The organism is Tepidiphilus baoligensis, from assembly GCF_012911495.1.
GTDB lineage: Bacteria > Pseudomonadota > Gammaproteobacteria > Burkholderiales > Rhodocyclaceae > Tepidiphilus > Tepidiphilus olei.
Window position 1 is genome coordinate 114,588 of record NZ_JAAAUB010000004.1, and the last position, 56,307, is coordinate 170,894.

Genomic DNA, 56,307 nt, shown 5'->3' on the forward strand with positions numbered 1-56,307 from the left:
GCGCTTGTATTCCTGCTTCGGATTCTTCTGCGCGTACCCCCGCAGATGGATGCCCTGGCGCAGGTGATCGAGCGCCGAGAGGTGTTCGCGCCAGTGCGTATCGATGCTCTGCAGCAGGATGCTGCGCTCGAACTGCTTCCAGGCTTGCGGATCGACGAGGCTCACCTTGGTCCGGTAAGACTCCTCGGCCTCGGCGAGGAGACGATCGAGTAGTTGCTCGTCGCTGAGCTCCGGTTCGGCCTCGAGCCACTGGCGCAGCGGCAACTGCAGGTTGAATTCGCCGGCGAGCGTCTGCTCCAACCCGGCGAGATCCCACTGCTCTTCGACGCTGTCGGCCGGCACGTAGGTGCGGAAGACATCGACGAGCACGCCGGCGCGCATGTCGGCGACGAGTTCGCTCACGTCCTCGGCGTCGACCACTTCGTTCCTCTGGGCGTAGATGACCTTGCGCTGCTCGTTGGCGACGTCGTCGTACTCGAGCAGCTGCTTGCGGATGTCGAAGTTGTGCTGCTCGACGCGCCGCTGGGCCGATTCGAGCGAGCGCGTCACCATGGGATGCTCGATCGCTTCGCCCTCGGGCATCTTCAGGCGCACCATGATGGCGTTGAGCCGATCGCCGGCGAAGATACGCAGCAGCGGATCTTCCAGTGAAAGATAGAAGCGCGAAGAACCGGGGTCGCCCTGGCGGCCGGCACGGCCACGCAGCTGATTGTCGATGCGGCGCGATTCGTGCCGTTCGGTGCCGATGATGCGCAAGCCTCCGGCGGCGATCACCGCGTCGTGCGCTTTCTGCCATTCGGCACGCAGCGCCTCGATGCGCTTTTCCTTTTCCTCGTCGGAGAGCGAGGGATCGTTTTCGATCGCCTCGATCTGCGGCGCGATGTTGCCGCCGAGCACGATGTCGGTGCCGCGACCGGCCATGTTGGTGGCGATCGTCACCATGCCGGGGCGTCCCGCCTGGGCGATGATGTGCGCCTCGCGCTCGTGTTGCTTGGCGTTCAGGATCTGGTGCGGGATCTTCTCTTTGGTGAGAAGCTTGGAGAGGAACTCGTTGACCTCGATGGAAGTGGTACCGACCAGCACGGGCTGACCGCGCTCACGGCACTCCTTGATGTCCTCGATCACCGCCTGCCACTTCTCCTTGGCGGTACGATAGACACGGTCGTTCTCGTCACGGCGCACGAGCGGCCGGTTGGTGGGAATGATGACGGTCTCGAGGCCATAGATCTGCTGAAATTCGTACGCCTCCGTGTCGGCCGTCCCGGTCATTCCGGCCAGCTTCTCGTACATGCGGAAGTAGTTCTGGAAGGTGATCGAGGCGAGTGTCTGGTTCTCGGCCTGGATGCGCACGCCTTCCTTGGCTTCGATCGCCTGGTGCAGCCCCTCCGACCAGCGCCGACCGGGCATGAGCCGGCCGGTGAATTCGTCGACGATGATGATTTCGTCGTCCTGAACCACGTAGTGCTGGTCGCGATGGAAGAGCGCGTGCGCCCGTAGCGCCGCATAGAGATGGTGCAACAGGGTGATGTGACGCGGATCGTAGAGGTTGCCGCCCTCGGGCAGTAACCCCATACGCATGAGGATACCCTCGACCTTTTCGTGCCCCTGCTCGGTGAGCAGCACCTGGCGCGCCTTGAGGTCGATGGTGTAATCCCCGGGTTCGAGCACTTCCTCGCCCTGCATCTTCTGCTCGGTGAGCAGCGGCACCACCTCGTTCATCTTGAGGTAGAGCTCGGTGTTGTCCTCGGCCTGCCCCGAGATGATGAGCGGGGTGCGCGCCTCGTCGATGAGGATGGAGTCGACCTCGTCGACGATGGCGTAATGTAGCCCCCGCTGAACGCGATCGACCGGGGCGTAGACCATGTTGTCGCGCAGGTAGTCGAAGCCGAATTCGTTGTTCGTGCCGTAGGTGATGTCGGCCGCGTAAGCCTCGTGTTTTTCTCCATGCGACAGGCCGGGAACGTTGCAGCCCACCGTCAGCCCCAGGAATCGGTAGATGCGCCCCATCCAGTCGGAGTCGCGCCGCGCGAGGTAGTCGTTGACCGTGATGACGTGCACGCCTTTGCCCGTGAGCGCATTGAGGTAGGCCGGCAGTGTCGCCACCAGGGTCTTGCCCTCGCCGGTGCGCATTTCGGCAATCTTGCCTTCGTGCAGCACGATGCCGCCGATGAGCTGGACGTCGAAGTGGCGCATGCCATGCACACGCTTGCCCGCCTCGCGCACCACGGCGTAGGCCTCGGGCAGCAGGGCATCGAGCGATTCGCCGTTGGCGTGGCGCTGTCTGAATTCCGCCGTCTTCGCGCGCAGAGCCTCGTCCGAGAGCGCGGCCATGCTCGGCTCGAGTTCGTTGATGCGGGCGACGATGGCGCGATAGCGCCGCAGCAGGCGGTCGTTTCGGCTGCCGAAGAGTTTTTTGAGGACGCGGGTGATCATTACGGACGGTCGACTTGTCGAATGCGAATGGTGAAGTTTATCATGCCCCGTCGGACGAGGCACGAGAAAGGACATGACACGAAAACTGGACGAACTCTTTCATCTCAGCAAGGAGCTAGATCCGCTGCGTCAGCAGGTCATGATGTTGAGAACGCTCCAAAAACAGATCGACCAGTTGTTGGATGAGGAGTTCCGTGAGAGCGTATTCGTCGCCAATCTGCGCGAGGGCACGCTTTATTTGCACACGGCCTCGGCGCTCGCGGCAGCGAAACTGCGGCATCGCCTGCCGAGCCTCTTGGCGGAGCTCCGCACCGGGGTCTGCATCTCGGAGATCAAACTGAAGGTCCGCCCCACCATCGTACCGACATCGGGTTTGGCGGCGCCGCGCCCTCCACGGGTACGCACCCTCGGGCCTCGGGCGCGTTCGGCCATCACCGAGCTATGCGCTCGTCTGCCCGCGGATGCCCCCTTGCGCATGGCCTTGACCCGACTCCTTGCCCGGGCGCCGACGGATTCAAGGCAAGGGCAGAAGAACGATGCGCTCGAATGCGAAGAGGCCCAGATAGATCAGGGCAACGCCCAGCGCCAGCCTTAGAATGCGCTTCGCGTAAGCGAGCCATCGACGATCGCCGCTCCACAACCATGCAGCGATGCAGACCCCAGCAGCCAGAAGCACGAAAACGAGGAGCAGGCGAAATCCCAGCACGATCGTGCGCTTACGTCGTCACGGAACCGAGGGAGAGCGCGGACATCGAAGTGACCGCCTCGTCGCGTTCGCACACGGTGAGCTCCCAGGCGCTGCGATCAGCCATCAGGGCGCGCAAGAGCCGATTGTTGAGCGCATGACCCGATTTGTGGGCCACGTAGCGGGCGAGCAAGGGGCGCCCCGCGAGATAGAGATCGCCAATGGCGTCCAGAATCTTGTGCCGCACGAATTCGTCGGGAAAACGCAGTCCCTCGGGATTGAGGATGCGGTATTCGTCGAGCACGATGGCGTTGTCGAGGCTTCCGCCTTGCGCCAGACCCATTCCTCGTAACAGCTCGACTTCATGCACGAAACCGAAGGTACGTGCCCGAGCCACGAAGCGCGGATAAGCGTGCTCGGAAAAATCGACCACGGCACGGGTTTGCGAAGCGCTGATCGCCGGATGGGCGAAAGCGATGGAGAATTCGAGACGGAATCCGGCATAAGGTTCGAGCCGGACCCATTTGTCGTCCTCGCGCACTTCGACGGGACGCAGCACGCGCAGAAAACGCCGCGGCGCCGCTTGGGCTTCGATCCCTGCTTCGCGGATCATCATCACGAAAGGCGCGGCGCTGCCGTCCATGATGGGAATCTCGGGCCCGTCGACGTCGATGTGGACGTTGTCGATCCCCAGACCCGCGAGCGCCGACATGAGGTGCTCGACGGTGGCGATCTTCACGCCGTCGCGCTCGAGCCCCGTGCACAGACGCGTCTCGCGGACTGCTTCGGGCGAAGCGGGGATGGTGACGGGTGGATCGAGATCGACCCGATGAAAAACGATGCCGGTATCGGGAGCGGCCGGACGAAGCCACAACTGCACTTTCTCACCGGAGTGCAACCCGACTCCGGTGACGTACGCGATGGACTTGAGTGTGTGCTGCGGAATCATCAGCCGTTCCTCGAGCGGTCAGTCGTTTTGTTTGCGCAGAAATGCCGGGATGTCGAGCCGATCGAGCCCAGGCATGCGCTCGGCGAGCGTGTTGCGCCGGCCGCGTACGGAACGCTCGACCTGGGGCATGCCGCGCTGCGGGACCTCGGTGCGCCCTGGCGTGGTTCCCATGGCGGCGGCACCGCCGTAGGTCCCCGTACCGCGGATCACTTCCATCTGGGGCTGGGCACGGCTGCTGCGGGCCGCGCCGAGACCCGTGGCGACGACCGTGATGCGGATGCGATCTTCCATCGTGTCGTCGAAGACGGCACCATATTTGACGAACGCCTCGGGTGCGGCGAAAGCCTGCACGGTGCGCACGGCGTCGCGCACTTCCGAGAGCTTGAGCGAACGGCTCGCCGTAATATTAATGAGGACGCAGCGGGCACCGGAGAGTTCCGTTCCCTCGAGGAGCGGGCTCACCGCGGCCTGCTCGGCAGCGATGCGGGCACGGTCGATGCCGGAAGCTTCGGCCGACCCCATCATGGCACGGCCCATCTCACCCATGGCGGTACGCACGTCCTGGAAGTCGACGTTGACCAGACCGGGCACGTTGATGATCTCGGCGATGCCGGCCACGGCGTTTTTGAGCACGTTGTCGGCCGCCTTGAAGCAGTCTTCGAAGCCGGCGTCGTCGCCGAAGACTTCGAGCAGGCGGTCGTTGAGCACGACGATGAGCGAATCGACGTGGCGCGTGAGCTCTTCGATGCCGCTCTCGGCCACGCGGTCGCGGTTTTCGAAATCGAACGGCTTGGTGACCACCGCCACGGTGAGGATGCCCATCTCCTTGGCGATTTCGGCGATGACCGGCGCGGCGCCGGTGCCCGTGCCGCCGCCCATGCCAGCGGTGAGGAAGGCCATGTGGGCCCCGTCGAGCGCGGCGACGATGCGCTCGCGCGACTCCATCGCTGCTTCACGCCCGGCTTCCGGCTTGGAACCGGCCCCCAGACCGGAAGAGCCGATCTGCACCTTGGTCGGAGCGAGACAGCGCGCGAGCGCCTGGGCATCGGTATTGACGGCGACGAACTCGACGCCGCCGATGCTCTCGCGAATCATGTGGTCGACGGCGTTGCCGCCCGCGCCCCCGATGCCGAGCACTTTGATGACCGTGCCCTTGTGGGTGGTATCGACCAGTTCTTCAATCCCTTTGACCGCCATGACGTTCTCCCGCTTTTTCCGTGAATTCTAACCTAAAGGAATGAGTTGTTCAGAAATTTTCCCGGATCCATTGCCACGTGCGTCGCCACCATTGCCCGCCGGCGGCACGCCCTCCCCTGCCCGGGAGCCTGCGCTGGGAATTGGCCGCCTCGAGTACGAGACCGACGGCGGCGGCGTATTCGGGGTCGGCGAGCCGTTCGCGCAAACGGCCACCGACGAGAGGCGCGCCGAGCCGAGCCGGCATGCCCAAGACTTCCTCGGCCAGCTCCACCATGCCGCCGAGCTTGGCCGACCCGCCCGTGAGCACGACACCGGAGGAGAGCATCTCCTCATAACCGCTACGGCGTAGCTCTTGCTGCACCAGCTCGAAAAGCTCCTCGGCCCGAGGGTGGATCACGTCGGCGAGTCGCTGACGCGACAGACGCCGCGGAGGACGATCGCCTACCGGCGCGACTTCGATCATCTCCTCGGGATCGACCCAGTCGTGTCGCGCCGCCCCATGTTCGAGTTTGATCGATTCGGCCTCGGCCGTGGGCGTGCGCAGCGCCATGGCGATGTCGTTGGTGATCATGTCGCCGGCCGCCGGCAGCACGGCCGTGTAGCGAATCGCGCCCTGCGTATAGACGGCCAGATCCGTGGTACCCGCGCCAATGTCGATGACGCACACACCCAGGGCCTTTTCGTCCTCGGTGAGCACGGCGTGCGCCGCGGCGAGCGGCTGCAGCACGAGCCCATCGATTTCCAGCCCCGCCCTTCGCACGCATTTGATGATGTTCTGGGCGGAGGCCGCCGCCCCCGTGATGATGTGCACCTTGGCCATGAGCTTTACCCCACTCATGCCGACGGGGTCTTTGATGCCGCCCTGGCCGTCGATGATGAATTCCTGGGTGAGCAGGTGCAGCACCTGCTGCTCGGAGGGAATGGGCATGGCACGGGCGACCTCGATCACCTTGGCGACGTCCTCGCGCGTGATCTCGCTGCCCTTGACGGCGATCATTCCCTCAGCGTTGGTGCATTGGATGTGCGCCCCGGAGATGCTGGCGTGTACCCGAGGGATGTCGCAGGCGGCCATGCGCTTTGCCTCCTCGACGGCCCGATCGATCGACGCCACGCTGGCTTCGATATTGACCACGACGCCGCGTTTCATGCCGGTCATCGGTGATACGCCCAAACCCAAGGGTTCCACACCGCCGTCCTCGCGCAAACGAGCGACCAGGCACGTCACCTTGGACGTCCCGATGTCGAGCCCGACGAGCAGATCTCGATCTTCCCTCATGGTTTTTTCTTCCCTGTGGATACCGGCGGAGCAGACGCCGCCACGCCGTCCGGGGCGATGGCGAGTGCCAACGCACCGTGATGGCGAAAATCGACCCGCACCGGCTCATGACCGAGCCGCTCGCGAATCGCCGACCAATGCTGCACGAGCCAGGACACTTTCTGCCGTGCCTGCTGTACCGTTTCGAAACGGCCCAAGATGATCTCGGTTCCTCCGCTCAAGCGGACGACATGAGACAGGCTGGGGCTCATCACCAGGACTTCGACGCCCCCAAGAGGGTCTAGCAAGCGGCTCAAGGATTGATGGGTCTCGAAAAGTCGCTCCTCCAGCCCCGAGGGGCCGACGAGACGCGGCAGATCGACACTGGGGGGCTCGGCATCGAATCTGTGGCCGTCCGTATCGAGCAGCGCGATACGCCCGTCGGCGACATCGATCCAAATCGCTGCCGCTCGGTGTTCGACCACGGTGACGACGAGCGCATCGGGCCAGACGCGATGCACTCGTGCGTGCCGTACCCACGGCAATTCCTCCAAAGCCCGGCGCAAAGCTTGCAGATCGACGTCGAAAAAATTTTTTCCCTCCACCACCCGAAGCGCTGCGTAGCGCAAGCGGTCGGTGTCGCTGTGTTCGAGCCCGCCTTCGATGACGACGGTACGAATCGGCGGCACCCATCGCTTCCCCCAGTAAGACCAAGCCGCTGCGACGAAGAGCAACATCGCGAACAGGGTGATGCGCCGCGTCCAGCGAGCGATCACCCAAGCATCACGCCACCAGCGTGCCCCTGGGGGCACGGGCGTCGATACCTGGCGCGAGAATCGCTCAAGCCGGGCCATCGCAGCGCGCCTCCTCCAAAATGCGCAAGCATAGCGCGTCGAATTCGATACCGGATGCGCGCGCAGCCAGCGGCACGAGTGAATGCGCAGTCATGCCGGGCGCAGTGTTCATCTCCAGCAGATAAGGCGCGTCATCCTCGAGCAGTAGATCGATCCGCCCCCAGCCACGACAACCCAGCGCGCGCGCCGCCCGCATCGTAAGTTCGGCCAACCGAGAGGCGAGCGGCTCCGGCAAAGGAGCCGGGCACAGATAACGCGTCTCGTCGCTGAAGTACTTGTTGTGATAGTCGTAGCGCCCTTGGGGTGCGACGATCTCGATGGCCGGCAAGGTCTGCTCGCCCAGAAATCCGATCGTGATCTCGCGCCCGGCGACGAAACGCTCCACGAGCACTTCCCCATCGAAACGCCGCGCCGCCTCCAGCGCCGACGTCAATTCCTCTTCGCGCTCGACGCGCGTCGCCCCCATGCTGGAGCCCTCGTGCACCGGCTTGACGAACACGGGCAACGTGAGCGCCTCGAGCACGCGCCGTGCCGCCTCCTCGGAGCCGGCAGCAAACTCCTCCTCGGTGAGCCGCAGCGCCACAGGCGTGGGCAAACCCAACTGCTGCCACAGCAACTTGGTGCGCCATTTGTCCATGGCCAGGGCGGAAGCGAGCACGCCGCTGCCGGTATAAGGAATGCGCAGCCATTCGAGCACCCCCTGGAGGGTGCCGTCCTCACCGCCACGGCCGTGGAGCGCGATGAAGGCACGATCGAAGCCCTCGCGCTTCAACTCGAAGAGATCCCGCTCTGCCGGGTCGAACGGGTGCGCATCCACCCCGGCGCGACGCAGCGCCTCGAGGACGGCCGAACCCGACATGAGCGACACCTCGCGCTCGGCCGAGCACCCGCCCAAAAGCACCGCCACTTTGCCCAGGTCGCTGCTCACGCCGCCCGCTCCTCGTTCGCCGGCTCCAGCCGGGTACGTTCCTGGACTTCTTGCACCAAACGCACCGGCAAGCGCCCGATCGAACCTGCCCCCATGGTAACGACCACGTCACCATCGCGCACCACCCGGGGCAGCACCGCCGGGACATCATCGAGCCCATCGACGAAAACCGGTTCGACCCGACCACGCAAGCGCAAAGCCCGTGCGAGGCTGCGTCCGTCGGCCGCCGGAATCGGCTCCTCGCCGGCCGGATAGACCTCGAGCAGCACCAGGGAATCGACCTCGGAGAGCACCCGAACGAAATCCTCGAAGCAGTCGCGCGTGCGGCTATAACGGTGCGGCTGAAAGACGACCACCACGCGCCGCCCGGGAAAAGCAAGGCGTACCGCATCCAGCGTGGCCTGCATCTCCACCGGATGGTGCCCGTAGTCGTCGATCAAGGTGTAAGTGCCGTGCACGGTGCCATCCTCGTCGATGAGGGGCAAATCTCCATGGCGCTGGAAACGCCGGCCTACCCCCTGGAATCGTGCCAGCGCGTGCACGATCGCCTCATCGGGCACCTGCAATTCGCTCGCCACGGTGATCGCCGCCAGGGCGTTGCGCACATTGTGCAATCCAGGCAGATTCAATTCGATCGGCAAACGGGTCTCTCGCCCGTTGCGCCGTACGGCGGTAAAGAGCATGCGCCCACCCTCGGCGCGCACGTGCTCGGCGCGAACCAAGGCGGATTCGGCCGTCAATCCGTATCCGACGACGGGGCGCTCGACGTGGGGCACGATCGACGCCACCTGAGGATCGTCCAGACACAGCACCGCCACTCCCCAGAAGGGCAAGCGATGCAGAAAATCGACGAAGGAAGTTTTCAGCCGCTCGAAGTCATGCCCATAGGTGGCCATGTGGTCGGCATCGATATTGGTGACCACCGCCATCACGGGAGAAAGATGCAAAAAGGAGGCGTCCGACTCGTCGGCCTCGGCCACTAGGTATTCTCCCTGGCCCAGACGGGCGTTGCTACCGGCGGCGATCAAGCGCCCGCCGATGACGAAAGTCGGATCGAGTCCCCCTTCGGCGAGAATGCTCGCCACCAGCGAAGTCGTCGTCGTTTTGCCGTGGGTGCCGGCGATGGCGATGCCCTGCTTGAAGCGCATCAGCTCGGCGAGCATCTGGGCGCGCGGAACCACGGGAATGCCGGCCGCGCGGGCGGCGAGCACCTCGGGATTGTCCGGCGCTACTGCCGAAGAGACCACCACGGCATCGACCCCGACGACATGCTCGGGCGCATGCCCCACCATTACCCGCACGCCCAACGCACGCAAGCGCGCGAGCGTGGCGCTCTCGGCCAAGTCCGAGCCGCTCACTTCGAACCCCAGGTGGCAGAGCACTTCGGCGATGCCGCTCATTCCCACTCCGCCGATACCCACGAAGTGCACGCGTTTGACGCGGTGTTTCATTTCGTTTCCTTTGCCAATCGTTCGAGTTCTTCGGCGAGCGTCTCGGCAGCCTCGGGCCGGGCAAGGGCACGGGCGGCGAGCGCCATCTTGCGGCAACGCGCACGATCGAACCGCCGCAGCAGATCCGCTAGATGCTGGGGCGAGAGCTCAGACTGAGGCAGGATCTGCGCCGCGCCGCCCTCGACGAGAAAACGCGCATTCGCCGTTTGATGATCGTCGACCGCATGAGGAAAGGGCACCAGCACCGCCCCCACACCGACGGCGGCGAGCTCCGCCACCGTCATCGCCCCGGCGCGCGACACGACCAGATCGGCCTGCCCGAGCGCAGCGCCCATGTCCTCGATGAAGGGAAGCAACCGAGCCTCCAGGCCATGCCGGGCATACGCCTCTTGCAAAGCCGGGAAGTGTACCCTGCCCGACTGGTGTGTCACCAGGGGGCGCTCGATCGGATCGAGGCACGCGAGCGCCGCCGGCACCGTCTCGTTGAGCGCCCTGGCGCCGAGACTCCCACCCACCACCAGCACGCGCAGGGGTCCTTGCCGCCCGGCAAAACGCACCTCGGGTGGTGGTAGCGTGGTGAGCTCCCGGCGCACCGGATTGCCCACCCAGCGCCCCCCCGGCAACACACCGGGGAACCCCGTGAGCACGGTGTCAGCCACGCGCGCCAACACCCGATTCGCCAAGCCCGCCACGGCGTTTTGCTCGTGCACCACGAGCGGGATGCCACGCAGGCGCGCCGCCGCCGCTCCAGGAAAACTCACGTACCCCCCCATGCCGAGCACCACGCTCGGGCGCACTTCTCCCAGCAGACGCAGAGCGCGCGCTATCGCCACCGTCAAGGAAAACGGCAGCTTCAGTTTGCGCCCCATCCCCTTGCCGCGCAAGGCGCCGAAACCGAGAGAAACGAATTCGAATCCGCGAGGCGGCACGAGCTGGGATTCCATCGCCCCTTCGTTCCCGAGCCAAACCACACGCCAGGCACGTTCGCGCAGACATTCGGCCACGGCCAACGCCGGGAAGATGTGCCCGCCGGTCCCTCCGGCCATCACGAGTACGGTGTGCCCGCTCATACTTGTATGCCGCGCCGCAAACAGCGCAGCTCCCAGTCGGCCCGCAGCACCACGGCCATTGCCGCGAGGTTGGCGATGATGCTCGACCCTCCGTAGCTCATGAAAGGCAGCGTCAGCCCCTTGGTCGGCAACAGCCCGACATTCACCCCCATGTTGATGAACGTCTGCACGCCGATCCACAGGCCAATGCCGAACACCGCCAGCCCCGAGAAGTACTGCTCGACGCATACCAGCCCTCGGCCGATGGTGAACGTGCGCCAGATGACCACCGCAAAGAGCGCCACCACCGCACAAACCCCCACCCAGCCCAGTTCCTCGCCAACCACAGCGAACAGGAAATCGGTATGCGCCTCGGGTAGGTAGAGGAGTTTTTCCACGCTGCCACCCAACCCGACACCGAACCACTCGCCACGACCGAAGGCGATGAGGGCATGTGTGAGTTGATAGCCCTTGCCCAAAGGATCGGCCCACGGATCGAGGAAGGCGAAGAGGCGCTGACTCCGATATTCGGAACTCAGGATCAAAACCGCGAAAGCCGCTCCTGCCAGCAGGATCAAAGCAAAAAAGATACGCAGCTTCAAACCGCCCAGGAAGAGCACGCCGAAAGCGATGGCGCTGATCACGGCAAACGCCCCGAAATCGGGTTGCAGCAGCAACAGTACCCCCACGAGCACCACGACGAAGGCGAGCGGCAAGAAACCACGCCAGAAACTGGCCATGAACCGCAACTTGCGCACCGTGTAGTCCGCGGCGTAGAACGACACGAAGAGTTTCATGAATTCGGACGGTTGAAAGTTGATCGGCCCCAGCGGGATCCAGCGGCGCGAGCCATTGACCACTTTGCCGATCCCTGGTAGCAACACCAAGATCAGCAGCACCACGCCCAGCAAGAAGAGCCAAGGCGTCAGCGACTGCCACACCCGCATCGGCACCTGAAAGGCCATCCAGGCCACGCCCGCGCCCAGCAGCACGAACACCGCCTGGCGTATGAGGAAATAGTTCGCTCTGCCCCCCGTGGCAGGAGACTCCTCGGCGAGCGCGATGCTCGCCGAGTAGACCATCACCAGTCCCATGAGGGTGAGCGCCGTCACTGCCCAAAAGAGCGACAGATCGAATTCGCCGAATCGGGCCACCGGTCCCCGTTCTACATGATGGGGTGCCGAGGGGGTGAGCCGATCGCCTCGCCGTCCGAACCAGCGGCGCATCAACGTTTCGGCCATCGCCCCCCCTCATCCGGCAACGATCGGATCGCCGCCAGAAAGACTTGGGCACGATGCGCGTAGTCGCGAAACATGTCGAGGCTCGCGCACGCCGGCGACAGCAGCACCGCCTCCCCCGGTTGGGCCGCCGCATCGGCCGCCTCGACGGCCTCGGGCAGCGAAGTACAGCGCCGGGTCGGCACGCCCACTTGGATGAAGGCTGCCTCCAGCGCCGGGGCATCGCGCCCGATCAGGAGCGCCAGACGCACCCGGCCGCGCGCCGCCTGCGCGAGCGGTGCGAACGACTGCCCTTTGCCATCGCCTCCGGCGATCAGGATCACGGGCTCATCGAACCCGGCGAGCGCCGCGATCGTCGCTCCCACGTTCGTGCCTTTCGAATCGTCGATGAAGCGCGCCCCGTCGGCGCGCACCGCCACCGTCTCGACCCGGTGGGGCAATCCCTGGAAAGTTACCAATCCCTCGATCGCCACCTCGGGCGCCACGCCCATCGCCTCGGCGAGCGCAAGCGCCGCGAGTGCGTCGATCTCGTTGTGCCGCCCGGGCAAGGGCAAGGCCGAGCGGGGCGCGAGCCGCTGGCGGCCGTGCACGAACCAGCCCGATTCCACACCGAAATCGGCCTCCGAGGGGGGAGCATCGCTGCCCACCGTCACGCGCCGCGGCGCGCTGCAGGCCATCTCGCGCACCAGCGCATCGTCGCGCACCACCACCGCCGTCTCCACGCCCTGGTAGACGCGCGCCTTGAGCGCGGCGTAGGTCTCGAGCGAGCCATGCCGATCGAGGTGATCCTCGGTGACGTTCAACACCACCGCCGCGTGCGCCACGAACGACCCGGCCGTCTCCAGCTGGAAGCTCGATACTTCCAGCACCCATACCTCAGGCCAGGGCAACCCTGCCTCCTCGCGCTCGCGCGCGGCGGTGAGGATGGCCGGGGCGATATTGCCGGCAGCGAGCGCATCGAGCCCGGCGTGCCGCAACAGGTGCGCCGTGAGCGCCGTGGTCGTGGTCTTGCCGTTGGTCCCGGTCACCGCCACCAGCCGCCCCGGTCGGCCACGCGCCTGCCAAGCTTCGTGAAAGAGCGCCAGTTCTCCCTGCACGGGAATCCCTCGCGCCCGCGCCTCCCTGCACAGCGGCAATTCGGGCGACAACCCCGGCGAGAGCCACACCCGCTCTACGCCCTCGAGCAGCGCTTCCTCGAAGGGCCGACCCAGCACCATGGAGTCGGACGGCAGCAGGGGGCGCAAGCCGGCGGCGGCCGGCGGCTGCCCCCGCGTATCGGCCGCGCGCACGGCGACGCCGCGATGCGCAAGCCAGCGCACCATCGCCTCACCGCTCGAACCGAGTCCCAGTACCAGATCCATCGCCACTCACCGCAGTTTCAGGGTGGAAAGCCCAAAGAGCACCAACATCAAGGTGACGATCCAGAAGCGGATCACCACCTGGGTCTCTTTCCAGCCCCCCAGTTCGAAATGATGGTGCAGCGGCGCCATGCGCAGGATGCGCTTGCCGCCGGACCACTTGAAGTAGCCCACCTGCAGCATCACCGACAGCGCCTCGGCCACGAACAAGCCGCCCATGATGAAGAGCACCAGTTCCTGGCGCACGATCACCGCGATGGTGCCCATGGCCGCGCCCAGCGCGAGCGCTCCCACGTCGCCCATGAACACCTGCGCCGGATGCGCGTTGAACCACAAGAAACCCAGCCCCGCGCCGCACAGCGCCCCGCAGAAGACGGCGAGCTCCCCCGCTCCAGGAATGTAGGGCACCCCCAGGTAGCGGGCGAACACGGCATGCCCCGCCACGTAGGAAAAAATCGCCAGCGCCCCGGTCACCATCACCGCCGGCGTCACCGCCAGACCGTCGAGCCCGTCGGTGAGATTGACCGCATGACCGGTGCCGTTAATGACGAAGTAGGACAACAGCACGAAACCGCCCAGACCCAGCGGGATCGCCACTTCCTTGAAGAACGGCACGATGAGCTGGGTTTGCACCGGCTCGGTGGCGGTGAGCCCCAGATAGAGGCTTGCCGCGAGCGCGATCGCCGAGGTCCACAGATACTTCCAGCGGCTGGGCAAACCTTTCGGGTCGCGCCGCACCACCTTGCGCCAGTCGTCGACCCAGCCCACGATGCCGAAGCCGAGGGTGACGAGCCAGACGGTCCACACGTAGCGGTTGGTCAGGTCCCCCCACAGCAGCACCGTCACCGAGACGGCGAGCAGGATCAGCGCTCCGCCCATGGTCGGCGTGCCGGATTTCACCAGATGCGTCTGCGGCCCGTCGCTGCGCACCGCCTGCCCGATCTTTTTCGCCGCAAGCCAGCGGATCAGGCGCGGCCCCAACGCAAAGGAGACGAAGAGCGCCGTCATCGCCGCCAGTACCGTGCGCAGCGTGATGTAACCGAAGACGTTGAACGCCCGGATATCCTGCCCCAGCCAAAGCGCCAATTCCAAAAGCATCGAATCACCCTTGAAGCGCCGCGGACCGAGCCGCGAGCGCGAAAACCACCCGTTCCATGCGCATGAAACGGGACCCTTTGACCAACACCGCCGTCTGTGGCGAGAGCTCCGCGCGCAGCCGCTGTACGAGAGGCTCCAGCTCGGCGAAAGATTCCGCCGCCCGACCAAACGCCGCGGCAGCCTCGCGCGCGAGCTCGCCCAAGGTAAACAGCCGCTCGATACCCGCCGCGCGCGCCTGGACACCCAACTGGGCATGCAGCCGCGGCGCCTCGGAGCCCACCTCGCCCATGTCGCCCAGCACGAGCAGCTTGCGCGCATGCGGCAGCGCCGCGAGCACTTCGATCGCCGCGCGCATGGAGTCCGGATTGGCGTTGTAGGTGTCGTCGATGAGCAAGGCCCCCTGCTCGCCCGGGACCGGCTGCAGCCGTCCGGGCACGGGGACGAAGGCGGCAAGCGCACCGGCCGCCGTCTTGAGCGGCACTTCCAGCGCCACGGCGCAGGCGATCGCCGCGAGCGCGTTGTGCACGTTGTGCCGCCCAGGCAGCGGCAGCGTGAATTCCCCCTCATCGCCCAGCGCACGTACCTGCACGCGCCAGCCCCAGGACAAGGGCTCGGCCGTGCCGCAAACCTCGCCGCCACGGCCGAAAGTAAGCACGCGGCGCCCCGCCGCCATCTCCCGCCACAGGGACGCATGAGGGTCGTCGGCAGGAATGACCGCCGTCCCGTCGGACGCGAGGAAACGGTAGATCTGCCCTTTCTCGCGCGCCACGGTGTCGAGCGTGCCAAACCCCTCGAGGTGGGCGCGCTGCGCCGTGGTCACCAGCGCGATGTCAGGGCGAGCGATGGCGGCGAGCATCGCCATCTCGCCGGGCCGGTTGATGCCCAGCTCGCACACCGCCGCGCGGTGGCCCGCTTCGAGCTCCAGCAAGGTGAGCGGCAGGCCGATGTCGTTGTTGCGGTTGCCGCGCGTGGCGAGCACCGACTCCGCCCCGAAGTGCGCGCGCAGGATCGCCGCCGTCATCTCCTTGACGGTGGTCTTGCCGTTGCTGCCGGTGATGCCGACCACCGGCCCTGGGAAACGCGCCCGCCAAGCGGCGGCGAGCCGGGCGAGCGCGTGGCGGGTATCCTCGAGCACGAGGAAAACCCCGGCCGGCTGCCGTGACGCCCACCAGCGCCGTTCGACCAGGGCGGCGGCCGCCCCGGCCGCGAGCGCAGCGGCGACGAAATCGTGCCCGTCGAAGCGCGCCCCGCGCAGGGCCACGAAGAGCTTGCCCACGAGCGGGGCGCGCGAGTCGATCTCCACGCCGGCGATTTCGCACTCGCCGCTGCCGACGCGTTCGACCTCCTCACCCTGACCGGCGAGCAGGATGGCGAGCTCGGCCAACGTCACGTTCACGACAACTCCGCGAAGAGATTGCGCTCGCGCCAGCGCGCCAGCGCCGCCTCGGCTTCGGCCTGATCACTGAAGGGGTGACGCACGCCGGCGATCTCTTGATAAGGCTCGTGCCCTTTTCCGGCCAGGAGAATCACGTCGTCGGCGTCGGCCGCTTCGATCGCCTGCGCAATGGCCTTGGCCCGGTCGGGCTCGACAAGGATGTCGGTACGTCCGATGCCGGCGAGGATGTCGGCGATGATCGCCTCGGGCGGTTCGGAGCGGGGGTTGTCGGAAGTGACGATCAAGGCATCGGCGCGCGCCGCCACCGTGCCCATGAGCGGACGCTTGCCCCGGTCCCGATCCCCGCCGCACCCGAAGACGACCACGAGCCGCCCGCCGCGGGTCCGGGCCGTGGGCACGAGCGCCGAGATCACCTGCTCGAGCGCATCCGGCGTATGGGCATAGTCGATCACCACCAAGGGTTCCGCCACCCCGCCGAGCCACTGCATCCGCCCCGGCGGCGGCACCACCCGCCCCAGCGCCGCCGCCGCCCGCTCGAGCGCCACGCCGCGCGCAAGGGCGCCCCCAGCACCAAGAGCGCATTGCCGGCATTGAAGGTACCGAAGGCCGGCAGGTGCATGGGCAGCGTGCGATCCTCGAGGGCGAGCATCAGGCGCTGGCCGCTCGTGCCTTCGCGCGGCGGCTCCGCGAGCCACAGGGGCCGCACGCCCGGCAACGCCGGACGTGCCCTCAGACTCACCGCCCAAGTCTCCAGCCCGCGGGCAGCGCACTCGCGCGCGATGGCCTCGCCCACGGCGTCATCCACGTCGATCACCGCCGCACGCAGCTCCGGCCGCTCGAAGAGCCGCCGCTTGGCCGCCGCATAGGCTTCCATGCTTCCGTGATAATCGAGATGGTCGCGCGTCAGGTTGGTGAAGATCGCCACGTCGAAACACACCCCCGCGACCCGATCCTGCACCAAGCCGATGGACGAGACCTCCATCACCGCGGCCACGCAACCGGCATCGACGAAGCCTCGCAACCAGGCATGGATCTGGGGCGCCTCGGGTGTGGTGAATCCCTGGTCCTCCAGGCGACCGATGCGCCCGCAGCCGAGCGTACCGATCACGCCGCAGGGAATGCCGAGCGCATCCAAGGCTTGCGCGAGCCACTGGCTGGTGGTCGTCTTGCCATTGGTACCGGTGACACCGGCCACCCACAAGGATTGCGATGGCGACCCATAGACGCGGTCGGCGAGGGACCCGGCGAGCGAACGCAGCCCCTCGACGGCGATCAGAGGCCGCGCCAGGGTCAAATCGGCCGGAGGAACCCAGCCATCACCCGCCTCGTAGAGCACCGCCTCGGCGCCGGCGGCAAGCGCCTCGGACAGATAATTTCTGCCATCGGTTTTCCCTCCCGGCCAGGCGAGGAACAGCGTACCCGGCTGCACTTGCCGGGAGTCGTGCGTCACCGCCCGTGGAAAAACGCCGCGTCGGTGCAATTCCCACCATAGATCGTCGATGTTGCGCATCACCTTCTTCAACCTCTCGGCCGCTGCGCAGCCGCCACCGTCGGACCCGGCATGTCCGGTGCCACACCGAGGCTGGGCAATACCTGCCCGACGATCTCGGCAAACACCGGCGCCGCCACGGCGCCACCATAATAGGATTTCGCTTTCGGCTCGTCGATCATCACCGCCACCACCAGCCTCGGCTGGGAAGCCGGGGCATAGCCAACGAAGGAAGCCAGGTATTTTTCCACATAACGGCCATTTTCCAACTTATGGGCCGTGCCGGTCTTGCCTGCGGTCCGATAACCGTTCACCGCCGCTCGCGTCGCCGTTCCCCCGGGCTGAGTGACGAGCTCCATCATCGCCTTCACCTGCCGTGCCGTCTGGGGCGAGAGGATCCGACGCATCTCGTCGATCGGCGGCGGAGCATCGCGTCGCATCAGCGTCAGGGGCAACATCACCCCATCATTGGCGATCGCCTGGTAGGCGTGGGCCAGCTGCAGAAGTGACGTAGAGATCCCATGCCCATAGGCCATGGTCGCCACCTCGATGGGCTTGAGCGAATCGGGCGGAAGCATTCGACCCGCAGCCACACCGGGTAGTGGCAGATCGGGACGGGTACCAAAGCCGAAAGCACGGTAATGACGCCAGAGATCTTTCGGATCGAGTCCGAGCGCGATCTTGGCCACCCCGACGTTGGACGACTTCTGGATCACCTGGGATACGGTCAGGGCGCGCTCCGTCGCATGCACGTCCCGGATACTGTGACTGCCTACGCGAAGGATACCACCCTGGATATCGATCGGTGTCTCGGGCTTTACGACGCCCCGCTCGAGCGCCAAAGCCACCAGGAGGGGTTTCATCACCGACCCCGGCTCATAGAGATCGGTCACGACGCGATTACGCACCTCGCTCAGATCGAGCCCCGTGCGACGATTAGGATTGTAACTGGGCCAGTTGGCAAGGGCCAGGATCTCGCCGGTGCGCACGTCGATCACCACGGCCCCACCGGCGCGTGCCTGATGCCGGGCCACGGCCTGCTCGAGGGCACGGAAAGCGATGTGCTGGATGCGCGCATCGAGTGAAAGCACCACGTCGCGTCCATCGCGCGGCCTCTCCACCCAGACCGAGTCCTGTACCACTCGGCCGCGCCGATCCTGGACGACGAGGCGTTTGCCCGACTCACCGGCCAGCGAGGAGTTCAGACTCGCCTCCAGTCCCTCGATCCCCTGGCCGTCGACGTCGACGAGCCCGACCAGTTGGGCGAACGCCTCACCCTGAGGATAAAATCGCAGGTATTCTTCGACGACGCCCACACCCTCCTGCGGCCAACCCATGATGGGCCTTGCCTCGTCAGGCGGCAAGTGACGCCGCAGATAGGTGAATCGTCGTCCGCCCTTCTCTAGCCGACGCCCCAATTCGTCGGTGCTCATGCCGAGCATTCGAGCCAAACGAGACAAATCCTCATGCGACCACTGCCGCACCTTGGCCGGGTCGGCCCAGATGCTCGCCACGGGTGAAGAATCCGCGAGGATATGGCCGTTGCGATCGAGCACGCGCCCACGCATCGCCGGCACCTCGATCTGGCGCTCATAGCGTGCCTCACCCTGCTGTTGTAGGAATTCGTCCTGTATTCCTTGCAGATAGGCTGCCCGCAGCACCAAGATCGCGAACAAACAGAGGAGGGAGAACACGACCATGCGCTGGCGCCAAACCGGTATCGCCAGGACCAACAGGGGATTGATCGATCTTTGCTCCATGTTCATCGCTCCCACGGTATGATCTGCTCCGGTCGTGGCGGCGCCAGACCCAATTTTTCCTGCGCCAGGCGCTGCACTCGATCCTGAGTCACCAAAGTGGCACGCTCGATCTGTAGTTGTCGCCACTCCACGTCCAAGCGCATGCTCCTTCGGTTTTGGTTTTCCTGCGCCAGGTAGAGCAGCCGCGCTTCGTGTTTGGTCTGCACCAGCATCACGCTGCTCGCTACCACCAACCCGAGGAGCACCGCATCGAAGCGCGTCATGAGCGCCGCTCCACCACCCGCATCACGGCGCTGCGGGCACGCCGGTTACGGGCACATTCCGCTTCCGATGGGCGCAGTTTGCGCACCACCCACCGCAGTGGCGGCACCGGGCGCTCGGCCTCGCGCACCGCCAGCCCAGGCGGCAGTGGCGGCGGGGAAGAATGCTCGCGCATGAAATGCTTCACGATCCGGTCTTCGAGCGAATGGAAACTGATCACCACCAAGCGCCCCCCCGGACTCAAGCGTTCGATCGCCTGCGGCAGGGTCAGCGAGATTTCTTCGAGCTCGCGATTGACGAAAATCCGAAGAGCCTGGAAGGTGCGTGTCGCGGGGTGCTGCCCCGGCTCGCGCGTGCGCACCGCCTGCGCCACGAGTTCGGCAAGTCGTCCCGTGCGCTCGATAGGCGCCCTTGCGCGCGCAGCAACAATCGTCTTTGCAACCGCATCAGCAAACCGTTCTTCTCCATAATCGCGTATCACCTCCCTTATCTCTTCACGACTCGCTCGCGCGAGCCAACTCGATACCGGCTCTCCACTCGTCGGATCCATGCGCATGTCGAGCGGCGCATCGAAGCGGAAACTCATGCCGCGCTCGGGCGCGTCGAGCTGAGGCGACGAAACCCCCAGATCGAGCAAGATCCCGTCGACCCGGGACACTTGCAAAGCATCGAGCTCCTCCCCCAGGCGGGAAAACGGCGCGTGCACCAGAGTGAGCCGCGGCTCGTTCCAACTGCGCCCGAAGGCGATCGCTTCGGGGTCGCGATCGAAGGCAATCAACCGCCCTCGAGGGCCCAAACGCTGCAAAATTGCCCGTGCGTGCCCCCCTCGCCCGAAAGTGCCGTCTACATAGATGCCGTTGGGGCGCGGTGCGAGTGCTTCGAGCGCTTCTTCGAGCAGCACGGGAACGTGTGTCTCGCTCACAGAACCAACCCCTCGAAGGTTCCGGCCAAGTCCTCGGCCGACAGCGCCTGCATCGCTTCCTGCTGCGCCTGCCACCCTGCCTCGGACCACAGTTCGAAATGCGTCCCCTGACCGACGAGCCAGGCGTTTTTTTCCAAACCAGCCCATTGACGCAGCGAAGCGGCCACGGACACACGCCCAGAAGCATCGAGCGCCTCTTCCTGGGCGAAACCCACGAGGAGACGCTTCAGAGCAGCAGTGCGCGGATCGAGCCCCGGCAGAGCCACGATGCGTTCGCGGATGGGCGTCCACACGGGCTCGGGGTAGACCAGTAAGCATTTATGCGGGTGCGCCGTCAGCACCAAAGGACGACCTTCGGGCGCCAAAGCCTCGCGAAAGCGCGTCGGAATGACGATGCGCCCTTTTGCATCGAGACTGAGCGTGACTGCCCCCTGGAACATCGCCGCTGCCTCTGATCATCACACCCACATTTTGCCACTTTTTCCCACAAAATCCCACGCCAGCGAAAAAACACCCCTTCGCGCATCGGTCGAGCCTGCTCGCCGCCTGCACAGGGAGTAAAACGAAAGCGAGAGAAAACCCAGACGGATAAAGGAGAAACCCCGGACGACGCGAAGACGGACGCTCGAAAGCCGCCCCAGCTTTAGGCAGGCAACTGCACACGAAAGGATGAGTCGCAGAACGCGGCAAACGGCCGAGCGACGAGGAAAATCAAGAAAAAACTCGACCAATCAATAAGTTGTATGTAAATTCGGACATGGATGCGGGCCACGGAAGAGCCGCGTGTGCGTCAACGGGAGGGAAAAGGTAAGAAAATGTAAAAAAGGGAAGTCCGCCGCTTAAGCCGGGTTCTGTCGCGCATCGTGTGATGCGGGGCAGTCATTCCTCTAGGCCCGCCGTTGCCGACGGGCTCGAGCAGCCAACCCGGGAGCGGCGCGAGCCACGCCATCGCTCCCCTATTCGGCCTTGCTCCGGATGGGGTTTACCGTGCCGCCTCCGTTACCGGAGACGCGGTGGGCTCTTACCCGCGAGGCCGAGGCCCCGCGCCGGGTCTCCCCCGGCCACCGTTTCACCCTTGCCTGATCCCTTGCGGGCCATCGGCGGTCTGTTCTCTGTGGCACTTTCCGTCGCCTCACGGCGCCCGGCCGTTAGCCGGCATCCTGCTCTGTGGAGCCCGGACTTTCCTCTCCGCGCCCGAAGGCGCGCAGCGACTGCCGGGCAGACTTCCCAATGTATGGTACCGCAAGGCGCGGCCGAAGTTCCCTATGGAGACGCTGAATAATTGGCTGTGCGGGCGAATCGCTGCGTTGCGCGGTGCTCGCTCCCTCGCCTATCCACTCGATATGTCTCGGTCGCTGCGCTCCGTGCGCCTTGCGCTTCATCCCGCTCGCTCATTTCTTCAGCGTCTCCCTACGAGGCAGGGTTGAGCGCCGATTCGAAGACGAGAACGCCGTCGCGGTGACGAAACGTCCCGACCAGAGTCCCCAGCGCTTGCGGATCGGGTTTGTCCCACGGTTGCAGGCGACAATCTTCGGTCGACGCGAGGTACCAGTGGTCCCCTTGTTCGAGCGCCCACAGCAGGTCTCCCGCCTCATAGACCTTCATCGGCGTCATCTCGGCGCGATCGGGCGCGATCGGATACTTTCGCTGACATTTCGGCAGACGCGAGACGACCACCGCCTGTTTCACCTCGCTCCAGGGGAAGGGCTGCTGGCGCTCGAGCACCAGAGCGTGATTCACCCCCGCGATGCGGTAGCCGATCGCCGCATCCTCGCAAGCGGCCAAGCCCAAGGCGCATAGCGCCACGATCGTCCCTCTCCTCCAGCGCATCACCCTCTCCTCATTCCACCATCCAGCCCATCGTCTCACCGGCGCGCAGGGGCACCACTTCCTCCCCCTCGCCCAAGGGCACGGCTGCCGGCACCGCCCACGGCCGGCGCACCAAGGCGATGCGCTCGGTAGGCTCCGGCACGCCGTAGAACCGCGCACCGAAGCGCGAGGCGAATCCCTCGAGTCGATCCAGAGCACCGGTCGCCTCGAACACCTCGGCGTAGAGCGGCAGCGCGAGCGGCGCGGTGTAGCAGCCGGCGCAGCCGCAGGCCGATTCCTTCGCTCCACGCGGGTGCGGCGCCGAGTCGGTGCCGAGGAAAAATTTCGGCGAACCGCTCGTGGCCGCGTCCACCAGGGCCCGGCGGTGGCGCTCGCGCTTGAGGATCGGCAGGCAGTAGAAATGCGGCCGGATGCCGCCGGCGAGCAGGGCATTGCGCTCGTAGCGCAGATGATGCGCGGTGAGGGTGGCGGCCACCGTGTCCGGCGCCTCGCGCACGAAGGCCACCCCTTCGGCGGTCGTCACGTGCTCGAGCACGATCTTCAAGCCGGGGAAACGCGCCACCAGCGGCGCGAGCACCCGCTCGACGAACACCGCCTCGCGATCGAAGATGTCCACCTCGGGATCGACCACTTCACCGTGCACGCACAGCACCAGGCCGCGTTCCTGCATCCGCTCGAGCACGGGATAGATCCGCTCGATGCAGCGCACGCCGGCATCGGAGTTCGTGGTCGCCCCGGCCGGATAGAGCTTGGCCGCGAGCACGACGCCGCTCGCCGCGGCACGATCGATTTCCTGCGGCGGCATCGCCTCAGTGAGATAGAGCGTCATCCACGGCACGAAGTCGGCCGCCCTTCCCCCGGCCGCGCGCGCCGCCGCCAGGATATCCTCGCGATAGGCGAGCGCCGCCGCGGTCGTCGTCACCGGCGGCTTGAGGTTGGGCATGATGAGCGCCTGGGCGAAGACTGCCGCGCTCGCCGGCACCACCGCGCGCATCGCCGCGCCCTGCCTCACGTGCAGATGCCAATCGGCGGGGCGCAATAATTCGATCCGATCCATTCCTTCTCCTTCACAGACCCTCATTCGTCTTTTTCCCGCCCTGCGGCGAGCCCCTGGGCGTAGAGCCGGTTCTTGGAGGCGCCGGTCAATTCCGCCGCCAGTCGCACCGCCTCACCGAACGGCACTCCGACCCCGGTCAGGCGCGCGAGCACCCGCCGCCCCTCTTCCTCACGCACGGCCTGCGCGTCGCCCGGCCCCAGGATGAGGACGAACTCGCCGCGCATGCGCTCGGCGCGCTCCTCGAGCCAAGCGAGCATCTGCGCGAGCGGCAGGCGCACCGTCTCCTCGAAGCGCTTGGTGAGCTCGCGCGCGAGGAAGAGCTCACGCCCCCCGCCCAGCACCTCCAACATGTCGGCCACGCTCTCGCGCACCCGGTGCGGCGCCTCGTAACACGCCACCGGCACTTCCTCGGCCGCGAGCGAAGCCAGGAGTTTACGCCGCGCCGCCTGCTTCGGCGGCAAAAATCCGAGGAAGCGAAACCCCGGTTCGACGAATCCCGCCACCGACAGCGCCGCGGTCACGGCGCTGGGCCCCGGCACCGGCACCACCGGGAATCCGGCTGCACGCACGGCGGCGACGATGCGCGCGCCCGGATCGCAGATGCCGGGCGTGCCCGCATCGGAAATCAGCGCCACGTGTTCGCCGCGCGCCAGTCGCGCCACGATCGCCTGCGCGGCGGCCTGCTCGTTGTGCTCATGCGCTGGCATCATCGGCGTACGGATGCCCCAGGCATCGAGCAATCTCTGGCTGTGGCGCGTGTCCTCGGCCGCGATACAATCGACCCCGGCGAGCACCGCGCGGGCGCGCGGGCTCAGGTCGGCCAGATTCCCCAAGGGGGTGGCCACCACATAGAGGGCCGGTTCGGCCCGGCGCCATACGCCTTCCGCCATTCCTTCCGGATCCATCGCCTCCGCCCATGACGCAAAAACCCGATTCTGCGCCAAACTCCCTCGCCGCCACAAGCGCCCGCACCGTCGGCACCGAGTACGAGGCGCTCGCCGCCGCCTGGCTCGAACGCCAGGGCGTGCGTCTGCTCGCACGCAACGCCGCCAGCCGCCGCGGCGAGATCGACCTCATCGGGCTACACGAAGGCACGCTCGTCTTCTTCGAAGTCCGCCACCGCCGACGCAATCACTTCGGCAGCGCCGCCGAGAGCGTCACCCCCGCCAAGCAGCGCCGCATCCTCGCTGCCGCCCGGTACTGGCTCAACGGTCCCGTGGGGCGGCGCCATGCAGCCCGCCCCTGCCGCTTCGACGTGCTCGCCTTCGATGGCGATGCCCAGGTTCCCCAATGGATCCAAGGGGCGTTCGATCTCGGCGCAACCTGGTGAGCGATGCCTCATGTTAGACTAAATCGATGGATCTCATCGAACACCTCACCGAGCCTTTCCTCTTCCAGTCCGCCCTCTTGCAGGAGACGGCCCCGGCGCTCGCCGCCCCCTGCGCAGCGGCCGCCGAGATCTTGGCCCAAAGCCTGCTGCAGAGCGGTCGCATCCTCGTCTGGGCGGGTGGTCCGGAACGTGCGCTCGCCGAGCTGTTTCTCCATCGCCTGTGGCATGGGCTCGATCGCGAGCGCCCGCCGGTGGCGGCGCTGCGCATCGAAGGTGAAGGAGAAGCGGCGCTGCGTCCGTTCACGGCGCTGGCACAGCCTGGCGATGCCCTCGTGCTGCTCTTCGCCCGCCCGAATCCGACCGCCACGGCGCTACGCACGGCCGCCCACGAAAATGGAATCGCGCTGGTCGCGCTCGGCACCGACGTCGACGGTACATGGTTCGACGGGCTCGCCGGCGGCGACGTCCCCGTGGAACTGCCCGAACTTCCGCCGTCGCGCCACGGGGAACTCATGCTCTTCACCCTCGATCTCCTCGTCGAAGCCCTCGACGCCGTCCTTCTCGGAGACTTCGCATGACCCGCACGTCCCTACGACGCTCCACCCTTTCCTTGCTCGTGCTCGCCGCCGCGTCGATCCTGCCGCTTTCCGGCTGTTTTCCCCTCATGGCGGGCGGCGCCGCCGTCACCGCGTCGGTGGCCTCCGACCGCCGCACCACCGGCGCGATCGTCGACGACGAAGGAATCGAATGGAAGGTCAGCGACAAAATCGCCCGGCAGCTGGGTGATCGCGTCCACATCAGCGTGACGTCCTATAACCGCATCGTGCTGCTCACGGGCGAAGCCCCGCGCGAGGAAAACCGGGCACTGGCCGAACGGCTCGCGCGTGAAACGGAGAACGTGCGCGACGTGGTCAACGAAATCCAGATTGCCAGCCCCAGCTCGCTCGGCTCACGCATGAACGACGCCAACATCACGGCGCAGGTCAAGGCCCGCTTCGTAAACCAGAGCCAAGGCGCCTTTGCCCCCAATCACGTCAAAGTGGTCACCGAGAACGGCGTCGTCTATCTCATGGGGTTGGTGACGCGGCGCGAAGCCGACGCCGCCACCCAGATCGCCCGTACCACCAGCGGCGTGCGTAAGGTCGTGCGCGTCTTCGAGTACATTCCCGAGGAAGAAGCCCGCCGGCTCGATCGGCAAGGCGCCGAGCCCAAGGCGCCACCCAAGAACGGCCCCTGATTCAGGCTTTCACGTCGAGGTGCGAGATGGTGCCGACGCTGCCCGACTCGCGCAGATAGATTCCCGTGCTGCGCAGCGCTCCCAGGGCCTGCCCGCCCTCGTCGGTCACCGTCAGGGGCGTTGCCGCCCGCGCCAAGCCGATCGCCCCGACGTCGGCCTCCGGCAGCGCGATCAAGACGTCGCGGCGATACGGATGCCACACGTAGAGCTGCGACCACGCCGGGTCGTTCTCGTCGATCCAGCCGTTACCGTCGGCATCGAGCGCCGCGAGTTCGCCGAAGCCGTCGCCGGTGCTCGGACCGAAGAGTTCCCGCCCGTCATCGACGCAGCCGTTGCCGTTGCGGTCGAACACGAGGAATCCCTTGCCAACCGTCGGTAGCGGCAGATTCACCTCTGAACCGTCACCGCGCAGGTCGAAACGAAAACCGAGGTCGCGCAACTCCGCCCACGTGCCGGCGAAATCGAGCACCAGCGGATCCTGCACTGCCGCACCGAACACCGCCTGCACTTCGGAGGCGGTGGCGCGCGTGAGTGCCAAACCCAGCGAAAACTCGATGCTGCGCCCGTCGGCCGTCTGCACGCGACCGCTCGCCGAAAAGGAGAGCTGCTCCACCGTCAGGGTGTGCACCGTCAGCGTCCCGCCCAAACCGCCGGCCGCCGCAGTCGCGCTCGATTTCCCCGGCAACGGCGCAGGTGCCTGCGTCGGCACCGCCGTCGCCTCCGGCGTCTCGATTTGACGAAGATCGACTAGATCGATCGACCGCCCCAAGACCCGCTCGAGCAGGCGTTTCAACAGCTGCAAACCCGGGGTGAGCGTGCGTGCCTCTTCGTCCGTCGGTGTAAGCTGAGTCGACTGTGCCGTTGCCGAGGGCGACGCGGGCGCGGGCGACGCCGTTCTCGTCCCCCCTTCTTGCGGCCCAGGACGGTCGCGCCACGACAAACGCACTGCCACTTCCTGACGCTGCAAGGATGAGGACTGCGCCTGCAGCGTCAGCTGAGAGGACGAGATTTTCATGGATTCCCTACCGTCGATCTGGACCGGAGTGTTTACGGCGGCAGGAGAAAAAACTTGAGAAAATAAAGTGTTAAGAATTGCTGTCGAACAGCTGATCAAGGTTCAATAGATCACCGGCGACGCCTCCAGGCTGCGCCAGAGGATCCACGTCGCCGCCGTTCGCCATGGGCGCCAGCGCTCGCCGGCTTCGAGCCACACCCGCCGCGGAGATTTCTCCGGCAGACCCGCATGGCGCACGAGCGCCCGGCGCAGCCCCAGGTCATCGATGGGCCACACGTCCGGCCGCCACAAGTGGAAAATGAGGAACATCTCCGCCGTCCACCGCCCTATCCCGCGCACGGCGATCAGCGTGCGCACGATCGCCTCGTCGTCCATCTCCTGCCAGCACCGGGGATCGAGCCGCCCGACGGCAAAATGCTCCGCCAGGTCGACGAGCCAGGACGCCTTGGCGCCGGACAGGCCCGCTTCACGCAGGCGCGCCGCCCCCGCCTGGAGCACGGTCTGCGGCGAGACCGATCCCAAACCCTCCTCCAATCGTTCCCATACCCGACGCGCTGCTTTCACCGACAGCTGCTGCCCGACGATCGCCCGGGCGAGCGTGGCGAACGCGTCGCCCGAGGGCGTCACGGCCGGCGGCCTCGCCTGCAGGATCAAAGGCTCGAGCCGATCATCAAGGGTCACGAGCGCCGCGCAGGATTCTTCCCACCATGCAGGGACCATCGCCTCTTCGCTCATGATGCTCCCTCGCGCGCGGCGAGCGCCGTGAGCAGCCGCTCGTGGATGCCCTCGAATCCACCGTTGCTCATCACGAGGATGGCATCGCCCGGGCGCGCCTGCGCCACGATCCCGGCCACGAACGCCTCGATCTCCTCACCCACCGTCACCCGTTCGCCGAGTGGCGCCAGGGCCTCACGGGCATCCCAGCTCAACCCTTTGGCGTAGCAGTGCACGAGATCCGCGCCGGCGAGCGCCTCGGGCAAAGCCGCGCGCATCACACCCAGTTTCATCGTGTTCGAGCGCGGCTCGAACACAGCGAGCAAACGTCCCGACACGCGCGGACGCAGCGCGGCGATCGTCTCGCGGATCGCCGTGGGATGATGGGCGAAATCGTCATAGACCGCCACGCCCGCCACGACCCCGCGCCGCTCCAGCCGCCGACGCACGCCGCGGAATTCGGCCAGTGCCTCGAGCCCATCCTGCGGGCGCACCCCGACGTGGCGCGCCGCGGCGAGCGCCGCGAGCGCATCGAGCGCGTTGTGCCGCCCCGGCACCGGCAGCGTGATTCCGCCCAGCGGGCGCCCCTCGAGAAAGAACTCGGCCGCAGCGCCGTCTTCCGCGACCGCCACCGTCCATTCCGCCTCCGGGCCCGGCGTCGGGCCGAAGCGCTCCACCTGCGACCAGCAGCCGCGGGCGAGTACCCGTTCGAGCGCCGGTTCGCCGGCGAGCGCCACGATGCGCCCCGAGCGCGGCATCGTGCGCACCAGATGATGGAACTGCGTCTCGATCGCCGCCAGATCGGGGTAGATGTCCGCGTGATCGAACTCCAGGTTGTTGAGAATCGCCGTCCGCGGCCGATAATGCACGAACTTCGCCCGCTTGTCGCAGAAGGCCGTGTCGTACTCGTCGGCCTCAATCACGAAAAACGGCCCCGCCCCCAGCCGAGACGAACGCGCGAAATTTCCCGGCACTCCCCCGATGAGAAAACCCGGCGCGAGCCCGTTCGCCTCGAGGATCCAAGCGAGCATCGAACTCGTGGTCGTCTTGCCGTGCGTTCCTGCCACCGCCAGCGTCCAGCGTCCAGGCAGGATCTGCTCGGCCAGCCACTGCGGCCCGGAGACGTAGGGCAGACCCCGGTCGAGGATCTCCTCGAGCAGAGGATTGCCGCGCGAGATGGCGTTGCCCACCACGAACACATCCGCAGGCAGATTCGCCTGCCCCGCCTCGTATCCCTCGATCCAATCGATCCCCTCGGCCTCGAGCAGCTCGGACATGGGTGGATACACGTTCGCATCACAGCCGCTGACCTCGTGCCCGGCCTGCCGCGCCAAAAGCGCGAGGCTGCCCATGAAGGTGCCTCCGATCCCCAACACATGGATACGCATCGCTCGTTTCATCCTGCTCGGAAAAACGTCGATGGTAAAATGCCCCACGATCCCGCACAACCCGTGGAACACCCGATGCCCACCAATCGTACTTTCGAATCGCTCGACGCCCGCGAAGAGATCGCCGAGCTCGCCGCGCGGCTCATCTACGACGAAGGCATACGCGACTATGCGCTCGCCAAGCGCAAGGCCGTCAAGCAGCTCGGGTTGTCGCCGCGCACCATGCTGCCGACCAACGAAGCGATCGAAGCCGCGCTCGCGCGCCGCGCCGCCGAATACCAGGACGAGGACGACGCCGAGCGGCTCGAGCGCATGCGCCAGACCGCCGTGGAGGTGATGCGCTGGCTCGAGCCCTGGAGCACTTACCTCGTGGGCCACGTCCTCGAGGGCACCGCCGGGCCGCTGTCGGTCGTCGACATCGACCTCTACGCCGAGAGCGCCAAGGAGGTCGAGATCTTCCTGCTCAACCACCCCTGGCTGCGTTTCGACGTCCACACCCCGCGCGCCGGTGGCGCCAAAGAACCCGAGACGATCTTCGAGTTCGACTGGCACGATGTACCGGTGAGCCTACGCGTCTGGCCTCTTGCGAGCGAGCGCAACCTCAAGCGCAGCGAACACCGGGCGAGGCTACCCGCCGTGCTCGCCCTGCTCGAACCTCCTGGCTCGCTCACCCCTGCCGCTTCATGACCATGCCCTGTTCCAGGGACGACGAACCCTCTCCCTCCCGCTGGCGCCGAGGCATGCTCGCCGTGGTGGCGGCGCTGGGTCTGGGCGGAACGCTCTGGTGGCTCACCCGACCCCGGAGCAACCCGGCGGCAGACGCCGCGCTCACGCGCCTGCTTCAGGCCGAATTGCGAGACCCCGAAGGGCCGCCCCGACGTATCGCCGAACACTGGCCAGAAGGCGTGCGCGTGATCAATTTCTGGGCCACCTGGTGTCCCCCCTGCCGTACCGAGCTGCCGCTGCTCGCCGCTGCCAGCCGCACCTGGCCTGAAATCCAGTTCCTTGGCATCGCCCTCGACGAAGAAACCGCCCTCCGACGTTTTCTCGCCCACACCCCGCTGCCCTACCCCATACTGCTCGCCCCACCGACGCTCCTCGATCTCACTGCGGAACTCGGCAACCCCCACCGCGCCCTGCCTTTCACCCTCGTGATCGGCCCCCGGAACGAAAGAATCGCCTCCCATGTCGGCCCCGTGACCCACGCCACGCTCGAGCGCTGGAGCCGCACCGCGCAGTAGGCCACGAGTCGCCTCCTGCCAACGCATTCGCCCGCGATCGGTGCTAAGATGAAAATCGATCTTTCCCTGATCGGAGCAAAATCATGAAAATCTTGCGCACCCTGCTCACCACACTGGTCCTGCTCATGCTCACCCCTTGGGTGCATGCCCAGCCCGTCTGCTCCGAGTGCGGCGTGGTCGACTCCATCCACATCATCAAACGGGACTCCCCCGGAGTGCTCGGCGCAATCGGTGGCGGAGTGGCTGGCGGCCTACTCGGCAGCCAAATCGGCTCCGGTTCCGGCAAGACCGCCGCCACCGTCGTCGGCGTGGTCGGTGGAGCCCTCGCGGGTCGCGAGATCGAACGCCGTCTCCGTGCCGATGAAGAATACGAAGTCGTCGTGCGCATGGACGACGGGACATATCGCTCGGTGCGCACCGAGACGCCGCCCAGCGTGAGCAAAGGTCAGCGGGTACGCATCATCAACGGCGCACTCGTCCCCGATTGATCTTCCCATTCGTGCCTACTGGTAGATTTTGCCGTCGATTTGCGGCAAACTTCGGGTTTCGACCACGAAAACCAGGACAGGCACGATGGACGACGCCGCTCACACCGCCAACGCCGGTGAACCCGCTGCTTTGCGCATCCTGGTGCTTCACGGCCCCAATCTCAACCTGCTCGGCGTGCGCGAGCCCGAAATCTATGGGCGCACCACGCTCTCCGACATCCACGCTCGGCTCGAAGCGCGGGCGCAAGCCGCCGGCGTCCGTCTCGAATCCTTCCAGAGCAACCACGAAGGCGAGCTCGTCGATCGCATCCAGGCGGCCATGGAAGAAGGCGTAGACTTCATCCTCATCAATCCCGGCGCCTACACCCACACCAGCGTGGCGCTACGCGATGCACTCGCCGCCGTGAGCATTCCCTTCATCGAAGTGCACCTCTCCAACATCCACGCACGGGAATCCTTCAGACACCACTCCTACCTTTCCGATCGGGCCGTTGGCGTCATCTGCGGCCTGGGCGCGTACGGTTACGAAGCGGCGCTCGAATACGCCCTGCGTGCCTTGATCCCCTCCAATTGATCCCTCAACCTCTTCGACGCGGAAACTCCATGGACCTGCGCAAAATCAAGAAACTCATCGACCTCGTACAAGAATCGGGCATTGCCGAACTCGAAATCACCGAAGGCGAAGAAAAGGTACGCATCGCCAAGCATCCGCCCACCAATTTCACCATGCCCGCGCCTGCCGGCCCTACGGTCGTCGCCTCCCCTGTGCCAGTGGCCCCGCAGGCCGTCGCCGCCCCCACCGAGCCGGCCCCTTCTGCCGAATCGACACTCCCCGCGGGGCACATCGTCAAATCCCCCATGGTCGGAACTTTCTACCGCGCCCCCTCTCCTACCGCGGCACCCTTCGTCGAGGTGGGCAGCAAGGTCAAGCCGGGCGACCGGCTGTGCATCATCGAAGCGATGAAACTCATGAACGAGATCGAATCCGACGTAGCCGGGACCGTCACCGCCATCCTGGTGGAAAACGGTGAGCCCGTCGAATATGGTCAGCCGCTCTTCGTGATCTCCTGAAGGAGCTCGCCCCGATGCAAGCCCCCCCTTTCAAGAAAGTGCTGATCGCCAACCGTGGCGAGATCGCGCTGCGCATCCTGCGCGCCTGCCGCGAGCTAGGGATCCGCACCGTGGCCGTGCACTCCGAGGCCGACCGCGAAGCCAAGAACGTGCTGCTCGCCGACGAATCCGTCTGCATCGGCCCGGCCTCCTCGAGCCAAAGCTATCTCAACATTCCGGCCATCATCGCCGCGGCCGAAGTCACCGACGCCGAAGCGATCCACCCTGGCTACGGTTTTCTCTCGGAGAACGCCGACTTCGCCCAACGGGTCGAAGCCTCCGGATTCGTCTTCATCGGCCCCCGGCCCGAGACCATCCGCCTCATGGGCGACAAGGTGAGCGCCAAGGCGGCGATGAAAGAAGCCGGCGTGCCCTGTGTGCCCGGCTCCGACGGGGCGCTCCCGGAAGACCCCGATACCATCCTTGCGCTCGCACGGCGCGTCGGTTACCCCGTCATCATCAAAGCGGCCGGCGGCGGCGGCGGACGCGGCATGCGCGTGGTACACACCGAAGCGGCGCTCCTCAACGCCGTGGCCATGACACGCACCGAGGCGCAGGCGGCCTTCGGCAATCCCACCGTCTATCTCGAGAAATACCTCGAACGCCCGCGCCACATCGAAATCCAGGTACTCGCCGACGAATACGGTCACGCCGTTTGGCTGGGCGAGCGCGACTGCTCCATGCAGCGCCGCCACCAGAAGATCCTCGAAGAAGCGCCCGCGCCCGGGATCGAGCGCAAGAAGATCGCCACCCTCGGCGAGCGCTGCGTCGAAGCCTGTCGACGCATCGGTTACCGCGGAGCCGGCACCTTCGAATTCCTTTACGAGAACGGCGAGTTCTACTTCATCGAGATGAACACCCGCATCCAGGTCGAGCACCCCGTCACCGAGATGATCACCGGCATCGACCTGGTGCAGGCGCAGATCCGGGTGGCCGCCGGCGAAAAACTCTGGTTCCGCCAGAAAGACATCACCCTGCACGGCCACGCCATCGAATGCCGCATCAACGCCGAAGACCCCTACAGATTCACCCCCAGCCCCGGGCTCATCACCCACTGGCATCCACCGGGCGGCCCGGGCGTGCGGGTCGATTCGCACGTCTATACCGGCTATCGCGTCCCGTCGCACTACGACTCCCTCATCGGCAAGCTGATTGCGCACGCCGACACCCGTGAAGCGGCCATCGCCAAGATGCGCGGCGCCCTGCAGGAGCTGGTCATCGACGGCATCCACACCAACGCCGCGCTGCACTTCGAACTGATGAACGATGGCCCCTTCCACGAAGGCGGCCTCTCCATCCACTACCTCGAGCAATGGCTCGAAGCGCGGCGTACGGCACTGGAGCGCAGCCGATGACCCCTCAGGAGCGGCCACGCTGGTGTAACCTCCGGCTCGTCGCCCCCGCCGAGCTCGCCGAGCGGCTCTCGGAAGCCTTGCTCACCCATGGAGCGATCTCGGTCGGGATCGAAGACGCGGACGCCGGCACGCCAGAGGAACGCCCGCAGTTCGGCGAACCGGGGCTCCACCCCGAACGGCTGTGGGATCGCTCGGTGATACTCGCGCTCTTCGAGATCGACACCGACTGGCGCGCCGGCCTCGCCGCCGCCGCACGCAGCATCGGCATCGGGCTCTCCGAGCTACCCGACCCCCAGGTGGAATTGCTCGCCGACGCCGACTGGGTACGGCTCACCCAGAGCCAATTCGATCCCATCTCCATCGACGGGCGGCTGTGGATCGTTCCCTCTTGGCACGAACCGCCCGATCCCTCGGCCATCACCCTCACCCTCGACCCCGGGCTCGCTTTCGGCACCGGCTCCCACCCGACCACCCGCCTGTGCCTGCGCTGGCTGCTCGACCACGTGCGCCCGGGCGACACGGTGCTCGACTATGGCTGCGGCTCCGGCATCCTCGCCATCGCCGCGGCCAAACTGGGCGCGGCGCGGGTGGTCGGCGTCGACATCGACGACAAGGCGCTCGAGGCCGCCCGCTACAATGCCGAACGCAACGGCGTTGCGCTGGAGTTGTACCACGCGCGTGATCTGCCGCCCGGCCCCTTCGACCGGGTCGTGGCCAACATCCTCACCAAACCGCTGTGTGTCCTTGCGCCGATCATCGCCCGGGCCGTCCGCCCCGGCGGGGAACTCGCCCTGTCTGGCATCCTCCTGGAACAGGCCCGGGAAGTCGTGTCCGCCTACGCTCCCTGGATCGCCCTCAGTCTGGGCGACGAAGACGAAGGCTGGATCCGTCTCGAAGGCATCCGTCCCGTATGACGTCCCTCCTCCGTGTCCGCTGCCCCCACTGCCGAACGGTCTTCCGGATCGATCCGGCCAAGCTCGAACGAGCCCAAGGCTGGGCGCGCTGCGGTCACTGTTTCGAACCCTTCGACACCAAGAAGCACGCGCTCGACGTGCCCGATGCGGCCTCTGCTGCGGAAGGATCCTCTCAGCGGCTCGATTTCGATCGCTTGCTACATACCCCGGCGCCCCCCACACCCGACCTCTCTCTGCCCGAACTCGATCGGCCGACCGTGTTCAGCCCCACGAGGGCGGAGCCGGCGCTCGGGCAGCCTTCGGCGCCCCAACAGTCGCGTGACGAAATCACCCCCAAGGCCAACGATGCCGCAAGGGCAACGCGGGAAGATCACACGTTTTCGGACGAGCCCCTCCTGCGCGAACCGCCACTCGTGCCCACCACCTTCCCCTTCGAACGAGAATCACGGCACGTCTCCCCCCTTGCCGTGTTCGCCGCGCTCCTGCTCCTGCTCTTGGCACTAGGGCAGGTTGCCTACCTCTGGCGCCAAGAATGGATCCAACGCTTTCCCCTGACCTTCGCCTACTGGGAGCGCATCTGCCAAGAACTGGGGTGCACCGTCACCCCCCCTCTCGACACTCGAACACTCGTCATCGAACACTCGGAACTGATCCGCGAATCAGCCCCGGGCCGTTGGACCCTCGGCTTCACGCTGCGAAACCGGGCGTCCCATCCCACGCCCTGGCCCACCCTGGAACTCACCCTGAAAGACGCGACCGGCCGAGTACTCGTGCGTCGACACATCCTCCCCTCGGAATGGGGAGCCGAAAAACCCTACTTCCCCCCGAACGAACGGATCGAGCGCACCCTCGCGCTGGAGACCTTCGAAGCCGGCATCGTCGGCTACGAACTCAAACTGATCCAAGGTTGAAAGCCGCCGCGAATCAGTTCTGCCACGGGACTGCATCGCGGCGCGCTTCACGGCGCGGATGCCCGCCGGCTGCGTGCGTGATCTCGCACCCAGCGCTGCGAACACCCCGCCTCCGCACGCGCGCACATCAGGGCCATTCGCAGCCCCATGCATTTCTCAGCGTGCCACCCGCATCGTTCCTCCATCGCTGAGCACGCGCACGCGCTCACCCAGGCGGAACCCTTCACCCTCGTCTTCCTGAACCACCGCAATCACGCGGCCGTTATCCAGCCGGACCGTCACCTCCACGCCCGGCCTGCGCGTCGCCACCTCTTCCAGCGCCGCACCCGCGAGGCCCCCGGCCACGGCACCCACGGTCGCCCCGACGATCTGACCACGGCCGCCGCCGACGCCACTTCCGGCCACCCCGCCGACCACCGCCCCGGCCCCTGCGCCCAGCGGCGACTTCGTGCCTTCGAGCTGCACCGGCCGCACCGATTCGACCACCCCGTACTGTACGCTCATCGCCCGGCGCGCCTCGGTCCGACCATAAGTGCCGCCCCCAAGCCCCGAGGCACATCCCGCCACGCCCAGAGCCGCCACCACCATCAATACCATCCCTTTCTTCACGACCATGGCCAATTCTCCTGGTAGGTTTCTTCATAGCGCCGCACCAACTCCTCACGGCGCAAGGTGTAATTCTGCGCCCCGCGTGAGGCGACCTTGATCGCCCCGAGCACGGCGCCCAGGCGCACCGCCCGGATCCAATCACTACCCGAAGCGATCGCATGGAGCAGTCCCGCGCGGAAGGCGTCGCCGCAGCCGGTGGGATCCACCACCGCCTCGGGGCGAACCGGCGGTACCTCGAAACGCTCCCCCTCGACGAAGACCCAGGCGCCCTGCGCCCCCCGCGTCACGACGAACGCCTCGACCCGCGAAGCCAGTGCCACCAGCGACAATCCCGTACGCTCTTCCAGCAACTGCGCCTCGTAATCATTGACGGCACAAACCCGCGCTGGTTCCAGGCACTGCAACAACTGTTTGCCCGAGAAGAGGGGCAAGGCCTGCCCAGGATCGAAGACGAAAGGAATCCCGGCCTCGGCGAGCGCCGCACAATGCGCGAGCATCCCCTCCAGGCCATCGGGCGCAACGATGGCCCACTGCCCGGCCAAACGCCCCGCCACCGGATTGCGATGCGATAAAGCCATCGCGCCCGGGTGAAAAGCGGTGATCTGGTTGTCGTCGAGGTCGGTGGTGATGAACGCCTGGGCAGTAAATTCCCCGGGCAGCACGGCGATCCCTTCGCGCGAGATACCGAGCGATTCCAGCCGTGCGAAATACGGCTGCACATCCTCGCCCACCGTGGCAACGATCACCGGCTCGGAACCCAACTGTTTCAGACCATAGGCGATATTGCCGGCACAGCCCCCGAATTCGCGCCGCAACCGTGGCACGGTAAAAGCCACATTGATCATATGGATTTTATCGGGCAGGATGTGCTCGCGAAATCGATCCTCAAAAACCATGATCGTGTCGTAAGCCATCGATCCGCACACCACGATACGCGTCATCGCCGATTCCTTCATCGCCTTGCAGAGCAGATGGCGATTATACGGGAGCGACATGGATGCAGGCGGTAACTCCCCTCAGAGCACCGTGAAAAGCCGTCGTGCGCGCTCACTGGGTGAGGTCGGCGCAAACCTTGCACGATGACGCCATACAGCCGCGCCACGGCCCGTTCGCCATGCCCGTTTTCCGCTACCATGCGCCGATCACCCCCATGAACCGACGACCACCATGCTCCGCTCCGTTCCCCGACCGATCCGCGCGCTGCGGCTCGCCCGCCTCGCCCTTCATCTCGCCATTGGGCTAGCCACCATCGTCCTGTGCTTTCCCTTCGCCGATGCCCCCACCCGCGCCCGTCTGCGGCAGCGTTGGTCGCGGCGCCTCGTCGCCCTGTGCGGCATCGAGGTGGAGCGGCATGGCGAGTTCGCCAGCGGCGCCTTGCTCGCCCTCAACCACGTCTCCTGGATCGACGTCTTCGTCGTCCTCTCGCAGACCGACGCCGCCTTCATCGCCAAGGCCGAAGTCCGCCGCTGGCCCATCATCGGTTGGCTCGCGGCGCGCAACGAAACCATTTTCCTGCGGCGCGGCAGCCGGGGACACGCCGCGGTGCTCGCCCGTGAGCTCGTATCGCATCTGCGGCAAGGGCAGAGCGTCGCGCTCTTTCCCGAAGGCACCACCACCGACGGCCTGTCGCTACACCCCTTCCACGCGGCGCTGCTGCAACCGGCGATCGACGCCGGCGCCCCGGTCCAAGCCGTAGCGATTCGCTACTACGATGCCGACGGCCAGCGCACCCGCGCCGCGGCCTTCTACGGCCAGATGACGCTCATGCAATCACTGGTCCGTATCGTGCGAGAGCCTCGGCTGCGCGCCCGGCTCGATGTCTCCGAGCCCCTACCCACCCAGGGAGCCGACCGCAAAGCGCTCACCCGAGCCCTCGAAGCCTGGGTACGCGAGCGTATCGAGGAAGACCTGCCTTCGCCATAAAACCGTCACACAGCCGCTCTAGACTCTGCACCATCGAACCGCCCCCCGACAGATCCCATGAAAGCGATGAAAGACAATCCCGTAACCCGAGAAGCCGAAAACCACACCTTTACCGAGATCGTCGATCAGGTCCGCCGCCGCCTGCTCCAAGGCGCGGGCGGCGCAACCCTCCTGAGCTTTTTCGCCTCGCCGGCCGCGGCACTCGCCCGCTCGCTCGACGATCCGGGTACCACGGTCTCGTCGTTACTGGCTGCTTTCCCCCGCTCGATTCCCACCCACAGCCACGACTACGTCACCGTGATGGACGGCTACGTGGTGCGCGCCATCCTGCCCTGGGGCGACCCCCTACTCGACTTTTCCGCCTCCTGGCGACCCGATGCCTCGGCCTCGGCCGAAGAGCAGGCCCGGCAGATCGGGGACAACCACGACGGCATGCACTTCTTCCCCTTTGGTCCCAATGTCTACGACCAAGGTCTTCTTGCACTCAACCACGAATACACCAACTACGAATACCTCTTCGGCAAGGAATACACCGAGCCTTGGACGCGCGAAAAGGCGATGAAAGCAATCAACGCGCACGGCGTATCCATCGTTCATCTGCAACGCGACGGTCAAAGCGGTTGGCGCCCTGTCATTCCCTCGAGATACAACCGCCGTATCACTGGGGATACGCCCATGGTGCTCACCGGTCCGGCCGCGGGTCATCCGCTCCTGCGCACCTCGGCCGACCCCACGGGAACCCAAGTACGCGGCACGCTCAACAACTGCGCCAATGGCTTCACCCCTTGGGGCACCTACCTCACGTGCGAAGAAAACTTCAACGGCTATTTCGGTGGCGGCAGCACCGACCCGCTGCACCAACGCTACGGCATCGGCAAGGACAACGGTTATCGCTGGTACGAAGTGATCGAGCGCTTCGACCTGCGGCGCGAACCCAACGAACCCAACCGCTTCGGTTGGGTGGTCGAGATCGATCCCTTCGACCCCCAAAGTACGCCGAAGAAACGCACCGCGCTCGGCCGATTCAAGCACGAAAATGCCGCCGTCACGATCGCCCCCGACGGGCGGGTCGTCGTCTACATGGGCGACGACGAACGCTACGAATACCTCTACCGCTTCGTGAGCCACGGCCGCTACGACCCCGGCAACCCTGCCGCCAACCGCGACCTGCTCGATTCGGGCGATCTCTACGTCGCCCGATTCACTGCCGACCCCACGCCCGACGGCCAACGTTTCCGTGGCCAATGGATTCTGCTCGACAAGGAACGCAATCCGCTGCTCGCCGCCGAGGCGCGCTTGCCCACGCAAGCCGACGTCCTCATCCATGCGCGACTGGCCGGGGATGTCGTCGGCGCGACCAAAATGGATCGTCCCGAATGGGTTGCCATCCATCCTCATCGCCGGGAAGTCTATGTCACGCTCACCAACAACAACCGGCGCAAGGCGAGCGAAGTCGACGCCGCCAACCCCCGGGCCGAGAACCTCTGGGGTCAAATCCTGCGCTGGCAAGAAAACGGCGGCGATCCGAGGGTGGACGAATTCTCCTGGGATCTCTTCGTGCTCGCCGGCAACCCCCTCGTTTATCCTCGAGGCGATGCGCGCGCCGGCTCGGCGGCGATCACCAAAGACAACCTCTTCAACTCCCCCGACGGCCTGGGGTTCGACGCCGCCGGCCGCCTGTGGATCCTCACCGACGGCAGCTACAGCAACGCCGGCCCCTACCAAGGCATGGGCAACAACCAGATGCTGGTCGCCGACCCCGACGCCGGGCTCATTCGCCGCTTCCTCGTCGGCCCCTCGGGCTGTGAGATCACCGGGCTCACCTGGAGCAACGACGGGCGCACGATGTTCGTCAATGTCCAGCATCCCGGCGAAGCCGAAGGCCATCCACGCGCCCCCGCCCTCCCTGCGGGCCAAGATCTCGCAACCTACCTCGCAGCGCATCCCACCGCCTTCTCCGAATGGCCACATTCGCAGTTCCGCGAACTGGGCGGTGGCCGGCCGCGCTCGGCCACGCTGGTGATCGAACGGGCCGACGGCGCGCCGGTATTTGCCGCGCGCTGAGGAACCCTCGAGGATGGCGCGTCGTTCCCGTTCGCTCACTCTTTCGCTGCAGGCACGCTACTGGATCATGGTCGCGATCGCGATCGGACTCTTTTCGATCGTGATCGCGCTCGCCTACCAGACCATCGACACCCAGACCGGCACGATGCGCAGCGCCTACAGCGGCCAAGTCGCCCCCCTCGTCGACCTCGCCCAGCTCAAACACCTGGCCGAGCGGCAAGCGAGTTTCCTCTACCGCGTCTTTGCCGACGCGAGCCAGAAAATCTCCTCCTTCGATCCACAGGAGCTCGAGCGCGCCTCGGATCAAGCCCAAGCCATCCTCGCAGCGTTCGGGCAACGGCCGATGCGCGAAGACGAACGCACCGCGTTCGCTCGCCTCGAAGAAGCCGCCCAGCGCTTTCATCAGGCCGTAGACACGGCGCGTCAGACCATCGAACTCTATGGCGACGACCTCGCTGGTCTAGGTCGATCCCAGCGCGGACTCATCGGGCAGATCGAGACGCAACTGCACGACGTCCACGCCGCCCTCGACGACTTGATCCATCTCGAACGCGACGCCACCCGCGACGACTTCGACCACAGCGCCCAAGCCTCCGATCAAAGCCGCCTCGTCATCGCGCTGCTGTTCGGCGCCGTGACGCTGCTGCTCCTCATCCTCGCCTACTTCTCCACCCATCGCCTACGCCACGGCATGCGCACTGCGCTCGACTTCGCACGCGCCGTCGCCGCCCTCGACCTGCGCCAGGATCTCGATGACGAGGGGCGCGACGAGATCGGCACCCTGATCGCGACCCTGCAGGACATGCGCAGCCAACTACGGGACTTCGTCCACACCCTCACCCAGGCGAGCGGGCAGTTGACCGACTCGGTCGCCGCCGAACGTGAGCGCGCCCGACGGATTGCCGCCGCCGCAGAACAACAAGCGCAATCGGCGCAAGAAATGGCCGCCGGCATCGAAGAACTCTCCACCGCCATGGACCAATCCGCCTCCGATGCCCAGCACGCAGCCGAGGCAGTGGCCGATGGCGTCGCCCGCAGCCGTGAGGCCGCCCATCGGGTGCGCTCCCACACCCAGGATACCCAAACGCTCGCGCAACGGCTCGAAGCGCTCGCCGAAGACGCCGACACCATCGACGGTGAAATGGAATCGGTAGGGCGCATCGTCGAGGTCATCCGCGACATCGCCGAACAGACCAACCTGCTCGCCCTCAACGCCGCGATCGAAGCGGCTCGTGCCGGCGCCTACGGCCGAGGCTTTGCCGTGGTCGCCGACGAAGTACGAAAACTCTCCGAGCGCACGGCACAGGCCACGGGCGAGATCGGAGCCACGATCCAACGCGTCGAATCCCACGTCACCAGGATGGTCGCCGACATGGCCCAAGGACGGGAATCGATCCAAACGGCTCTCGCCTCTTCTCGCCAAGCCCTGGCCGCGATCGATGCGATCGAGCACACGATGGACGAAATCGGCGCGCAAGCCCAAGCGATCCGTGAAGGCACGAGTGAGCAGGCAAGCGTCAATCGTCAGATCGCCCAAGAAGTCGCCCATGTCGCCGGCGCCTCCGAGACCCTCGCCGACCTCGCACGTCAAGGCAGCGAAGCCGCCGAGCGGCTCGATCGGCTCACACAGACCCTGGGTGCGCTCCTGCAGCGTTTTCGCGCCTGAGGCTCACTTCCCCGAGACGGTGAAAACCGCCCCATCCTCCAGCCGCACCGCCGTGAGCAACCCTCCATAGACGCAACCCGTATCGATGCAGAGCACGCCATCGCCGGCGTAAAACCCCAGTGCCGACCAATGGCCGAACACCACCTGCACCCCCAGCGGCACCCGCTGCGGCCAACGGAACCACGGTACCGTGCCTTGGGGCGCCCGCTCCGGCGGCCCTTTCGCCTCCAGCTCCAGGGCCCCGTGGCGCAGCGACACGAAGCGCATCCGCGTGAAGGCGTTGACGATGTAGCGCAGTCGATCGAGGCCGGCCAAATCGTCGCGCCAGCGCGTGGGCCGATCGCCCTTTAGCCGCAACAACCACGCCGAATCGCCGCGCAAAGCCTTCTCCACCTCGCGCGCACACGCCGCCGCCTGCGCCAGCGACCAGACCGGACTCACGCCGGCGTGCGCCATCGCATAGCCAATATCCTCGTCTACCACCAGCAAGGGCCGCGTCCGCAACCATTCGAGCAATTCGTCGCGATCCGGCGCCGCGAGCACCGCATCCAGGGTGTCGTCTCGCGCGCGCTTGAGATAACCCGCCGCCCGCATCAAGAGATACAGATCGTGGTTACCCAGCACCACCTCGACCGAATCCGGCGACAGCGTACGCACGAAGCGCAGCACTTCCAGCGACTGCGGTCCGCGATTGACCAGATCGCCCACCAGCCACAACCGGTCGTGCGGTGGAGCAAAGCCAATCCCCTCGAGCAGACGCTGCAGTGCTGCGTAACACCCCTGCACGTCCCCGATCGCATAAGTCGCCATCCTGCGCCATTCCCCCCTTTCTTTTCCACGACTTGGGCGCATCGCCGCCGGACTTGCTAAACTAGCATCGTTGCCCACTTTTTTGCGACGTCGCCCGTGTCCCTACGTTATCACATCTACGATGCCCTCTGGCGGCTCGCCTGGCCGTGGCTGCGGCTGCGGCATTGGCTGCGGCATCGCGACCGACCAGACGTGTCGCGCCGCTGGCGCGAACGCCTGGGGCACGTCGCCTTACCCGACGACGGCCGCGACACCCTCTGGATCCACGCCGTCTCGGTGGGCGAAACGCGCGCGGCTCATCCCCTGGTGCGGGCGCTGCGCCGCCGCTACCCTCGGCTGCGCTTGCTCGTCACGCACATGACCCCCACCGGCCTGGAGACCGGCCACCGGCTCTGGGCCCACGATCCCGCCATCGTGCAAGCCTATGCCCCTTATGATCACAGCCGTTGGGTACGCCGTTTCCTCGAAGGCGCGCGCCCGCGGCTGGGGATCGTGATGGAGACCGAGATCTGGCCGAATTGGCTGCGGCAGGCCAAGCGACAGGGCGTGCCGCTCGTGCTCGCCAACGCCCGGCTGTCGGAGCGTTCCTTTCGCCGCTATCGCCGTTTCCGCTGGCTACTACCGCTCGAGTGGGACGCCTTCGTGCAGGTCGGGGCGCAGAGTGCGGCCGATGCGCAGCGTTTGCGCGCGCTCGGCCTCTCCCGCATCGCCGTCACGGGCAACCTCAAATTCGATTGGAGCCCCGAACCGGCGGCGATCGCGCTGGCGCAGACGTGGCGCGAGGCCATCGGCCCCCGCCCCGTCGTCGTGCTCGCCAGTAGCCGCGAAGGCGAGGAAGCCCGTTTCCTGCGCGCCTGGGAAGGGTTACGGCAGGAATGGGCCGAACGGGAAGATTTCCTTTTCCACGAGCCACCGCTCCTGGTGATCGTGCCACGGCACCCCGAGCGGTTCGACGAAGTCGCCCGTCTCGTCGAACGCCATGGTTTGCGCCATCGCCGCCGCAGCGTCTCCTTGCCCCATCCCGAAGACGACGTCTGGCTCGGCGACAGCATGGGCGAACTCTACGCCTATTACGCGCTTGCCGACGTGGCCATCATCGGCGGCAGCTGGGAGCGCTACGGCGGGCAGAATCCCCTGGAGGCGCTCGCCGCCGGCACGCCGCCCATCGTCGGCCCCCACACGGAGAATTTTGCCGACGTGGTCGCCCAGGGCGTGGCGGCTCAGGCCATCGCCCAGGTACGCAACCCCCAGGAAGCGATCGAACTCGCGCAGCGATGGATCGAACAGCCCGACGAGCGCGCCGCGGTGATCGCCAACGGTGCCATTTTCCTTGCCGCGCATCGCGGCGCCACCGAACGCACGCTCGAGCTGCTCACCCCCTGGCTCGAGCGCGAACGGAATCGCACGCGACGAGATGCCGGAGGGCCCGTCACTCCTCGACCAGAAGCGCATTGACCGCGGCCAGATCCTCCTCCGAGAGCCTGCCTACCGCCGCCTTCAGTCGAAGCTGCCACAACAGCGTATCGTAGCGCGCACGCGACAACTGCGTCCGGGCATCGGCCACTTGCGCCATGGCATTCAACACATCGACGTTGATCCGCACCCCCACCTCGTAGCCCAAGCGCGTGGACGCGAGGTTCGACAAAGACGATTGCAGCGCAGCTTCCAGTGCCCGCACCCGCGCCAAACCGCTCGTCAGGCCGAGAAAAGCTTCCCGGGCACTCAACACCGCCTGCCGCCTGGCATACTCCTCCTCCCGATCGGCCCTGGTGAGCAACGCAGCCCCTTCGCGCACCTGCGATTGGGTGGCGCCGCCGGCATAGAGCGGCACCGTAACCTGTACCCCGATCTGAGACGACTCCGCCGTCTCGGTGTGCAACGGCGGGAAACGGGAGAGATCACGCGACTTGCCGTGCTGCGCCACCAGATCCACACTGGGAAGGTGTCCGGCACGGCGCCGCTGGACCTCGCGCTGGGCGATCTCGCGGCTCACCATCGCCTGCTGTACCAGAAAATTGTCCTGCTGCGCCGCCTCCACCCACGGTTCCATCCGCGCCGGCTCGGGGCCGGACAATGTGGCATCCGGGCTCAGCCGGGCATACCGTTGCGGTAGATCCACCACGATGGCCGCCAAGGCCTGTTGCGCCACATCGAACTGGTTCTGTGCCGCGATCAGCTGCGCGTCGGCCAGATCGAAGCGCGACTGGGCCTCGTGTACATCCACGATGGTGACGGTACCCACCTCGAAGCTCTTCTTGGCATATGCCAGTTGCTCGCTGGAGGCACGATGCAGCTCGGCTGCCGCATCCACCGCCTCCTGGGCCGCAACCACGTCGAAATAGGCTCGAGCCAAGCGCAACGCCACCTCCTGCTGTGCCTCGGCCCATTGCAGATCGCTCAAGCTGGTGCGCAACTCCCCTTGCTTGGCTGCCGCCCAGTTCTGCAGACGAAAAAGCGGCTGAGTGAGCCGCACCGTCCATTGGCGCGAGCCATAGTTCTTGTCGATCTCACCGACGTCCAGGCGATTGTGCAAAGCGTTGGCATCGAGCGCCACGTTCGGCAAAAGCAGCGCCCGACCCTGAACCGTCTGCTCCTGACCGGCCATCATCGACGCCCGCGCGGCCGCGTAGCTGGGATCCTGCAGCAACGCCTGCCGATAGAGCGTGAGCAGATCGGCCGCACGCGCCCCCCCGGCACCGACGCTCAGTCCCACCGCCAAACCGAGGGCCAAGGCCACACGCCACGGAGTGAGGCAGCCGCAGCCGCGCGTTCGTTCCCGTCCGTTCATCCGACTCATACCAATAGGGCGGCAGGAGCCTCCGGCTGCGGCACGCGCAGCCGGGGTACCACCGTCTCGAACAAATCCTCGTGGCGCACCTTGCCCGGCTCGGAACAGGTATAGAGCCGGCCGTGCATGAGATGCTCGTCACCGACGAAGGCGAAGAGCCGTCCGCCGGCCTTGAGGGCATCGAGCAGGAAACGCGGCACCTCCGCCACTCCGCCCGAGAGCACGATCACGTCGAAGGGGCCCGGCGCCGCCAGCGCCTCGAGGCCGTCACCGGTGATTACTTCGACGTTGTCGAAGCCCTCGGCCTCGAGGTTCGCCTGGGCGCGCGTGGCGAGTTCCGGCACGATCTCGACGCTGTGCACCCATTGCCCCAGATGGGCGAGGCAGGCGGCGAAATAGCCCGAACCCGCACCGATCTCGAGCGCGACCTCGCTTTTCTGCAGCTGCACCGCCTGCAGCACCTTGCCTTCGATCACCGGCCGCAGCATGCGCTCGCCGAATCCCAGCGGGATCTCCACCTCGGCAAACGCCAACGTCCGGTAGGGTTCCGGCACGAACTGCTCGCGCCGCACCGTCATCAGCGCATCCAGCACCCGCTGATCGAACACCTCCCAGGTGCGTACCTGCTGCTCCACCATGTTGAATCGTGCCTGCTCGAAATCCATACTCATGCCCCCTACGACCGGAAAATGGAACGATTTTTTGATTCTAGCCCATTTTGCGCTGCGGCAGACGGTACCATAGCGCATAGAGCGCCGGCACGAAACACAAGGTGATGAGCGTCCCCCCCATCACGCCGCCGATCAGCACGTAGGCGAGCGGCCCCCAGAAGGTGTCGGTCGCCAGCGGCACGAAGGCGAGCACCGCTGCAAGGGCCGTGAGCAGCACCGGCCGGGTGCGCCGCACCGCCGCCTCCACCACCGCCTCGAGCGCCGTCATTCCGGCCTCGAGATTGTCGCGCACCTGCTGGGTGAGGATGAGCGTGTTGCGCATCAGGATCCCCGCCAGGCCGATGAGACCGAGCAGGGCGACGAAACCGAAGGGCTGGTCGAAGACGAGCAGCGCCACGGCTGCCCCGATCACCCCCAGGGGCGCCGTGGCCACGGTCATGAAGGTGCCGGCGAATTCACGCATCTGCAGCATGATGAGGATCAGCATCACTGCCACCATCACCGGCTGCAATTTCTGGATCGAGGCGTCGGCCTTGCGCGACTGCTCCACCGTGCCGCCGATCTCGATGCGGTAGCCCGGCGGCAAGCTCGCCCGCAAGGGAGCGAGCGCGCTCCACAGCGCCTCGGTCACGTCCACCGCCTGCGCGCCCTCGATCTCGCCCTGCACCGCAACGAATCGCTCCCGATCGAGGCGCTTGTAGCGCACCTCCTCGTGCCGTATCACGAGGCGACCCACCTGCCCCAGCGGTACCCGAGCCCCATCGAGGGTGCGCAACTCGAGGCTCTCGAGCCGCGCCAGGTCGCGCACCGCCGCCTCGCCGCGCGCGAGCAAGGTCACGGTACGGATGTCGCGCCGCACTTCGGTCACGGGAATGCCGTCGAGTGCGAACTGCAACTGCCGCGCCACCTCCCGCGGCGTCAGCCCCATGGCCCGCAGGCGCTCGGCCGGGGCCTCCAGCATCAGCACGGGCGCGCGTTCGTTCCATTCGAGGTGTGCGTCGCGCACGTGCGGATGGGATGCCATCACCGCGCGCACTTCCTCACCCAGACGGCGCAACTCCTCGAGATCCGGCCCCACCACGCGAAAAGCCACCGGCCAGGGCACCGGCGGCCCATAGAGCAGACGATGGACCCGGATGCGCGCCTCGGCGAATTCCCCTGCCTGCCGGTGCGCCTCGAGCAGCGCGATCACTTTCTCGCGCGCCTCCACCCCCTGCGTCACGGCCACGATCTTGGCAAAAGCCGGATCGGGCTCCTCGGGGTTGGCCGAGATGAAGAAGCGCGGCGCCCCGCGCCCGACGTAGGTCGACAACGAACGCACCTCCGGCAAGCGCGCGAGGATCGCCTCGATGCGCCGCGCCACCTCGTCGGTGCGCCCGATGGCCGAGCCTGCCGGCAGCCAGATCGAAACCAGTACCTCCGAACGGTCGGAGCTGGGAAAGAACTGTTTCTGCACCGGCCCCACCATGGCCGCCACCCCCAGCGCGAGCGCCGCGAGGGTCGCGCCCACCACGGTCTTGCGCCGCGCCACGCACCAGACGATCACCGCGCGCCAGCGCTGGTAGGCCGGGGAATCGTACACCCCGTGCCCGGCCTCGCGCTTGGGGTAGGACGGCAGCAGTTTCACGCCCAGATAAGGCGTGAAGATCACCGCCACGACCCAGGAAATCACCAGGGCGTAGCCGAGCACCCAGAAGATGTTGCCGGCGTATTCCCCCACGCCGGAGCGGGCAAAGCCGATCGGCAGGAATCCGGCCACCGTCACCAGAGTGCCGAAGAGCATGGGTCTGGCCGTCACGTTCCAGGCGTGGCCGGCCGCCGCGATCCGATCCCAGCCTTCCTCGAGCTTGACGATCATCATCTCGATGGCGATGATCGCATCATCGACCAGCAAGCCCAGGGCGAGGATCAGCGCCCCCAGCGAGACGCGATCCAAGTCGATCCCGCTCCAGCGCATCGCGAGAAACGTGAGCCCCAGCGTCACGGGAATGGCCACGGCCACGACCACCCCGGCGCGCCAACCGAGCGTGAGGAAAGTCACCCCCATCACCACCGCCACGGCCACGAGGAACTTCACCTGGAAGAGATCGACGGCTTGCGCGATCGCCTCGGCCTGATTGGTGAGCACGGAGAGCGTCATGCCGGCCGGCAATCTGGCCTCTTCTTCGGCCACGAAGCGGGCGAGCCGCTTGCCCAGCTCGAGCCCATTCTCGCCGCGCTGCATCACCACGCCGAGAAGGATCGCCTCCTCACCGTGGGCCCTAACCAGGAACGAAGGTGGATCCTCCACGCCCAGGCGGACCGTCCCCAGCTCCCCCACCGTGAGGATGCGCCCCCCCACGCGCAGCGGAACCGCGGCAATGCGATCCATCTCCGAGAGGTCGGCCCCCGGAAGACGCACGTACACCCTCGGCCCGCCGGTATCGAGGAATCCGGCCGGAACCAGCGCGTTGTTCGCGTCGATCGCCTCGAACACCGCCTGCGGCGTCAGCCCCAACTGGATGAGGCGGTCGAGGTCGAGCTCGAGGAAGATCCGTTCGGGCTGCTCGCCGATGAGCAGCGCCTTCTGTACGCCGGGCACGCGAGCGAGCCGGTCGCGCAGCGCCTCGGCTTCGCGCACCAGATCCCACGGCGGCAAGCCGGGCGCCGTCAGCGCCATCAGGCTGAAATAGACGTCGGAGAAATCGTCGTTGACGATGGGGCCGATCACTCCCTGCGGCAGCGTCGAAGCCTCGTCCCACATGCGCTTGCGCACCTCGTAGAAAAGGCGGCCGATCTCGCGCTGCGGCACGTACTCCTCGAACTCCACCTGGATGTCCACCCGCCCCGGCTGCACCGTCGTCGTCAACCGGTAAAGGTATTCCAGTTCCTGCAGCCGTTTCTCCAGACGGTGCGCCACCTGCTCTTCCATCTGCGGCGCCGTGGCTCCCGGCCACAGCGCCGACACCATGAGGATACGCACGGTGAAGGCCGGATCCTCCGCCCGCCCGAGGCCAAGAAAGGCATACAGGCCAGCCAAGGCCGACAGGATCAAAAAGAAGAGGGTGACGGCGCGCTCGCGCACCGCGAGCGCCGAGAGATTGGGGAAACTCATGGCGAGCGCTCCTCGACCCGCATTCCCTCGCGCAGCACATGAGTGCCGAACGCCACCACCCGCTCGCCCGCTTGCAGCGGCCCACGCACCCTTGCCGTGCGCTGATCCATCGACAAGACCTCTACCGGCACCGCTTCGAGGCGTCCCTCGCGCACCCGCCAGACCCGCGCTCCAGCGCCACGCTCGTCGATCGCCCCCACCGGCACTTCCCAGCCCTCCACCGGCGGCTGGGGCAAACGCACCTGCACCACGCTACCCAGCGGCGGTGGATCGGCGGTGAGCAGACGATAGCGTGCGCGGAAAGTGCGCGACACTGGATCGGCCGCTCCGCTCACCTCACGCAGTTCGATCGGCACCACCGAACCATCGGACGAAATGGCCTCGCCCCGCAGCGGCGGCTGGCTCCCGAAACGCTCCGGCAAGGCCACCTCCACCTCATGGGCGCCCTTTTGCGCGAGCGTGGCCACCGGCTGCCCCTCTGCCACCACCTGCCCCGGCTCGGCGCTCCACTCCATCAGCACCCCGTCGGTCGGGGCACGCAGCTCGGTATAACCCAAAGCGTTACGTGCCTGCCGTTCCTGGGCTTGCGCCGCTTCGAGCTGCGAGCGCGCGGCCTCCAGCTGAGTGCGCGCCCGGTCGAGCGCCTGCTCGCCCACGAACTGCTGCGCTGCAGCCGTTCGGTGCGCGCGAGCTCGTTCTGCGCCAGGCGCCACTGCGCCTGGGCCGCGCGCACCTCAGCCTGGGCTGCCTCGAGCCGGGCGAGCACGTCCTTGGGATCGAGCCGGGCCAGCACCTGCCCGGTCTGGACCGACGCCCCCGCATCGACCAGCCGCGCCACGATGCGCCCTCCCACCTGGAAGGCGAGCGGCGTTTCGTGGCGCGCCCGCACCGTACCGGAGAGTACCAGCGGGGCGGGCTCCGCCGCGCGCACCGGCGCCGTGCGCACCACCACCGGCTGCTCCTGCTGCTGCGCCGGCGTCTCCTGCCGCCCGCAGCCGGCAAGCAGCACACAGGCTGCCACCATCCATCCCCATCGCTGCACCGGATCTCTCCCCATCGCTCAGGCAAAAAAGAGCGCGCGCAAAGCGGCACCCGGATCGGGCGCGCGCATGAAGGCTTCGCCCACGAGAAAGGTCTGCACGCCGCGCGTGCGCATGGCCGCCACGTCCGCGGGCGCGCCGATACCCGATTCCGTCACCACGATCCGGTCTTGCGGAATGCGCGGCAAGAGCGACCAAGTGGTCTCCAGCGACACCTCGAAGGTGCGTAGATCCCGGTTGTTGATCCCCACGAGCCGCACGGGTAGCTCGAGCGCGCGCTCGAGCTCGGCCGCGTCGTGCACTTCCACCAGTACGTCCAGCCCCAGCTCGTGGGCGAGTAGCGCGAGCTCGCGCAGCGCCGCATCGTCGAGCGCGGCCACGATCAGGAGCACCGCGTCGGCTCCCATCGCACAGGCCTCCCACACCTGCCAAGGGTCGACGAGAAAATCCTTGCGCAGCGCCGGCAAGGTGCAGGCCGCCCTCGCCGCGGCGAGATATTCCGGCGCCCCCTGGAAAAACTCCCGGTCGGTGAGCACGGAGAGGCAGGCCGCGCCGGCCGATTCATAGGCGCGCGCGATCGCGGCCGGGTCGAACTCGGGCCGGATCACCCCTTTCGAAGGGCTCGCTTTCTTGATCTCGGCGATCACCGCAGGCTCGCCGGCCACGAGCTTGCGCTCGATGGCGGCGACGAAACCGCGCGGCGGATCGCGTTCGAGCCGCGCCCGCGCCGCCGCCTCCAGCTCGGCGAGCGACCGGGTCGCGCGCGCCGCGGCCACCTCTTCCCGCTTGCGCGCGAGGATGCGATCGAGCACGTCGCTCATCGCCCAGCCTCGGACGCGAACCGGCGCGTGGCGGCAACGAAGGCGTCGACCTTGGCCCGCGCCGCGCCCGAATCGATCGCCTCGCGGGCGCGCTCGATGCCCTCGGCGATCGAGGGCACGACGTTGGCCGCATAGAGCGCCGCCCCGGCGTTCAGGAGCACGATGTCGCGCGCCGGCCCCGCCTCACCCTCCAGCACCGCGAGCAGCCGCGCCCGCGATTCCTGCGCATCCTCCACCATGAGGTTACGGCTCGAGGCCATCGGCAGGCCGAAATCCTCTGGATGGATGCGGTACTCGGTGATCTCGCCATCCTTCAATTCGCCCACGAGCGTATCCGCGCCCAGTGTGATCTCGTCTAGACCATCGAGCCCATGCACCACCAGCACGTGCCTGGCGCCGAGCCGCTGCATCACGCGTACTAGGATCCCCACTAGATCGGGGTGGAACACCCCCAAGAGCGAATTCGGCGCCCCGGCCGGGTTGGTGAGCGGCCCCAGGATGTTGAAAATGGTGCGCACACCCATCTCCCGGCGCACTGCCGCCACGTTCTTCATCGCGCTGTGGTGCGCCGGCGCGAACATGAACCCCACCCCCACCTCGGCGATGCAACGCGCCACGGCCTCGGGCGGCAGGGCGATCTCCGCCCCCAGGGCTTCGAGCACGTCGGCGCTGCCGGATTTGGACGACACCGAGCGGTTGCCGTGCTTGGCCACCTTGCCCCCGGCCGCGGCGATCACGAACGCGCTCGTGGTCGACACGTTGAACGTGTGCGAGGAATCCCCCCCCGTGCCGACCACGTCCAGAAGGTGATCGTGTGGCGGAGGCACCTCCACCTTGAGCGCGAGTTCGCGCATCACCTGCGCCGCGGCAGTGATCTCGCCCACCGTCTCCTTCTTCACGCGCAGGCCCGTGAGGATCGCCGCCATCATCACCGGCGAGACTTCACCCGCCATGATCTGGCGCATCAGGTCGAGCATTTCGTCGTAGAAAATCTCGCGCAGCTCGATCGTACGCTGCAGCGCTTCACGCGGCGTGATCTTCGTTCCCACCTGTGGCTCCTTTCGCAAAATTTCCTTTCACGCCGGCTGCGGTGCGTGCTGGCGCAGGAAATTGGCCAGCATCTCGTGCCCGTACCGCGTCAGGATCGATTCCGGATGAAACTGCACCCCTTCCACCGGCAGCGTGCGATGACGCAAACCCATGATCTCACCGTCCTCGGTCCAGGCCGTCACCTCCAGACACTCGGGCAGCGACTCGCGCTCCACCGCAAGCGAATGGTAGCGCGTGCATTCCACCGGATTGGGCAGCCCTTCGAACACCCCCTCGCCGCGATGGAACACGGGCGAGGTCTTGCCGTGCATCAAGCGCTTGGCGTGGACGATCCTGCCGCCGAACGCCGCCCCGATCGCCTGATGCCCCAAGCACACGCCAAAGATGGGGATTTCACCGGCAAAGCGCTCGATCACCTCCACCGAGATTCCCGCCTCGCGCGGCGAACACGGCCCGGGCGAGATCACCAGATACTGCGGCCGCCAGGCCGCGATCTGCCCCGCCGTCACCTCGTCGTTGCGCACCACCTTCACCCGAGCCCCGAGCTCGCCGAAGTACTGCGCCAGATTCCACGTGAAACTGTCGTAATTGTCGATCAACAGCAACATCGCCCTTCCTCCCTGGGCATCGAGCATCGCATTGTACACAGCAGCGCGCCCACTATGGCCCCTCGCGCGGCAGCCATACGCGAAAGCATCCGGCGTCGACCCACTCCACTTCCCCTTGGTTCGCCCGGGCGAGCGTACGGGCCACGTACAACCCCAAGCCCGTGCCGTCGGCGCGCGAAGAAACGAACGGCTCGAACAAACGTTCGCGCACCTGCGGTGCCGGTCCCGGCCCGTCGTCGCACACATCCAGCCGCACCCGTTCCCCCTCGGCCCGAGTACACACGCGGATCGCACCCGCGCGGCGGCTCGCGAAATGCGCCGCATTGTCCAGAAGATTATCGAGGATGTGGCGCAGATGCACGGGATCGGCCCGAATGCGCAACCCCTCCTCCCCCTCCAGCACCACCTCCTCCTCGCCGCGGCCCAGCCGCGCGAGCGCCTCGCGCCGCCACTGCCTCAGCCACGCGGAAAGATCGAGTACTTCCGGCCGAGGCCGCTGCCGCCGCCCCAGGGACAAAACGTCCTCCACCAGGCGTTCGATCCGTTCGGCATTGTCGAGCGCCATCGCCAGCAAGCGCTCGCGCGCCGCCGCGTTCTCCTCACCCCGCATCAGCTCCAGCGCCTGTACTACCGCCGCCAGAGGGTTGCGCACCTCGTGCGCCACCCCGCCCACCAGGGTTCCGAGCGAGGCGAGCTTGTTGCGCTCGAATTCGCGGCTCACCTCTTCCAGGTCGCTCACGAACGCCAGCCACCCGCCGCCGCGGTAGGGCACCGTCGCCCGGCAGCGCAGCCGCCGCCCCTGAACCGCCACCCAGCGCTCCCCGCCGCGTCGGGCCAGCAGCCGGTCCACTCCGGGCAGGACTTCTTCGACGCGTTCCCCCACCGGCTCCCGCCCCAACCACTGCCGCAGCGGCTGCGAGGCGTAGCGCACCACGTCTTCGTCGTCGATCACCAGCACCCCGTCGCGCAGCTCGCGCAGGATGCGATCGTTGATCTCCCGCTGCCAGGCGAGCGTCTCCTGCTGCGCGCGGATCGACGCTTCCGCCCGGCGCAGACGCTCTCCCACCGCCTGCGCCGCCAAGGCCACCGCAAAGGCTCCCGCTCCGCTCAAGCCCACGAGATAGGTATCGCTCGGCCCCCCTCCCACCCAGGTTCGCCACAGGTTTTCTCCCAGCAGGGCAAGCGCCACCAGCGCCGCGTAAAAAGCGGCAAGCCGGCGCGATACCACCAGCGAAGCCCCGCCCACCGCCAGATAAAGGAAAGGAACCAGTCCCGAGCGGAATCCGCCGCTCACCGTCATCACCCCGGTGAGCGCCGCCACGTCCAACAACACCGCCGCCGTCACCCAGGCACCGGCCCGGCGCAGGCGCAGCGGCCGCAACACCGCCAATGCCACGGCGGCGCCGAAGTAGCCCACGCTCAGCCACAGGAAGGCCGACGGCCATTCCTCGCCCAGCGACATCTGTCGCCCGCCCACCAGCAGCACGCCGGCCACGGCCACGCGCAGCAGATCCCCGAGGCGGCCGACCGTTCCCGCCATGCCGGCGATGGAAGGCTCACTCCCGCGCACGCGCGCCTTCCTGCCGATGCGCCTCACAGCAGAAGGTCTGCCCCCCGGCGCGCACCGCCTCGGAGGCCGGCACGAACACCCCGCAGCGGGCGCACTGCACCATCGGCTCCGCCTCCGCGGAAGGCTTCCTGCGCCCCCGCCCCGACCGCGCGCTCTCCTCGCCCGGACGCGATCCCCCGCCGTCGAGAAAACGCCGCCGCGCCCACCACACCACCGCCAGCAGCACCACGAACCAGAACAACCAACGCATCACCGCATCCCGAACCGGACCAAAGAAGCGATTGTAGCGCGTGCCCATGTTCCTGCCGTGCTATGATTTTCTCTGCCCGGACCGACGTTGCCTACACGATGTCATTCACTCCCCCGCTCGCCACCCTACGCCGCGATGGCAACGCCGTCGTCATTCTCGATCAGACCGGACTTCCCTGGCGTGTCGTCGAGCGCCGGCTCACCACCCTGGAAGACGTGCTGGAAGCCATCGTCGCCATGCGCGTGCGCGGCGCCCCGCTCATCGGCGTCGCTGCCGCCCATGGCCTCGCGCTCGCCCTGGAGCGCGACGCGAGTGACGCCGCCCTCGAAGCGGCGATCGCCCGGCTGCTCGCCACCCGCCCCACCGCGGTGAACCTACGCCTCGCGCTCGAAGCGCAGCGCACCGTGCTCGCGCCGCTGCCGCCCTCCGAGCGCCCCGTCGCCGCCTGGCGCGAAGCCGAACGCCAGCGCCGCGACGACGCCGCGCGCTGCGAAGCCATCGGCCGCGCCGGGCTGCCCTGGATCGAGACGCTCGCCCGCCGGCTCGGCCGCCCCGTGCGCGTGCTCACGCACTGCAACGCCGGCTGGGTCGCCACCTGCGGCGCCGGCACCGCGCTTTCCCCCATCTACCTCGCCCACGCCGCCGGCATTGCGCTCGAAGTCTTCGTCAGCGAAACCCGGCCGCGCAACCAGGGGCTCATCACCCACTGGGAACTCACGCAAGCCGGCGTGCCCGCCACCCTCATCGCCGACGACGCCGCCGGCCTGCTCATCGCCCAGGGCGACATCGACCTCGTGCTCGTCGGGGCTGATCGCATCGCCCGCAACGGCGACGTCGCCAACAAGATCGGCACCTACCTCAAAGCCCTCGCCGCGCACGCCCACGGCGTGCCCTTCCTCGTGGCGGCGCCCGCCACCACCTTCGACCCCGCCTGCCCCGACGGCGCCGCCATCCCCATCGAAGAGCGCGCCGCCGACGAAGTCCTCACTGTCGCCGGCCTGCCGCCCGGCGCGAACGGCCCCGTGCCCGTGCGCCTCACGCCGCTTCCCGCCCGCGTGCGCAACCCCGCCTTCGACCTCACCCCCGCGCGCTGGATCACCGCCATCCTCACCGAGACCGGCGCCTGGCCCGCGCCACTCGCCGCCGCCAAACTCTTCCCGGAGTCCGATCGATGACCGACTCCGCCCGCGCGCTTCTTGCCGCCGCCCGCCGCCTGGCCGAGACCGGGCTCAACCCTGGCAGCGCCGGCAACCTCAGCGTGCGCACCGCCCAAGGCTTTCTCATCACCCCCTCCGGCATCCCGCCGGAAGAACTCGGCGCCGACATGATGGTCCCGATGACCCTCGAAGGCATCCCCTCCGGCCCCTGGCCCCCGTCGAGCGAATGGCGCTTCCACCGCGACCTCTACCGCCGCCGGCCCGAAGCCGGCGCCGTCATCCACTGCCACAGCCCGGCGGCCACGGCGCTCGCCTGCCACCGCCGCGACCTTCCCCCCTTCCACTACATGATCCTGCGCTTCGGCGGCCCTGACGTGCGCTGCGCCCGCTACGCCCGCTTCGGCACCCAGGCGCTCTCCGACGCCGTGCTCGAAGCCCTCGAAGGCCGACGCGCCTGCCTCATGGCCAATCACGGCATGCTCGTCTTCGGCCGCGATCTCCCCCAGGCGCTCGCCCTGGCCCACGAGCTCGAAACCCTGTGCGACCACTACCTGCGGGCCCTCCCCCTCGGCGAACCGGTCCAGCTCACCGCCGAGGAAATCGCCGAAGCGCAGCAAGCCATCGCCGGCTACGGCCGGCGCTGACCCTTCCCCTCGCGCACCCAAGCCGTTATCATCGGCCCATGCCCCGCGCCCTCATCATCGACGACGAACCCGACCTGCGCACGCTGCTCACGCTGGCGCTGCGCCGCCACGGCTGGCAGGCCGACGTCGTGGCCGACTGCGCCGGCGCGCGCCGCGTGCTCGACGACCCCACCCCTGCCTACCACCTCATCCTCACCGACCTGCGGCTGCCCGACGGCAGCGGCCTCGAACTCGTCCCCTACGCCCGCGAACGCCGCCCCCTCGTCCCCGTGATCGTGCTCACCGCCTACGGCGACATCGACACCGCCGTGCACGCCATGAAACTGGGCGCCCACGACTTCCTCACCAAGCCCCTGCGCACCGAGCGGCTCGCCCAGATCCTCGACGGATTCCAGCACTGCCCGCCGGATCGCGACGCTCCGCTGGATGCTGCCGCCCTCGTCGCTGTCCTCGAACGCAACCGCTGGAACCAGAGCAAGACCGCCCGCGAACTCGGCTGGACGCTGGCCAAGCTGCGCTACTGGATGCAGCGGCTCGGCCTGGCCGAATGAAGCGCGCACGACCCCCGCACGCCCGCGCCGGATCGCCCGGTCCACAGCAAAATTTGATGCACCCCCTCCCACCATGCG

General features: G+C 66.9%; 54 protein-coding genes, 1 other RNA gene and 1 pseudogene (1 of these 56 cut by a window edge). 19 read left to right on the forward strand and 37 right to left on the reverse strand.

Translation table 11 applies throughout. The features are described 5' to 3' along the window. Positions 1-2,433, reverse strand: partial view of a preprotein translocase subunit SecA gene (secA, locus tag GV368_RS04450; protein ID WP_169115638.1) — the 5' portion only. Its footprint begins 288 nt before the window's first position; the window shows 2,433 of its 2,721 coding nt (coding positions 1-2,433); its start codon is at positions 2,431-2,433; the stop codon falls past the left edge of the window. 73 nt (positions 2,434-2,506) lie between these two features. Here secA and GV368_RS04455 point away from each other — a divergent pair, with 73 nt between their 5' ends. Next, the gene (locus tag GV368_RS04455) at positions 2,507-3,028 is read left to right on the forward strand and encodes a DciA family protein (RefSeq protein ID WP_169115639.1); all 522 of its coding nucleotides are present in this window, start codon (positions 2,507-2,509) and stop codon (positions 3,026-3,028) included. A 121-nt stretch (positions 3,029-3,149) separates the two neighbouring features. Here the strand turns inward: GV368_RS04455 and lpxC are convergent, their stop codons facing one another. The 20 genes and pseudogenes from lpxC to rsmI all read right to left on the reverse strand — a co-directional run bounded on the left by lpxC (position 3,150) and on the right by rsmI (position 24,115). Then, on the reverse strand, positions 3,150-4,067 hold the full coding sequence (lpxC, locus tag GV368_RS04460) for a UDP-3-O-acyl-N-acetylglucosamine deacetylase (RefSeq protein ID WP_142803521.1): 918 nt from the start codon (positions 4,065-4,067) through the stop codon (positions 3,150-3,152). Between the two features lie 18 nt (positions 4,068-4,085). After that, positions 4,086-5,264: a cell division protein FtsZ gene (gene ftsZ / locus GV368_RS04465; RefSeq protein ID WP_194240892.1), complete on the reverse strand. Its 1,179-nt coding sequence runs from the start codon at positions 5,262-5,264 to the stop codon at positions 4,086-4,088. 49 nt (positions 5,265-5,313) lie between these two features. Continuing rightward, positions 5,314-6,540: a cell division protein FtsA gene (gene ftsA, locus GV368_RS04470; protein WP_142803522.1), complete on the reverse strand. Its 1,227-nt coding sequence runs from the start codon at positions 6,538-6,540 to the stop codon at positions 5,314-5,316. Then, positions 6,537-7,373, reverse strand: a complete 837-nt coding sequence (locus GV368_RS04475) for a cell division protein FtsQ/DivIB (protein ID WP_169115640.1) — start codon at positions 7,371-7,373, stop codon at positions 6,537-6,539. The genes ftsA and GV368_RS04475 overlap by 4 nt, the downstream gene beginning before the upstream one ends. After that, positions 7,360-8,301 (reverse strand): D-alanine--D-alanine ligase, encoded by a 942-nt coding sequence (locus tag GV368_RS04480; protein ID WP_169115641.1) that lies wholly within the window; start codon positions 8,299-8,301, stop codon positions 7,360-7,362. Before GV368_RS04480 ends, GV368_RS04475 begins: the two co-directional genes overlap by 14 nt. Further along, the gene (gene murC / locus GV368_RS04485) at positions 8,298-9,752 is read right to left on the reverse strand and encodes a UDP-N-acetylmuramate--L-alanine ligase (protein ID WP_169115642.1); all 1,455 of its coding nucleotides are present in this window, start codon (positions 9,750-9,752) and stop codon (positions 8,298-8,300) included. Before murC ends, GV368_RS04480 begins: the two co-directional genes overlap by 4 nt. Further along, the gene (murG, locus tag GV368_RS04490; protein WP_169115643.1) at positions 9,749-10,822 is read right to left on the reverse strand and encodes an undecaprenyldiphospho-muramoylpentapeptide beta-N-acetylglucosaminyltransferase; all 1,074 of its coding nucleotides are present in this window, start codon (positions 10,820-10,822) and stop codon (positions 9,749-9,751) included. The genes murC and murG overlap by 4 nt, the downstream gene beginning before the upstream one ends. Beyond that, positions 10,819-12,042 (reverse strand): putative lipid II flippase FtsW, encoded by a 1,224-nt coding sequence (ftsW, locus tag GV368_RS04495; protein ID WP_169115644.1) that lies wholly within the window; start codon positions 12,040-12,042, stop codon positions 10,819-10,821. Before ftsW ends, murG begins: the two co-directional genes overlap by 4 nt. Further along, positions 12,027-13,400, reverse strand: coding sequence for a UDP-N-acetylmuramoyl-L-alanine--D-glutamate ligase (gene murD, locus GV368_RS04500; protein WP_169115645.1), 1,374 nt, complete (start codon positions 13,398-13,400; stop codon positions 12,027-12,029). The genes ftsW and murD overlap by 16 nt, the downstream gene beginning before the upstream one ends. 6 nt (positions 13,401-13,406) lie before the next feature. Further along, the gene (gene mraY, locus GV368_RS04505) at positions 13,407-14,495 is read right to left on the reverse strand and encodes a phospho-N-acetylmuramoyl-pentapeptide-transferase (protein WP_169115646.1); all 1,089 of its coding nucleotides are present in this window, start codon (positions 14,493-14,495) and stop codon (positions 13,407-13,409) included. 4 nt (positions 14,496-14,499) lie between these two features. Next, positions 14,500-15,891: a UDP-N-acetylmuramoyl-tripeptide--D-alanyl-D-alanine ligase gene (locus GV368_RS04510; RefSeq protein WP_169115647.1), complete on the reverse strand. Its 1,392-nt coding sequence runs from the start codon at positions 15,889-15,891 to the stop codon at positions 14,500-14,502. Continuing rightward, a pseudogene (locus GV368_RS04515) lies at positions 15,888-17,401 on the reverse strand (UDP-N-acetylmuramoyl-L-alanyl-D-glutamate--2,6-diaminopimelate ligase). Before GV368_RS04515 ends, GV368_RS04510 begins: the two are co-directional and overlap by 4 nt. Before the next feature lie 8 nt (positions 17,402-17,409). Continuing rightward, entirely contained in the window at positions 17,410-19,140 is a 1,731-nt protein-coding gene (locus tag GV368_RS04520) for a peptidoglycan D,D-transpeptidase FtsI family protein (protein WP_206673276.1), read from the reverse strand. A gap of 2 nt (positions 19,141-19,142) precedes the next feature. Then, positions 19,143-19,403 (reverse strand): cell division protein FtsL, encoded by a 261-nt coding sequence (gene ftsL, locus GV368_RS04525; protein WP_142803532.1) that lies wholly within the window; start codon positions 19,401-19,403, stop codon positions 19,143-19,145. Then, the gene (rsmH, locus tag GV368_RS04530; RefSeq protein ID WP_142803533.1) at positions 19,400-20,323 is read right to left on the reverse strand and encodes a 16S rRNA (cytosine(1402)-N(4))-methyltransferase RsmH; all 924 of its coding nucleotides are present in this window, start codon (positions 20,321-20,323) and stop codon (positions 19,400-19,402) included. The genes ftsL and rsmH overlap by 4 nt, the downstream gene beginning before the upstream one ends. Next, the gene (gene mraZ, locus GV368_RS04535) at positions 20,320-20,763 is read right to left on the reverse strand and encodes a division/cell wall cluster transcriptional repressor MraZ (protein ID WP_142803534.1); all 444 of its coding nucleotides are present in this window, start codon (positions 20,761-20,763) and stop codon (positions 20,320-20,322) included. Before mraZ ends, rsmH begins: the two co-directional genes overlap by 4 nt. Positions 20,764-21,146: 383 nt before the next feature. After that, positions 21,147-21,550: RNase P RNA component class A (gene rnpB, locus GV368_RS04540), an RNA gene on the reverse strand. 183 nt (positions 21,551-21,733) lie between these two features. Further along, entirely contained in the window at positions 21,734-22,153 is a 420-nt protein-coding gene (locus tag GV368_RS04545) for a hypothetical protein (protein WP_169115649.1), read from the reverse strand. Between the two features lie 10 nt (positions 22,154-22,163). Further along, entirely contained in the window at positions 22,164-23,210 is a 1,047-nt protein-coding gene (gene pyrC / locus GV368_RS04550) for a dihydroorotase (RefSeq protein WP_169115650.1), read from the reverse strand. A gap of 20 nt (positions 23,211-23,230) precedes the next feature. Then, entirely contained in the window at positions 23,231-24,115 is an 885-nt protein-coding gene (rsmI, locus tag GV368_RS04555; RefSeq protein WP_169115651.1) for a 16S rRNA (cytidine(1402)-2'-O)-methyltransferase, read from the reverse strand. A gap of 11 nt (positions 24,116-24,126) precedes the next feature. Here rsmI and GV368_RS04560 point away from each other — a divergent pair, with 11 nt between their 5' ends. From GV368_RS04560 to GV368_RS04570, 3 genes are read left to right on the forward strand one after another with little or no spacing between them, the layout of a single operon-like run. Continuing rightward, the gene (locus GV368_RS04560) at positions 24,127-24,540 is read left to right on the forward strand and encodes a YraN family protein (protein ID WP_169115652.1); all 414 of its coding nucleotides are present in this window, start codon (positions 24,127-24,129) and stop codon (positions 24,538-24,540) included. Positions 24,541-24,566: 26 nt separating this feature from the next. Next, a complete protein-coding gene (locus GV368_RS04565; protein ID WP_169115653.1) occupies positions 24,567-25,118 on the forward strand; it encodes a phosphoheptose isomerase family protein in 552 nt (183 codons plus the stop codon). Continuing rightward, positions 25,115-25,777, forward strand: a complete 663-nt coding sequence (locus GV368_RS04570) for a BON domain-containing protein (RefSeq protein WP_169115654.1) — start codon at positions 25,115-25,117, stop codon at positions 25,775-25,777. Before GV368_RS04565 ends, GV368_RS04570 begins: the two co-directional genes overlap by 4 nt. Position 25,778: 1 nt before the next feature. Here the strand turns inward: GV368_RS04570 and GV368_RS04575 are convergent, their stop codons facing one another. From GV368_RS04575 to mpl, 3 genes are all read right to left on the reverse strand, one after another. Next, positions 25,779-26,792 (reverse strand): hypothetical protein, encoded by a 1,014-nt coding sequence (locus GV368_RS04575; protein WP_169115655.1) that lies wholly within the window; start codon positions 26,790-26,792, stop codon positions 25,779-25,781. A 102-nt stretch (positions 26,793-26,894) separates the two neighbouring features. Continuing rightward, entirely contained in the window at positions 26,895-27,527 is a 633-nt protein-coding gene (locus GV368_RS04580; RefSeq protein WP_142808631.1) for a DNA-3-methyladenine glycosylase family protein, read from the reverse strand. Continuing rightward, positions 27,524-28,894 carry a UDP-N-acetylmuramate:L-alanyl-gamma-D-glutamyl-meso-diaminopimelate ligase gene (gene mpl / locus GV368_RS04585; protein WP_169115682.1) on the reverse strand — a complete coding sequence of 457 codons (1,371 nt, stop codon included), beginning with the start codon at positions 28,892-28,894 and terminating at the stop codon, positions 27,524-27,526. Before mpl ends, GV368_RS04580 begins: the two co-directional genes overlap by 4 nt. Before the next feature lie 75 nt (positions 28,895-28,969). Between mpl and GV368_RS04590 the strand changes: the two genes are divergently transcribed. The 8 genes from GV368_RS04590 to GV368_RS04625 all read left to right on the forward strand — a co-directional run bounded on the left by GV368_RS04590 (position 28,970) and on the right by GV368_RS04625 (position 34,913). Beyond that, on the forward strand, positions 28,970-29,581 hold the full coding sequence (locus tag GV368_RS04590; protein WP_169115656.1) for a hypothetical protein: 612 nt from the start codon (positions 28,970-28,972) through the stop codon (positions 29,579-29,581). A gap of 2 nt (positions 29,582-29,583) precedes the next feature. Next, the gene (locus GV368_RS04595; protein WP_169115657.1) at positions 29,584-30,135 is read left to right on the forward strand and encodes a TlpA family protein disulfide reductase; all 552 of its coding nucleotides are present in this window, start codon (positions 29,584-29,586) and stop codon (positions 30,133-30,135) included. Between the two features lie 83 nt (positions 30,136-30,218). Further along, positions 30,219-30,623 (forward strand): outer membrane lipoprotein, encoded by a 405-nt coding sequence (locus GV368_RS04600; RefSeq protein WP_142803545.1) that lies wholly within the window; start codon positions 30,219-30,221, stop codon positions 30,621-30,623. Between the two features lie 85 nt (positions 30,624-30,708). Then, entirely contained in the window at positions 30,709-31,197 is a 489-nt protein-coding gene (aroQ, locus tag GV368_RS04605; RefSeq protein WP_142803546.1) for a type II 3-dehydroquinate dehydratase, read from the forward strand. 29 nt (positions 31,198-31,226) lie between these two features. After that, positions 31,227-31,694, forward strand: coding sequence for an acetyl-CoA carboxylase biotin carboxyl carrier protein (accB, locus tag GV368_RS04610; protein WP_142803547.1), 468 nt, complete (start codon positions 31,227-31,229; stop codon positions 31,692-31,694). Between the two features lie 14 nt (positions 31,695-31,708). Further along, positions 31,709-33,088 carry an acetyl-CoA carboxylase biotin carboxylase subunit gene (gene accC / locus GV368_RS04615; protein ID WP_142808623.1) on the forward strand — a complete coding sequence of 460 codons (1,380 nt, stop codon included), beginning with the start codon at positions 31,709-31,711 and terminating at the stop codon, positions 33,086-33,088. Beyond that, a complete protein-coding gene (prmA, locus tag GV368_RS04620; RefSeq protein WP_142808621.1) occupies positions 33,085-34,002 on the forward strand; it encodes a 50S ribosomal protein L11 methyltransferase in 918 nt (305 codons plus the stop codon). The genes accC and prmA overlap by 4 nt, the downstream gene beginning before the upstream one ends. After that, entirely contained in the window at positions 33,999-34,913 is a 915-nt protein-coding gene (locus GV368_RS04625) for a zinc-ribbon and DUF3426 domain-containing protein (RefSeq protein WP_169115658.1), read from the forward strand. The genes prmA and GV368_RS04625 overlap by 4 nt, the downstream gene beginning before the upstream one ends. Before the next feature lie 156 nt (positions 34,914-35,069). Here the strand turns inward: GV368_RS04625 and GV368_RS04630 are convergent, their stop codons facing one another. Next, complete coding sequence (locus GV368_RS04630; RefSeq protein WP_142803550.1) at positions 35,070-35,528, reverse strand: outer membrane lipoprotein; 459 nt, start codon at positions 35,526-35,528, stop codon at positions 35,070-35,072. Next, complete coding sequence (locus GV368_RS04635; protein ID WP_142803551.1) at positions 35,519-36,463, reverse strand: carbohydrate kinase family protein; 945 nt, start codon at positions 36,461-36,463, stop codon at positions 35,519-35,521. The genes GV368_RS04630 and GV368_RS04635 overlap by 10 nt, the downstream gene beginning before the upstream one ends. Before the next feature lie 226 nt (positions 36,464-36,689). Here GV368_RS04635 and GV368_RS04640 point away from each other — a divergent pair, with 226 nt between their 5' ends. Genes GV368_RS04640 through GV368_RS04650 form a run of 3 tightly spaced genes read left to right on the forward strand, consistent with a single transcriptional unit; the run spans position 36,690 to position 41,175 of the window. Next, positions 36,690-37,445 carry a lysophospholipid acyltransferase family protein gene (locus GV368_RS04640; protein WP_169115659.1) on the forward strand — a complete coding sequence of 252 codons (756 nt, stop codon included), beginning with the start codon at positions 36,690-36,692 and terminating at the stop codon, positions 37,443-37,445. Between the two features lie 57 nt (positions 37,446-37,502). Next, entirely contained in the window at positions 37,503-39,509 is a 2,007-nt protein-coding gene (locus GV368_RS04645) for a PhoX family protein (RefSeq protein WP_169115660.1), read from the forward strand. A 13-nt stretch (positions 39,510-39,522) separates the two neighbouring features. Next, entirely contained in the window at positions 39,523-41,175 is a 1,653-nt protein-coding gene (locus tag GV368_RS04650; RefSeq protein WP_169115661.1) for a methyl-accepting chemotaxis protein, read from the forward strand. A gap of 3 nt (positions 41,176-41,178) precedes the next feature. On the opposite strand, the gene GV368_RS04655 is transcribed toward GV368_RS04650, so the two are convergent. Then, on the reverse strand, positions 41,179-41,985 hold the full coding sequence (locus tag GV368_RS04655; RefSeq protein WP_169115662.1) for a symmetrical bis(5'-nucleosyl)-tetraphosphatase: 807 nt from the start codon (positions 41,983-41,985) through the stop codon (positions 41,179-41,181). A gap of 96 nt (positions 41,986-42,081) precedes the next feature. Between GV368_RS04655 and GV368_RS04660 the strand changes: the two genes are divergently transcribed. After that, entirely contained in the window at positions 42,082-43,440 is a 1,359-nt protein-coding gene (locus GV368_RS04660) for a 3-deoxy-D-manno-octulosonic acid transferase (protein WP_142803556.1), read from the forward strand. On the opposite strand, the gene GV368_RS04665 is transcribed toward GV368_RS04660, so the two are convergent. From GV368_RS04665 to GV368_RS04705, 10 genes are read right to left on the reverse strand one after another with little or no spacing between them, the layout of a single operon-like run. Further along, entirely contained in the window at positions 43,415-44,773 is a 1,359-nt protein-coding gene (locus GV368_RS04665) for a TolC family outer membrane protein (protein ID WP_142808615.1), read from the reverse strand. The two genes, GV368_RS04660 and GV368_RS04665, sit on opposite strands and share 26 nt — an antisense overlap. 5 nt (positions 44,774-44,778) lie before the next feature. After that, positions 44,779-45,438 carry a protein-L-isoaspartate O-methyltransferase family protein gene (locus GV368_RS04670; RefSeq protein ID WP_142804220.1) on the reverse strand — a complete coding sequence of 220 codons (660 nt, stop codon included), beginning with the start codon at positions 45,436-45,438 and terminating at the stop codon, positions 44,779-44,781. A 43-nt stretch (positions 45,439-45,481) separates the two neighbouring features. Further along, positions 45,482-48,538, reverse strand: coding sequence for an efflux RND transporter permease subunit (locus GV368_RS04675; RefSeq protein WP_169115663.1), 3,057 nt, complete (start codon positions 48,536-48,538; stop codon positions 45,482-45,484). Then, the gene (locus GV368_RS04680) at positions 48,535-49,158 is read right to left on the reverse strand and encodes an efflux RND transporter periplasmic adaptor subunit (protein ID WP_235933675.1); all 624 of its coding nucleotides are present in this window, start codon (positions 49,156-49,158) and stop codon (positions 48,535-48,537) included. The genes GV368_RS04675 and GV368_RS04680 overlap by 4 nt, the downstream gene beginning before the upstream one ends. After that, complete coding sequence (locus GV368_RS11285; RefSeq protein ID WP_328514228.1) at positions 49,053-49,580, reverse strand: efflux RND transporter periplasmic adaptor subunit; 528 nt, start codon at positions 49,578-49,580, stop codon at positions 49,053-49,055. Before GV368_RS11285 ends, GV368_RS04680 begins: the two co-directional genes overlap by 106 nt. An 18-nt stretch (positions 49,581-49,598) precedes the next feature. Further along, positions 49,599-50,399 carry an indole-3-glycerol phosphate synthase TrpC gene (gene trpC / locus GV368_RS04685; RefSeq protein ID WP_169115665.1) on the reverse strand — a complete coding sequence of 267 codons (801 nt, stop codon included), beginning with the start codon at positions 50,397-50,399 and terminating at the stop codon, positions 49,599-49,601. After that, positions 50,396-51,448, reverse strand: coding sequence for an anthranilate phosphoribosyltransferase (gene trpD / locus GV368_RS04690; RefSeq protein WP_142803560.1), 1,053 nt, complete (start codon positions 51,446-51,448; stop codon positions 50,396-50,398). Before trpD ends, trpC begins: the two co-directional genes overlap by 4 nt. 27 nt (positions 51,449-51,475) lie before the next feature. Continuing rightward, a complete protein-coding gene (locus tag GV368_RS04695; RefSeq protein ID WP_142803561.1) occupies positions 51,476-52,057 on the reverse strand; it encodes an anthranilate synthase component II in 582 nt (193 codons plus the stop codon). Positions 52,058-52,109: 52 nt separating this feature from the next. Beyond that, a complete protein-coding gene (locus GV368_RS04700; protein WP_169115666.1) occupies positions 52,110-53,627 on the reverse strand; it encodes a two-component system sensor histidine kinase NtrB in 1,518 nt (505 codons plus the stop codon). Then, positions 53,614-53,877, reverse strand: coding sequence for a PP0621 family protein (locus GV368_RS04705; protein WP_194240894.1), 264 nt, complete (start codon positions 53,875-53,877; stop codon positions 53,614-53,616). Before GV368_RS04705 ends, GV368_RS04700 begins: the two co-directional genes overlap by 14 nt. Before the next feature lie 98 nt (positions 53,878-53,975). Here GV368_RS04705 and mtnA point away from each other — a divergent pair, with 98 nt between their 5' ends. The 3 genes from mtnA to GV368_RS04720 are packed head-to-tail and all read left to right on the forward strand — an operon-like array spanning position 53,976 to position 56,229. After that, entirely contained in the window at positions 53,976-55,052 is a 1,077-nt protein-coding gene (gene mtnA, locus GV368_RS04710) for an S-methyl-5-thioribose-1-phosphate isomerase (RefSeq protein ID WP_169115668.1), read from the forward strand. Beyond that, positions 55,049-55,678 (forward strand): class II aldolase/adducin family protein, encoded by a 630-nt coding sequence (locus GV368_RS04715; protein ID WP_169115669.1) that lies wholly within the window; start codon positions 55,049-55,051, stop codon positions 55,676-55,678. The genes mtnA and GV368_RS04715 overlap by 4 nt, the downstream gene beginning before the upstream one ends. A gap of 38 nt (positions 55,679-55,716) precedes the next feature. Beyond that, positions 55,717-56,229 (forward strand): response regulator, encoded by a 513-nt coding sequence (locus tag GV368_RS04720; RefSeq protein ID WP_169115670.1) that lies wholly within the window; start codon positions 55,717-55,719, stop codon positions 56,227-56,229. Positions 56,230-56,307: the final 78 nt, after the last annotated feature.

Coding starts and splice junctions, on each gene's coding strand:
- aroQ (WP_142803546.1), top strand. CDS start 30,709: ATGGACGACGCCGCTCACACCGCCAACGCCGGTGAACCCGCTGCTTTG.
- GV368_RS04670 (WP_142804220.1), bottom strand. CDS start 45,438: ATGGATTTCGAGCAGGCACGATTCAACATGGTGGAGCAGCAGGTACGC.
- GV368_RS04545 (WP_169115649.1), bottom strand. CDS start 22,153: ATGCGCTGGAGGAGAGGGACGATCGTGGCGCTATGCGCCTTGGGCTTG.
- lpxC (WP_142803521.1), bottom strand. CDS start 4,067: ATGATTCCGCAGCACACACTCAAGTCCATCGCGTACGTCACCGGAGTC.
- GV368_RS04625 (WP_169115658.1), top strand. CDS start 33,999: ATGACGTCCCTCCTCCGTGTCCGCTGCCCCCACTGCCGAACGGTCTTC.
- GV368_RS04520 (WP_206673276.1), bottom strand. CDS start 19,140: ATGGAGCAAAGATCGATCAATCCCCTGTTGGTCCTGGCGATACCGGTT.
- mpl (WP_169115682.1), bottom strand. CDS start 28,894: ATGCGTATCCATGTGTTGGGGATCGGAGGCACCTTCATGGGCAGCCTC.
- murC (WP_169115642.1), bottom strand. CDS start 9,752: ATGAAACACCGCGTCAAACGCGTGCACTTCGTGGGTATCGGCGGAGTG.
- GV368_RS04565 (WP_169115653.1), top strand. CDS start 24,567: ATGGATCTCATCGAACACCTCACCGAGCCTTTCCTCTTCCAGTCCGCC.
- murG (WP_169115643.1), bottom strand. CDS start 10,822: ATGAGCGGGCACACCGTACTCGTGATGGCCGGAGGGACCGGCGGGCAC.
- prmA (WP_142808621.1), top strand. CDS start 33,085: ATGACCCCTCAGGAGCGGCCACGCTGGTGTAACCTCCGGCTCGTCGCC.
- GV368_RS04675 (WP_169115663.1), bottom strand. CDS start 48,538: ATGAGTTTCCCCAATCTCTCGGCGCTCGCGGTGCGCGAGCGCGCCGTC.
- GV368_RS04705 (WP_194240894.1), bottom strand. CDS start 53,877: ATGCGTTGGTTGTTCTGGTTCGTGGTGCTGCTGGCGGTGGTGTGGTGG.
- GV368_RS04645 (WP_169115660.1), top strand. CDS start 37,503: ATGAAAGCGATGAAAGACAATCCCGTAACCCGAGAAGCCGAAAACCAC.
- GV368_RS04595 (WP_169115657.1), top strand. CDS start 29,584: ATGCCCTGTTCCAGGGACGACGAACCCTCTCCCTCCCGCTGGCGCCGA.
- mraY (WP_169115646.1), bottom strand. CDS start 14,495: ATGCTTTTGGAATTGGCGCTTTGGCTGGGGCAGGATATCCGGGCGTTC.
- mtnA (WP_169115668.1), top strand. CDS start 53,976: ATGTCATTCACTCCCCCGCTCGCCACCCTACGCCGCGATGGCAACGCC.
- accC (WP_142808623.1), top strand. CDS start 31,709: ATGCAAGCCCCCCCTTTCAAGAAAGTGCTGATCGCCAACCGTGGCGAG.
- GV368_RS04695 (WP_142803561.1), bottom strand. CDS start 52,057: ATGTTGCTGTTGATCGACAATTACGACAGTTTCACGTGGAATCTGGCG.
- GV368_RS04635 (WP_142803551.1), bottom strand. CDS start 36,463: ATGACGCGTATCGTGGTGTGCGGATCGATGGCTTACGACACGATCATG.
- GV368_RS04575 (WP_169115655.1), bottom strand. CDS start 26,792: ATGAAAATCTCGTCCTCTCAGCTGACGCTGCAGGCGCAGTCCTCATCC.
- GV368_RS04600 (WP_142803545.1), top strand. CDS start 30,219: ATGAAAATCTTGCGCACCCTGCTCACCACACTGGTCCTGCTCATGCTC.
- GV368_RS04630 (WP_142803550.1), bottom strand. CDS start 35,528: ATGGTCGTGAAGAAAGGGATGGTATTGATGGTGGTGGCGGCTCTGGGC.
- GV368_RS04665 (WP_142808615.1), bottom strand. CDS start 44,773: ATGAACGGACGGGAACGAACGCGCGGCTGCGGCTGCCTCACTCCGTGG.
- GV368_RS04580 (WP_142808631.1), bottom strand. CDS start 27,527: ATGAGCGAAGAGGCGATGGTCCCTGCATGGTGGGAAGAATCCTGCGCG.
- ftsW (WP_169115644.1), bottom strand. CDS start 12,042: ATGGCCGAAACGTTGATGCGCCGCTGGTTCGGACGGCGAGGCGATCGG.
- GV368_RS04655 (WP_169115662.1), bottom strand. CDS start 41,985: ATGGCGACTTATGCGATCGGGGACGTGCAGGGGTGTTACGCAGCACTG.
- GV368_RS04590 (WP_169115656.1), top strand. CDS start 28,970: ATGCCCACCAATCGTACTTTCGAATCGCTCGACGCCCGCGAAGAGATC.
- GV368_RS04650 (WP_169115661.1), top strand. CDS start 39,523: ATGGCGCGTCGTTCCCGTTCGCTCACTCTTTCGCTGCAGGCACGCTAC.
- ftsZ (WP_194240892.1), bottom strand. CDS start 5,264: ATGGCGGTCAAAGGGATTGAAGAACTGGTCGATACCACCCACAAGGGC.
- GV368_RS04720 (WP_169115670.1), top strand. CDS start 55,717: ATGCCCCGCGCCCTCATCATCGACGACGAACCCGACCTGCGCACGCTG.
- trpC (WP_169115665.1), bottom strand. CDS start 50,399: ATGAGCGACGTGCTCGATCGCATCCTCGCGCGCAAGCGGGAAGAGGTG.
- GV368_RS04560 (WP_169115652.1), top strand. CDS start 24,127: ATGACGCAAAAACCCGATTCTGCGCCAAACTCCCTCGCCGCCACAAGC.
- ftsL (WP_142803532.1), bottom strand. CDS start 19,403: ATGACGCGCTTCGATGCGGTGCTCCTCGGGTTGGTGGTAGCGAGCAGC.
- GV368_RS04640 (WP_169115659.1), top strand. CDS start 36,690: ATGCTCCGCTCCGTTCCCCGACCGATCCGCGCGCTGCGGCTCGCCCGC.
- murD (WP_169115645.1), bottom strand. CDS start 13,400: ATGGATCTGGTACTGGGACTCGGTTCGAGCGGTGAGGCGATGGTGCGC.
- GV368_RS04715 (WP_169115669.1), top strand. CDS start 55,049: ATGACCGACTCCGCCCGCGCGCTTCTTGCCGCCGCCCGCCGCCTGGCC.
- GV368_RS04475 (WP_169115640.1), bottom strand. CDS start 7,373: ATGGCCCGGCTTGAGCGATTCTCGCGCCAGGTATCGACGCCCGTGCCC.
- mraZ (WP_142803534.1), bottom strand. CDS start 20,763: ATGTTCCAGGGGGCAGTCACGCTCAGTCTCGATGCAAAAGGGCGCATC.
- pyrC (WP_169115650.1), bottom strand. CDS start 23,210: ATGGATCGGATCGAATTATTGCGCCCCGCCGATTGGCATCTGCACGTG.
- ftsA (WP_142803522.1), bottom strand. CDS start 6,540: ATGAGGGAAGATCGAGATCTGCTCGTCGGGCTCGACATCGGGACGTCC.
- GV368_RS04455 (WP_169115639.1), top strand. CDS start 2,507: ATGACACGAAAACTGGACGAACTCTTTCATCTCAGCAAGGAGCTAGAT.
- rsmI (WP_169115651.1), bottom strand. CDS start 24,115: ATGGATCCGGAAGGAATGGCGGAAGGCGTATGGCGCCGGGCCGAACCG.
- accB (WP_142803547.1), top strand. CDS start 31,227: ATGGACCTGCGCAAAATCAAGAAACTCATCGACCTCGTACAAGAATCG.
- GV368_RS04570 (WP_169115654.1), top strand. CDS start 25,115: ATGACCCGCACGTCCCTACGACGCTCCACCCTTTCCTTGCTCGTGCTC.